This is a genomic window from Corynebacterium sp. ACRPS (assembly GCF_022346005.1).
Lineage (GTDB): Bacteria > Actinomycetota > Actinomycetes > Mycobacteriales > Mycobacteriaceae > Corynebacterium.
In genome coordinates this window covers 57,672-113,207 of the sequence record NZ_JAKRMY010000007.1, presented here as the reverse complement: position 1 = coordinate 113,207, position 55,536 = coordinate 57,672, and the positions used below count along the sequence as shown (strand labels likewise).

Below are 55,536 nucleotides of genomic sequence, written 5' to 3'. Positions count from 1 at the left end.
CCGGTATTGGCATAAAACATCTTGTTCAAGATGGGCAGCAGGATCATCATGGGCAAGATGGACTGCAGCATGTTCACATACAGCCAGTCATCGGTCCAGTGCACCGTGCCGGTGGCGGCGAAGACGGAATATTGGATAACGAAGATCATCGCCAAGCCGACAGAGTTCGCCAGCGCCGCGATGAGGTAGGTCTGCCACTTGGGCGTATCGCTATAACGCGTGCCCACGCCGGCGCGAATGGAGTTGGCCAGATAGAAGATGAACATCGCAGGTACGTACATCAGCGCCACCAGGAACCAGCGCAGCGTCAGCGGGCGCGAGGCCACGACCAAGAAACGGTAATCATTGTGGAAGGCAAGATACACAATGGATAGCACGGAGAAGTACACAAAGAGCAAGATGAAGGCCAGCAGTAGCGTGCGCCCAAAGGTGCGCCAGCTCATCGTGATGCCCCACGCGCGGGCGCGCTCGCCGCGGGCATAGGTGGACTTATCCCGGGTGATATAGAACAAGATAAGCCCGACGATGCCGTTGACGATGGCCCACAAGACCACCGAGTTGACCATGCGCGCCGGGAAGAACCAGGTGCTGACCTTATTCGCGGCATCGTAGAAGACGTCCTGCGAAAGGTTCGCCAGCGGCATGAACGTGAAAAAGGCGATGGCTGCGGTTAACACGAAAAAGCCCCAGAACTTCGCGGCTTCTTTGCCCCGCGGACGCTTCGGTACGGTTGGGAGCGCCTGGGCTACTGGCGCAAAGTAGCGGGTGCGCAGGAGCATTCGGGTCAGCGGGAAGAGCATGGCGATGCCGCCGATGAGGGAAATGAGGTTAAAGACTTCTTTCAGCCACCACGTCTGGTTGCCGGAATCCATCTTCACTGGGGCATCCAGGGTGTCATCGAAGAACTCGAGAATGCTGCCGATGGCACTAGGTGTGAGCGGCTGCAGCGGGTGCAGCGTTTCATCGTTATAGGCAACGCGGTACGTGCCCTTGTCGATGTCCCCGTAGCCCCGGCCGATCTCAATGTGGTCCACCTGGTCTTGTTTCTTGAGCCCAGAGTTGACCATGGACAGAGCCTCTGGGGCATCGCGCAGATCGCCATCGCCGTTGATATTTCGGTAGCCGCCTTCATCGAAGCGGGCATAGCCCAGCGCCATATTTGAGTGCACGTGGGCAAACTTCTTATCGTTTAAGTTCTTGAGCCAGCCAGAGATAAAGACCGCGGAGATCTTATCTAGGTCCTCGGCGCGCTTGCGCTCGCCATCTGTGATGGTGGTGCCGCCTTCGCTATTCGGGTCCTTGGCAGCTTCGAGGGCATCGTCTACCTTCTTGCCGTACTTATTGGCTGCGGTGCGCACCGCAGTACCACCGGCGGAGTGGCCGGTAATGCCGATGCGATCCTCATCGACGTAATTAAACGTATCCAGGTGGTCTGTGACGTAATCAATGGCGGTCACCACGGCGGAATCACTATCGTCTGGGTGTTGCGAGCTGGACTCGCCCTGGTTATACGGGTCAACCACCAGGGTGACAAAGCCGCGCCGGGCCAATTCCAACGAGTTGGAGACCTGGGTTTCCTTAGTGCGCTGGAAACCGGGCGAGACGATGACCATCGGCGCTTTATTCTCCGGCGTCGCGTCCTTCGGCCGGAAGAGATCTGCGGTGACCGTAGCGCCGTGCTTGCCGGCGATTTTGAGGTCAGTGACCTGAATTTTGCCGCCATCGGTTTGTACCAGGGATGAGCCCAACCCACCGACGAGAACGATGACGATGCACACAAAGAGTTTCCAGCCATCGCTAAAGCGGCGCTTCTTCGAAACCTCAGCGGGCAACTGCTCTGTCTGCTGCTCTAGAGAAAGAGACGACTGTTCTTCCACGGGAGTGGGGGAGGGGGATGCGGAGTCGGACATATACGCGTTCCTTGTTGGTGGTGCTTAATTGAAACGAGTGGGCTGAAAGTCCGATAGTGGAAAACTTAAAGTCCAGCGTGGAAGCACATTAGGCCCGCCGGAAAGCGGGTGCAACCGTTGCAGTAAAAGGGGGTGCTGGACAAGTGCTGAACAGGCAAAAGCTCGCGCGATGCGGTGAATTAATAAATCAAGGGCGGCGAGAAGCGGATACGCACCGATTGTCCAAGGGCTGGTTTATGAGCTGCGGTAGTCCGGAACGTGACCCCAGATTCATGGGAGGCGGTAACGGAGTAGTGCCCGGCTTCGAAAATGGCTGAGTCAACTACCGCTGGAACCGTGGCACCTGGTTGGTCTTCCTCCACGATTTTGGCGTGGCGCGGCAAGATGGCGGCTTTAGTGCCTTCGCCTCGCACGGTTACTTCGCTCAATGGCCAAGAGATGCCAAGAGCAGGGCACTCGACGCTGTCACCTGAAATAGAGGCCTGGACAATCGTGGCATCCGAAATAAATCCCGCGACCACCGGGTTAGCGGGATTTTCCAGTAATTGTTGCGGGGTAGCAATCTGCTGGATTTCGCCGCCGTCTAGAACCACGACTCTATCTGCAATTGCCAGCGCCTCGGCGCGATCGTGGGTGACGTGCACCGTGGTTAGGCGTTGTTTTTGTGTCAGGGCTACCAATTCGCGGCGCAAATTATCGCGCAGTGGTTCATCGAGGGCCGAAAGAGCCTCATCCAGCAATAAAACTGTGGGATTAGCGACGATCGCCCGGGCCAAAGCAACGCGCTGGCGCTGCCCGCCAGAAAGGCTGTCCGGTATACGCTCCTCGAATCCCGGCAGGCCCACGAGAGCTAAGGTCTCAGAAATGCGCACTTCGCGCTCTGCCTTAGCTACTTTTGCCTGGCGCAGCGGGTAGCCAACGTTGTCCTTCACAGACATGTGCGGCCAGATCGCGTGCTGTTGGAAGACCATGCCGATGCCGCGTTTCTCCGGCGGAATATCAGTCATCTGCCGGCCATCTATGTAAAGCTCACCTGACGATGGAGAAATAAAACCAGCGATGGTGCGCAAAAGCGTGGTTTTACCGGAGCCTGACGGGCCAACGAGCGCGATGAGTTCTCCGGGTTCGATGGAGAGGCTGATATCGCGCAGGCCGGTGGTTCCATCTGGAAAAGTGACCGTGAGGTGGGAAGCTGCAATTTTCGCCATTATTATGTCCTTACCTTAGGAGCGCGGATAGTCAGTGCGAGGGCAATGATGCCCAGCAGCGCGAAGAGCAGGGCGAGTGCTGATGCCTGGTTATAATCTCCTGCCTGTTGCAGATTGAATACTTGGACACCCAGTGTTGTGGTTCCGGGGGCGACGAGGAGTACGGAAATAGTAAGTTCTCGAATCGCGGTCACCGCGACCAGTACCGCGCCGGAGATGGCCGCCGGAATGGTCATCGCGCCGGTGGTAGTAAATAGCGCCTTAAGCGGTGTGGCGCCAGAAATACGCGCTGCTTCTTCCACGGTGACCGGGGTGCTAATGAGCGGTGCACGCACGGATTGGACAACGAGTGCGGTAAAAGCGCAGACATAGGCGATAAGGATTATCCAAATGGTGTTATACAGCCCGGTATAGCGCCCGGCAATCAGCCAGGCGACGCCGATGATGAGCCCAGGCAGCGCGCTCGGTAGCAGCGCAGAAAGTGTTAAAAGCGTATTTCCCCGCGCCTGGGTCCGAGTCACTAGAATTCCGATGACCCAGCCGAGAATCCCGCAGATTATCGCGGCGGTTATCGACAAAAATGCGGAATTGGTTAGGCCGTCGATAACGCGCGGGTTGGATAAAGCAGCGCTAAAGTTCGCCAGCGAAATGGTTTCAAGAGTAAATGGAACCCCAGGGGCTGGCAGCAACGCGCGGTAGGCCAAACCGAGGATCGGGCCAATGGAAATGGCGAGTCCGCACACCCACATGATGATCGTGACCGGCCAACGCGCTGAATGCAGCGCAAAGCGCGCCGGGCTTCCGGAGTTATGGGTAGAAGACGAGTTTTTCAGGGAGGTGAGATAGTCCAAAATGACGGCGCCGATTCCCAAGAATAAGAGGACAACGCCGATGGTAGAGACCACCTGCAAAGGATTGGATACGGTGCCGGAATCAATGAAGCGGTAAATCATCGTCGCAAGGGTTTCGAACCGAGCAGGTGAGCCGATAATGGCGGGAATCCCAAAGTCAGCCAGATTAGCAATTGCCGTGAGGGTAAACGCGGACAACAATGCAGGGCGCAGGAGCGGAAGGGTGACCGTGCGCAGAACTGTCACCACGGAAGCGCCCGATACCCGGGCGGCCAGTTCAAAATCAGGGGAGATGGAGCGCAGGCTTGAAGAAATGATGACGTATGCCGTGGGAAAAGAGTGGATAGTCATCAGCGCTATGACCCCGTCTGCGCCGTAGATATTCCATATTTCGAACCCAAAGAGCTTATTTAATCCCTGATTCGGGCCGAAGAGTTGAATCCAGGCGATCGCTCCGATAAATGGTGGAACCAAGAGCGGGGAAAGCAGGAATAGGCGCAGCACCGAAGAACCGTAGATATCCGTGCGGTCTAGCGCGATGGCTATAACGGTGCCGATGATGACGGCGGCGAGCGCCGAAAGCGCCGTGGTAAAAAGCGAATTCCATGTGGCGATGCCGAGACCTTGCTCTAGCAGGACGGGAATTTGGTTTCCGCCCAGTGCAAGGGAGACAACAAGGGCTAAAGGCGCGATGAACAGGCCGATGGCAATGAGCCACACGCCAACGCGCAGCGCGGATACGGAGGGATTTTTCAACAAGGGAGCCATCAAGAACTAGGAAGAAACTGCCTTCTGGAAAACCTCGACGGCGGCGTCTTTATCCTTGGTGATTTTTTCTAGGTCTTGGTCCATCAACTCAATGTCTGCGAGTTCAGGGGTGGCTGCTGGGGTTCCCACGTCTTCGCGCACCGGGAGGTACGACTGATCGACGGCAATTTCTTGTGCCTTCTTCGAAAGCAAGAAGTTGATGTATTTTTGTGCTGCTTCTTGTTCCTTGGAGTCTTTGAATACGCCCGCGGGCTCAGAAATATACGGTGATCCCTCGGTGGGGTAGGCGAGGGCAACCGGGGATCCCTTATCCGCGAGGTCGCGGACTAAGTAATCGACGACCACGCCGACGGGCCTAGAACCGGAGGCGATTTCTTGGGAAGTAGGGCCATTGGACTCTGCGATCATCGGGGAATTCTTGCCTAGGTCTTCGATCCACGCTTCACCGAGGTCTGAATTGTTCTTCCATGCTGAGGCATTGAAGGCCGCCGCACCAGAGACCGCCGGGTTAGGCATGACGAGTTTGTCCTTGTACTTCGGATCGGTGAGATCTGCCCACGAGGTCGGGGCATCAACTTCTGCGATTTCATCGGTGTTATAAGCAATGACCGTAGGGATGATGCGCGTGCCGACATAAAAATTCTCGTCGTCCTTGGCCTCGTCGATGATGTCGTCGGAATCGACATCGGCAAGCTCGATGAGGTCACCGTCCTCGGCGTAATTTTCAAAGGTAGGAGCATCGGCCGCCCAGAAAACATCTGCTTCAATGTCGCCAGATTGCTTCTCCGAAGAAATGCGCGCGTTCAAATCGCCGGTACCAGCGCGGTATACCTTGACCTCGATATCGGGGTTTTCTTCATTGAAGGCCGCATTGATTTCATCGACCTTCTCTTCCGGCTCGGAGGTATAGACGGTAATAGTGGTTGAATCGCTTGCGACCTGCGTATCGTCATTGTCGGTCGCAGGCTCACCGCACGAACTAAGAAGAACGGTTGAAGCAAGGGCTAGGGCAGCGAGAGAAGAGTGCTTCGGCTTCATTGGGGAAGGTCCTCCAGAGAGAGAGTAGTTAACAGGAACGTCTATCTAACTGCGCCGAAGTTAAGGCAACTTGGGATAGGTGTGAACGCACAGTAAATTCTTTGAGCTCCTGGGCGGATGTCGTGGAGGTGTGGCCAAGGAGCCTCGCTCGAGTGGGCAGCGGTTAGCGCTAAAAAGCGGGAAACCACGAGGTGACAAGCTCGAAGTAGCCCCACATTGGGGGTTAACCTATAGCTCAATAGATATTTGTATACCTGTAGTACTACCGTTATGAAAAGCAATGAAGGAACCCTACAAGGAGAAACAATGGATTCGGTGATCGCAGGCAATGCGAGCTGGATGCTCATGAGCGCGGCTCTCGTGCTTCTCATGACCCCAGCCCTGGCACTTTTTTACGGAGGCATGACAGAGCGCCGCGGCGTGCTCAATATGATGTTGATGTCCTTCGGCTCACTAGCGGTAGTCAGCATCATTTATGTCCTCTGGGGCTGGTCGATGAGCTACGGCACGGAGTCCTGGGGCGGCATCGTTGCCAACCCCTTCGAGTTCTTCGGGCTGAAGGATTCCATCTTTGATGCCAATGGTGAATACCTCGAAGGCGCGGAAGGCTACGCCAATATCATTGATATCGGCTTCCAGCTCACCTTCGCCGTTATTTCCACCGCGATTATCTCCGGTGCACTCGCCGGCCGTGTGAAGTTCGGTACCTGGATGGTATTCAGCGGCCTGTGGGCAACCTTTGTCTACTTCCCGCTGGCTCACATGGTCTGGGGCGGCGGCATCCTGGGTGAGGGCGAAAGCAGCGTCACCAGCTGGATCTTTGGCAGCGAAGGCGGGGAAGCGCTTGTGGCCCCCATTGACTTTGCCGGTGGTACCGTCGTCCACATTTCCGCCGGTACGGCCGCACTGGTCCTCGCGATTGTCGTGGGCAAGCGCCAAGGCTTCCCGAAGAGCGTGCAGCGCCCCCACAACCTGCCCATGGTCATGCTCGGTGCCGGCCTGCTGTGGTTTGGTTGGTTCGGCTTCAACGGTGGTTCCGCCTTCGCAGCCGATGGCCTCGCCGGCCTGGCCTGGGTCAACACCACCGCCGCAACGGCTGCGGCAATCCTGGGCTGGTTGCTCGTGGAAAAGCTGCGCGATAACTACTGCACCTCCCTGGGTGCAGCCTCCGGTGTGGTCGCAGGACTTGTCACCATTACCCCAGCTGCGGGCGACCTGAACCCAGTGACCTCGCTCATCATGGGTGCCCTCGGCGGCATGCTGGGCTGCCTGGGCGTGGGCCTGAAGTTCCGCTTCGGCTTCGATGACTCTCTCGACGTCGTGGGCGTCCACCTGGTCGCCGGCCTGTGGGGCACCGTGGCGGTTGCTTTCTTTGCCAATGACCGCGGCATCTTCACCGGTGGCGGCGCCGAGGGCTGGAAGCTGCTCATCGTACAGATCCTCATCGCCGCAATCGCCGTGGCCTTCGCCGCAGTCATTACCGCCATCATTGCGGTGATTTTGAAGGCGACCATCGGCTGGCGCGTGACCGACCAGATTGAAACCGACGGCATTGACTTTGGTGGTCACCGTGAGACCGGCTATGACATTGGCGGCCGCGCTATGCGCGGTACCACCAGCCGCAACTAAAACGCCCAGCGATACCTAGGAGCAACAATGAAACTCGTAACAGCCGTGGTCAAGCCCTTTACGCTTGATGATATCCAGCAAGCACTACAAAAACTCGGCTCACCGGGCATGACGGTCACCGAAATCGAAGGCTTTGGCCAGCAACGCGGTAACAAGGAAATCTACCGCGGTGCCCAATTCGCCACCTCCTTTGTGCCCAAGGCCAAAATCGAGCTCATCGTGGCAGACGATGACGCCGAAGCGATTGTCGATGCCATCGTCGACGCCGCCTGCACCGGCGAAATCGGCGACGGCAAGATTTGGATCGCACCCGTCGAAGACGTCATCCGCGTTCGCACCGGCGAGCGAGGCGAGAAGGCTATTTAAGGCTCCAACGCACCAGCGCCCCAGGCCTCCACAGAAGACTGGAGGCCTAGGGCTTTTGCTGCGGTGTGTGAACCTGGGATTTTAGCTTTCTAGCTGGCCAGTTTCTTTTGCGGAGGCCATAATATTGGCCAAGGCATCCACCAAGCTATCCAGCACGTTTTTATCGCTGGACACTAGAGCATCGCGCTGCTTGCGCTGTTCGATGCCGCTAAAAATTGCACGCGTTGCTTCTGCCTTGAACCGCTTAGAGCGCTTGAGCTGCTCCTTGGAGTTTTCTTGGCCGAGTTTCACGGCCGCGGGCTGGCTGGAGAGCGTACCCCATGCAGCAACGATCATCTGAGCAGTACCACCGCTGTCAACGTCAACTCCCGCGAGCGAGAAAAGGGACCCGACCCCTGATTGGTGGACACGAGGGGAACAAGCCTCCAATCAACCTACTGGTTGATTGAAGTTTCAACCGCCTCTGCGATTCAAAGCCGGACAAGTCGGGGCAAGATATGTATTTAGAGAACTTGATCCCCTCGGCTATCCAGTCACAGCGATGACTGGGAAGGAGTAATGATATGAAGGCTTTGTACAGGGCAGCGATTTTCTACCTCGTCTTGGGCTTGGTCGCCGGCTTGTTGTATCGGGAGTTTACGAAGCTACAAGATTTCCCGGAAGGCGAATATACGCAGCTAAGCGTGGCTCACACCCACTTGCTGGCGCTAGGCTTCATGCTATTCCTTATCTTCTTGGCGTTGGAAAAGGTCTTTGCACTGTCGCGGCACCACCAGCTGTTCAACTCGTTCTTCTGGCTCTACAACGTAGGCGTGGTACTCACCGTCGGCATGCAAATTTCACACGGCATATTGACGGTGTTGGGCAAGGAATCCAATGAGATGATTTCGGGCATCGCCGGGCTGGGCCACATCTTTATCACGGTGGGGCTGACGGTCTTTCTCGTGAATTTGGGCCGGGCCATCAAGGAGCCAGATGCAGGCAGCGCCAATGCTTCGGTGAACGCCTAACTATGAGCGAGAGCACAGCGCACAAGAAATCGTTACGGCGCCTACTCGCCGCGATTGGATAAGCTTGGCGGTTCTTTCCGTCGGGCTGGGTGTCATTGTTCTAGATGGCACTATCGTCGGCGTGGCATTGCCCTCGATCATCACTGACCTGCAGCTTAACCTGACGCAGGCGCAGTGGGTCAATAGACTCTATGCGGTGCTATTAGCTGCGCTGCTGCTGTCAACGGGCAAGATCGCTGATACCTGGGGACGCAAGCGCGCCTTCCTCATCGGCTTGACAATATTTGTGGCAGGCAGCGTATTGGCGGGATTTTCTACCTCCGCCGCCACGCTGATCTCCGCGTGCGCAGTACAGGAAATCGGTGCTGCGTTCATCATGTCGTCCGTGCTTTCGACCGTTAATGCCGTGTTTCGCGGCAAGTACCGCGCCGCAGCCTTTGGTGGGCGGAGCGCGGTGATTTCCGGCGAAGCAGCGGTCGGACCGCTTGCCGGTGGCGCTCGCGATTTCGGCTGTGGGGTTCGCGCTGTTTATTCGGTGGGAAAAGCACCGCGAGCGGGGTCAACGCTCGGCGCTGTTGAACCTTGGATTGTTTTCTTATTCCACGTTCTCGTGGGGCAATATCACCGCAGGCGCGGTAGCAATCGGTGAGCTCGCCATCATTTTCGTGCTGCCGCTGTACCTGATTAATGCATTGGATCTAAGCACGATGTCGGCGGACCTTTTGCTGGCCGCCATGGCAATCGGTGCATTCTTCTCCGGTGCGGCAGCCCGCCACGTCGCGGCCCGGTTCGGGGCGCCTGGCACCGTGCTCATCGGGCTCGGCTTGGAAGTCGTCGGTGTCCTAATCCTCGTCCTGCTTATGGGGCCGGACACGAATGGTTGGATCATCGCCGCCCCGCTGACCCTATACGGTTTAGGGCTTGGGTTCGCCTCCGCGCAGCTGACCGGCACGGTGCTGCGGGATATTCCCGTCGATGACTCCGGGCAAGCCTCCGCATCACAGAGCACCGTGCGCCAGATTGGTTCCTCACTGGGCACCGCCGTATCCGGTTCGGTCTTATCGGCCGCCCTAGCGCTCACACTGCCGAAGGCGCTTGACGATGCCGCAATCACCGGGCCCGGCGCCGACAGCATTGCCGAAGCTATCCGTCAATCCGCAGGTGTCAGATGCGAGTTTTTGGTACCGGTGTTCTGGGGACTCGGTACTGCCGTGTTCTGGGTAGTTGGTACCGGGGCGGCCCGACTGAGTCGGCCCGGCTTTTGCTCTATTTGTCCGGTCCTATTGGGGATGTAGCTTTGCGCATGTCAAAGTCTCCTATGCGGATTCGGTAGCCGTTGTTGAGACGGCTTACGAGTGAGGGCCTGACCCCCGGAAAATGGACACGTCGGGGGTTAGGCCCCACCCCAATGTATGTGCGATCTGCGTATAGCTAGCACCGTCAAGGCATATCGTAAGAATTTGTTTGAAGTTAGCCACAACAATGAGCTTCTTTCCAAGTAGAAGTTGATGTGACACCAACGAATCGTGGTGTCGCCAACATCAACTATGAAAGAAAACCCTTGCAGTACCAGGTACGCGCAACCCTGGCACCAACTACGCGGACTCACGGTACCAACTACCCCAAATCGACACGCAGGCTCGAGCATCGCGCAATTGCGCGAGCAAGGTGGAAATGGCCCATTCGGTGAACAGACTGGGGCAGTGGTGCAGGCCTTAAGCGAAGGCATGACCAACCCCGCGCAGTGGTCGCTCGTGGCCGCTACCGCATTCCTTGCGCTGGGCTTTGTTGGTGCACTTCGAGTGCGCCGTGCTGTAGCACAAAACAGCAACAAAACAGAGGATAAAGCCCCTGCGGGGCAGTAAGGGCTTACGGTTTAGAGAACTGCAGTGACCTCATAACCCTTCTCAGTGAGCAACTGGGACACTGCTTCAAATGTCGCCCTATCGCTATCCGGATTGTAGGTTTCGGGATCCAAAGCGATATGCGCGAATTCTCCTTCGTAGCGCACAGTAATGAACTCGTAGCCGGCTTGGTCTTGGGCATCATCGATAAGCGCCTGCACGTCAGAAGTATCGCGGTCAGGAGTAGCCGTGGACGCATGTCCTTGGTGTTGGGCTGCAGGGGAAGCTTCTGTGGTTGGAGTGCTGGGTCCGGTTAAACCAGTGCCTGCAGCCAATAGCCCAGCAAGAATAGTGGTAATCATCTGAGTACCTTTCTGTACGGCGTATGGTGTGTGTGAGCGTGGTGCAAAACACCCGCCAACCTGCAAAATTAACGGTGGTAATTTTAGCTTAGTTCTGAATTAGCTCAAGAATAGGCCGACGAGGGGTGCGTTTGTCATCCCGGCTTCTTCTGGTGCAGCGCCCTTGATTGATCGTGGGGCCAAGCAGTCATCATTACTCATTTTCGGGCCCCTGAGCCGAGCTTTTCGTTGAAATTATCCCAGTTGGTGCATGCACCTGAGGAGGCCCGTGCGTATACAGCGCTAGTTGATGGGTTTCGTTAGGTCGCAACGGTTCATCGGAGAAATCCCCGGAAACGACCATCGAAAATAGGTCTCCGCCAACGTTTTGGGCTAGCTTTTTGAATTTGTGTTTATCCGTCAGGTGTGCAACCGCGATTGCTGATCCTTGCGCATGGATACCCGCGATTGACACAAATGTTTGCCGGGAACCTGGCCGCCGTGGCGCACGTGCTACATACGCCGTGTCGCTTTCCGTTTCACCGTGGTCAAGTAGTGACTGGAACTCCTGGGAGCCTTGCCTTTCGCTGATCTTCCAATGTCCTTCGCTTTCGTGAAAGCGAAGGGAAGGATCGTGGTCCATTGCTTTCGCGACTAGGGAAGAATTTTTGGGTCCGCAGATAACGACCAATCCTTCGGTGGACAGATCGATGGAGCCGTCTGGATTGACGTAATCGAATGTCACATCCATCTTTGCCGCTTTCAAAAACTCTGCCAGAAGGGAAGCTGCTACAAAATCAGGCTCCGCAATAACCCTCCGCTTTTCCAAGAGCCGCATGGGAATGACGATCGTGATATTGGAGGCGCCGAAGAACTTCTGCACCCTCTTGCGAGAACTAAAACGCGTGAGCCACTGATAACCCGCGGTAGCAATTGAGGAAAGCGCAATAAAGTGGGATAACCAAGTTAGACCAACGTTAGCTGTCGCGAATCCAATCATTTCACTCGGTCATACGTGGTCGGAAGATTTACTGTGATTACGGTAGCATCATCAATTTTCCCAGATTGTGGGAGTAATGCTTCAGTCATTTCTGCAAGCTTATATGGGAGACCCTCAGCTTGACGGGCCTGTGAAAAAAGTACGGATGGTTTAGCGAGCCCTATAAACCCGTCGGTTCCTAGAATGACTGGGTACTGGGCATTCTTGATGCGTCCCTGTAGAGCATGACATGCCGCATTTGGTTCCGTTTCGGCTACCCAGAACCCTCCTGTGGTGTTGCGCAGCTTAGACTCGGCTTCAACAAGAGCGAGATGAGCCTTTTCAATTTCACCTTGGGCAGAGCCTGCTTTTAAAAGCTCACGGTATCGTTGCCGTTCCACAACGGCGCATTCTTGTAGGCGCGTGTCTTGGAGCAATTTGATGTCAGAATCTGCATCCGCAAAAACGATTCCAGCATCGCCAAGGACGAGGTAATCGAAATCTTTTTCATTGAATCGGCACAGCGCTACGGTCGCACTTGCACGAACGTTTTCAGTCTGTGCTGTCGCAGAGATGGATGCTGCGAGGATGGTAGCTAAAGAAGCATGAGGATTGTTAGCGGCACAATTTTTGAGTTGGGTATTGAGAGCATTGACAAAGCTAACGACCTCGTCAGAGATGGTTTTGGGATTCGAAGCTCCATCGATGACCCAAACTAAATTTTTATAGCTACCCCACGAATCTTCGTTTGTTGCATGGCTATTTCCTTTTTGGGAATGCGCGGTGATTTCCACACTGGGAAAGGATGTACTCATAGGGTCATTTCTCCAAAATTGGGACCACGCATTGAAGCAAATTGTCTACCCCGGCGGGGTGCAGACCGGCCTGACACCATGGTTTAAAGAGTCGATACCAATAGTGTTGGTTACCTTAAAGCAGATCGCTTCGTGCCCCAGAGAAGATTCGAACTTCCGACACCGGCTTTAGGAGAGCCGTGCTCTATCCCCTGAGCTACTGGGGCGGGGATGTTGCGTATGCAACTCGGATCATCATAGCAGTGGGGCGCGAGTGCGCCCCAAAAGGCTGCGTGCGCGGCCGTTTGTGTGGGTGGGCGAGTAGCCCGGGTCGGGCTCGCAGCCTTAGCTATGAGGTTTAGGCGCCTGCCAGTTCTTCCTGCTTATTGCGCACGGAGGATGCAGGCGGGTTGGTCTCGTGGGTGCCGTCGGAGTACAAGACGGTGGGGATAATGCGGTTGCCGTCGTTGACGGACTTGATCCACTCGTTGATGTCGTCGGCGTTATCGCCTTCTACGTCCACGAGCTCGTATGGGGTTTCGGTGCGGTCCAAGTTCTTAATGAGCTTGGCACAAAATGGACACCAGTCGGCGTAGAAGATGGTGACATCGGCATTGGTTTTGGGTGCTTGTACAGTCATTAGGCTGCGTCCTTTCTATCGTAAGTTAAAAAGCGGTACTTCATGGGTAGCTCGCTGGCCGGCTGCTCGGGAAGCTCTAAATGCCCTTTGTCAGAGGTGAGCCAATCCGTGCTGTAGGCCAAGCCAAACGTATCGGGGATATCCGGGGCAAAGACGGCATCCTCGCCATAGATATCGCCGATGTTTACGCCCATGAGAGTGACCTCGATGCGGTCCACCTGGTCCAGGGCGGCGGTGTAGATTTGGCCACCGCCGATGACCCAGGCATCGGCAAGCGCGGGCATCGTCCTGCCCACCGTAGCACCAGTTGACCACGTGCCGGGCGCGCGCGAGGAGAGCACGTAATTCTCCCGGCCGGGCAGGGGACGGAACTTGGGGTTGAGGGACTCCCAGGTCTTGCGGCCCATGATCACCGGCGCGCCCATGGTGACGTCCTTGAAGTGCTTGAGATCTTCCGGCACATGCCAGGGCATCTGCGCGCCATCGCCGATGATGCCGTCCAGGGACTGCGCCCAGATCGCGCCGAGCATTAGACCGACACCTGCGCCTTGATGGCCGGGTGCGGGTCGTAGCCCTGCACCTCAAAATCGGCGAAGTCATAGGAGAAGAGGTCCTTCGCCTTGTTGAGTTTGAGCTGCGGGTATTCGCGCGGCTCGCGGGAAAGCTGCTCTTGGACTTGCTCCACGTGGTTGTTGTAGATGTGGCAATCGCCGCCGGTCCAGATGAGATCGCCCACCTTGAGGCCGGCCTGCTGGGCAAACATGTGGGTCAGCGCCGCATAGGAGGCGATATTAAAGGGCACGCCCAAGAACATATCCGCCGAGCGCTGGTAGACCTGCAACGACAGCGTGTCATTGGCCACGTAGAGCTGGAAGAGCAGGTGGCAGGGCATAAGTGCCATCTGGTCGAGCTCCGATACATTCCATGCAGAGACCAAGTTGCGGCGCGAATCCGGGTTATTCTTCAGGGTGTCAAGCGCCTGTTGGATTTGGTCGATGTGGCTCCCATCCGGGGTGGGCCAAGAGCGCCACTGCACGCCGTAGACCGGGCCCAAATCGCCATTCTCATCGGCCCACTCGTTCCAGATGCGCACGTTATTATCCTGCAGGAATTTCACATTGGAATCGCCGCGCAGGAACCACAGCAGCTCGCCGATGACCCCGCGGAAGTAGACCTTCTTTGTGGTTAGCAGCGGGAAGGATTCTGCCAGGTTATAGCGCAGCTGCGCGCCGAAAATGGAGCGCGTTCCGGTGCCGGTGCGATCGCCTTTGGCCGTGCCTTCTTCGAGGACGCGGCGGAGGAGATCCTCATAAGGAGTCTCAGTCATAGGCACCAGTTTAGAAGCCGCCATTCTCCTCGGCAAAGGCCGCGGCGTGCTCTAGAATCTCGTCTTTCAGCTCGGGGCGGCAGATGAGCAGATCGGGGATGAAGGTGTCCTCATTATTGAAGGTGATGGGGCTGCCATCGAGGCGGGAACAATGCAAGCCGGCTGCCAAGGCAACGCCTACTGGGGCGGCTTGATCCCATTCGTATTGGCCGCCGGCGTGAATATAACCGTCATAATCACCAAGCAGCACGTGCATGGCCTTAGCGCCGGCGGAGCCGACGCCCTCGGTTTCGTAGCCCATCTGTTCTGCGATATAGCCGGCCACCTTGGGCGGGCGGTTGCGGGAGATGACGAATTTCTTAGACAGTGGGCCGTCGACGGCGCGCACATCGGAGGACTTGAAGGTTACGCCGTAGTCTGGCAGTCCCACCGCGGCGTGGACTGGGGTGCCGTCCTCAACGAGGGCGATGTGTACCGCCCAGTCCTGGCGGCCGGTGGCAAATTCCTTGGTGCCGTCAAGTGGGTCCACGATCCAGACGCGCTTCTTTTTTAGCCGGGCGAGATCATCGGAGGCCTCTTCAGAAAGCACGCCATCGCCGGGCCGGTGCTGTTCTAATACGCGGGCGATCCATTCTTGGGCGGCGTCATCGCCGGCATCGCCAAGCGAAAGGCCCCGCAGCAGGCCACCATTGCGCACCCCCTTTAAAATCTCGCCGCAGCCTTGGGCGAGCGAATTGGTCAGGCGGGAATCAGAAATCTCGACGGTCATGGTGCCCACATTACAACGGGGACTAGAGTGTGGTCATGCCAGAAAACATCCTCGAGCGCTTTCGCCCCCAAGTGGCGCAGTGGTTCCAGGACGTTTTTGCCGCTCCCACCGCGGTACAAGCCCAGGCCTGGGACAAGATTTCCCGCGGGGATCACGCCCTGATGGTTGCCCCCACTGGTTCTGGTAAGACGCTCGCGGCGTTTTTATGGGCGCTGAATAACCTGGTGGAACGCGAAGGCCAATTGGCCCTGCCGGTAGGCAATGCTTCCGGCTCCGCTACCGGGGTGCGGGTGCTGTATATCTCGCCGCTCAAAGCGCTGGGCGTGGACGTGGAAAATAACTTGCGGGCCCCGCTGACCGGCATAGCGCGCACCGCGGAAAAGCTGGGGTTGGAGGTGCCGAATATTTCCGTGGGCGTGCGCTCGGGCGATACGCCCTCGGCAGAGCGCTCCCGGCAGGTGCGCAAGCCGCCGGATATCCTCATTACCACCCCGGAATCGGCGTATTTGATGCTGACGTCAAAGGCGGCGGGGATTTTGAAAACCGTCGATACCGTCATCATCGATGAAATCCACGCGCTGGCCGGCACCAAGCGCGGCGCGCACCTCGCCCTGACGCTGGAGCGCCTACAAGAAATTGCGGGCGATGTTCAGCGCATTGGGCTTTCCGCCACGGTGCGCCCGCTTTCGGCCGTCTCGGATTTCTTAGGCGGCAATCGCCCGGTGGAAATTGTGGCGCCGGAGGCCCACAAGAAGTGGGACCTGGACGTGCGCGTCCCGGTAGAGGATATGTCGGATCTTCCCACGCCGGAGGCGGGCTCGACCATTGGGGAGCTCACCGTCGATGATGCCATCGGCATTACCGGCGGGCCGGAAGGCAGCGGCGACGGCGGGGAAGAATTCGGCATGGAGAACTTCGGCGGGGAAGAAGACACCGCGCTGCCCACCGCGAACTCCATCTGGCCGTTTATTACCCAGGATCTCTACGCGGACATCATGGCGCATCGCTCCACGCTGGTCTTTGTGAATTCGCGGCGCAGCGCCGAGCGCCTGACCAGCCGGCTTAACGAGCTATACGCTCAGGAATATGATCCGGATTCGCTCTCGCCGGAAACCCGGCGCGATCCCGCCCAGCTGATGGCGCACTCGCATGTTGCGGGCAAGGCGCCGGCGGTCATCGCGCGGGCCCACCACGGCTCGGTGTCCAAGGATGAGCGCGCCATGACGGAAACGATGCTGAAGGAAGGAACGCTGAAAGCCGTGGTGGCCACGAGCTCGCTGGAGCTGGGCATCGACATGGGCGCGGTGGATTTGGTGGTGCAGGTGGAATCGCCGCCCTCGGTGGCCTCGGGCCTGCAGCGCGTGGGCCGCGCCGGGCACCATGTGGGCGCGGTCTCGCACGGCGCGTTTTATCCCAAGCACCGCGCGGACCTGGTGCAGTCCACGCTGACGGTCGCCCGCATGCGCGGCGGCATGATCGAGAAGATGCATACCCCGCGCAACCCGCTGGACGTGCTTGCGCAGCAGACCGTGGCGGCGGTGGCCGCGGCGGGCGAGGAGGGCTTAAGCGCGGATGACTGGTATGACATCGTCAAGCGCAGCCATCCCTACCGCGAGCTGGCCCGCGAGGTTTATGATTCCGTCATCGATCTGGTCAGCGGCGTCTACCCGTCCACGGATTTTGCGGAGCTGAAACCCCGCGTGGTCTATGACCGCGTCTCCGGCGTGATGACCCCGCGGCCGGGGGCGCAGCGCGTGGCCGTGACCAGCGGCGGCACCATCCCGGATAGGGGAATGTTCGGCGTCTTCCTCTATAGCGGTGGCGAATCCGGCAAGGCCCCGCGGCGAGTGGGCGAGCTTGATGAAGAGATGGTTTATGAATCCCGCGTGGGCGATGTCTTCACCCTGGGCGCGACCAGCTGGCGCATCGAGGAGATCACCCGCGATCAAGTTCTGGTCACGCCCGCGCCGGGGCATACGGGCCGGCTGCCGTTTTGGAATGGCGATGGCGCCGGGCGCCCCTATGAGCTGGGCCAGGCTTTGGGCGAGTACCGCCGCGAGGTAAATACGGACCCGGGCATTTTCGCGGATGCCGATGAGAATGCCCGCAGCAATATCTTGTCCTACCTGCGCGAACAGCAGGAGGCCACCGGGATTATTCCGGATGAAAAGACGCTCGTGCTCGAGCGTTTCAAGGATGAGCTGGGGGACTGGCGCGTGGTCCTGCACACGCCCTTTGGCCGGCCGGTCAACTCCGCCTGGGCCCTGGCAGTGGGCGCGCGGGTGGGGGAGCGCACCGGCATGGACCCGCAGGCGGTGGCCGGCGATGATGGCATCGTGCTGCGCCTGCCCGAGGGTGAGGCCGATCCCGATGGCACGATTTTTGCCTTTGACGCCGACGATATTGCCGATGTCGTGGCCGAGCAGGTGGGCAATTCCGCCCTTTTTGCCTCCCGTTTCCGCGAGTGCGCGGCCCGCGCGCTGCTCTTGCCCCGCCGCAATCCCGGCAAGCGCGCCCCGCTATGGCAGCAGCGCCAGCGCGCCGAGCAGCTCTTGGATGTCGCCCGCAAGTACCCGTCCTTTCCCATTATTTTGGAAACGGTGCGCGAGTGCGTCCAGGACGTCTACGATGTGCCGGCGCTGCAGGAGGTCATGCGCGATCTGGGGCACCGCCGCGTGCGCATCGCGGAGGTCACCACGGATCAGCCCTCACCCTTTGCCTCCTCGCTGCTGTTTAATTACACCGGCGCCTTCATGTACGAGGGCGATTCCCCGCTGGCGGAAAAGCGGGCGGCGGCCCTCGCCCTTGACCCGGCGCTCTTGGCCAAGCTACTGGGCACGGTGGAGCTGCGCGAGCTTCTGGATCCCGCGATCATCGACGAGGTCCATACTCAGCTGCAACGCACCGCACCCTCGCGCCGGGCGCGCACCACCGAGGAGGTTGCGGATCTCCTGCGCATGCTGGGCCCCATCCCGGTCGAGGAGCTGGGCGAGCATACCGACGTTCCCTTTACCGCCCTGGATAGCCTAGGCACGCGTATAATGCGGGTGCGCATCGGCGGGCGCGAGCACCTTGCCCAGTCCCAGGACGCGGCGCTGCTTCGCGATGCCCTCGGCGTCCCCATTCCTCCCGGCATCCCCGCCCAGGTCGCCACGCTTGCCGATGCCCTCCCACAGCTCGTCAGCCGCTGGGCGCGCACCCGCGGCCCGTTCGTGCTCGCGGACCTAACCGCCGCCTTCGGCATTTCCGTATCCGCAGCACACACCACCCTGGCCGGCCTGGATTCGATTGTGGAGGGCCACTACCGGCAGGGAATAGAGGAGCAAGAGTACTGCGCCGCCGAGGTACTAAAGACCATTCGCTCGCGCTCGCTTGCAGCCGCGCGCGCGGATACCGAGCCGGTCTCTGGCGCCGCCTTCGCCCGCTTCCTCCCGGAATGGCACGGCATCGCGCCTGCCGGGAAGCGTCCGGCACTCCGCGGTGCCGATGGCGTATTCTCCGCTATCGAGCAGCTCGCCGGGGTGCGCCTGCCGGCTTCTGCATGGGAATCCATTATTCTGCCTGCCCGCGTGGGGGATTTTTCGCCTCGCATGCTGGATGAACTGACCGCCAATGGTGAGGTGATGATCCTCGGTGCCGGAAAGGCCGGTGCCGCCGACCCCTGGGTGATGCTGCTGCCCACCGATTACGCCGCCCAGCTCGCCCCTGAAACCGATCCGGAGGGCGTGAGCATGCTGCAGCGGGCCATTTTAAGCGTGCTCGAGCGCGGCGGCGGCTTCCTCTTTTCCGATATTGCCGCCGAGGTCCCTGGTACCGCCGAGGAAACCCGCGAGGCCCTCTGGGGGCTGGTGGAAATGGGGCTGGCCAGCCCGGATTCCTTCGCGCCCATCCGCACGCGCTTATCGTCAGGCGGGCGCGGTGCCTCCCGCGCTGGCCGCGGTGCTACCGCCCACCGCTCCAAGCGGCGCCCCACGCGCTCGCGGCTGCGCATGGGCCGCACCTCGTTCGCCCAGACCCAGAACGCCACTGGCGGCGCCGGCCAGACCCCACCCGATATGCTCGGCCGCTGGTCGCTGGCGGTGCCCGCCGCCCAGGACGCCACCTCGCGCTCTGTGGCGCACGGCGAGGCCTGGCTGGATCGCTACGGTGTGGTCACCCGCGGTTCCGTGGTGGCAGAGGACGTCCTCGGCGGCTTCGCGCTGGCCTATAAGGTCCTGTCCGGCTTTGAGGAATCCGGCAAGGCCATGCGCGGCTATGTCATCGAAGATCTCGGTGCCGCGCAATTTTCCACCCCGGCCATTATCGATCGCCTGCGCGGCCTGGCGGATTCCCCCGATGTCACCGGCTGGCCGTCCGGCACCACCGATCCAGAGACCTTCGTGCTCGCCGCCGTGGATCCCGCCAACCCCTACGGCGCGGCGCTGCCGTGGCCGCAGCGCGATGATGCGGGTGGCAAAGCTCCCGGCGGGCCCGCCCGCTCCGCCGGAGCACTGGTCGTGCTCTGCGATGGCCTCCCCATTGCCCACCTCACCCGCGGCGGCAAGACCCTGACCACGTTCATCGACGCCCTGCCCGATGGAATCGAGACCACCGACGTCTACGCCCGGCTCCTTTCCGCGCTCACAGAACTCATCGCCGCCGGGCACATGTCGCCGCTGGTGATTGAAAAGTGCAATGGCAACCCCATCCATCACACCCCGACCGCTAGCATCCTGCGCTCGCTGGGCGCCGGAATCACCCCTAAGGGCGTGCGCATTGCCGGTCGCGCCGCGCCGCCGCGCGTCCCGCGCCACGGGGCGCAGGGTAGTTCACCCGACGACTCGCGGGGTGGCCTTCGCGGGGGCCGACGTGCCTCTGAGGCCATCGAGGAGCTCAGCTTCGATGATCCGCCCCCGCCTCCGCCACCCCGCAACTCCGGTGGTTTCCGCCCGCGCGGCGGGTACCGTCGCTAGCGCTACGCGCCCGCAGGTGTATTTTGGTGGGGCCACAGTGTCTGAGGCCCACGGAAGGAGGCCAGCCCCCATGCCCGAAGGCGATTCCGTCCTACAACTTTCGCGTCGCCTGCAGTTTATGACTGGGCGCGAGGTTACCGGCTGTTCCGTGCGCGTGCCGCAGCACGCCACCGTAAACCTCACCGGCACCATCTGCGAGCGCGTGTGGCCCTATGGCAAGCACCTCTTCATGCAATTCGATCAGACCATCGTGCACACCCACCTAAAGATGGAGGGCACCTGGGCCATCCACTACGCCGGCGACCGCTGGCGCAAGCCCGGCCATAGCGCGCGCATCGTGCTGCAATTGGCCCATTCACCGCGCGATATTGAACTCGTGGGCCACTGGCTGGGTTTTGTCGATATCTTCGACGCGGATCAGTACTTTAGCCGCATCAACCACCTTGGACCGGATATCTTGGACCCCGACTGGGACCGCGAGGAAGCGGTGCGCCGTTTGCGCGCGCGACCCGAGCGCAGCATCGGCACGGCGCTTTTGGACCAGAAGGTCGTGGCGGGCATTGGCAATGAATACCGCGCCGAAATCTGCTTCCTCGCCGGCGTTCACCCGGCCACCTCGGTGGCAGAGGTGGATGTGGAACAGGTACTGGACATCGGCAAGCGCATTATGTGGGCCAACCGGAACTCGCCCATCCGCGTGACCACCGGTGTGCGCCGCGCCGGGGAGACCACCTATGTCTTTGGGCGCAACCGCAAGCGCTGTCGGCGCTGCGGCACCATTATTCAGAAAGATTCCCTGGGCGGCGTTGACCGCGGCGGGGATGAGGGAGAATTAGAGCGCATCATCTGGTTCTGCCCGCACTGCCAGCCGCTCTAAGGTTCCTTTACGCTTTTCGCGCTAAGCTAGCGGGCATGCGATCACTACTAAATCTCGTATTTAATATCATCTGGTTACTCTCCGGCGGCATCGTTCTTGCGCTGGGCTACTTTCTCTTCGGCATCATCGCCTGCATCTTCATCGTGACGATTCCGGCGGGCGTGGCCTCGTTCCGCATGGGCCAGTTCGCGCTGTGGCCGTTCGGCCGCTCCGTGGTGGAGCCCCGCAAGGGCACCGGCGGGATGTCTGCCATCTCCAATGTCATCTGGTTCGTCATTGCAGGCCTGTGGCTGTCCATTGGCCACGTCGTTACCGCCGTCATCCAGGCGATTACCATCATCGGTATCCCCGTTGCCTGGGCCAATCTCAAGATGATTCCAGTGACCTGCTTCCCGTTCGGCCGCAAGGTCGTCAGCTCGAAGAAAATCCCGGCCGGCTGGCAGCCCATGGTGAAGCTGTAAATTCACCAAGCCTGAGAGCGCCTAGCCCGAAGCGACATGTTGCTTCGCGGCTGGGCGCTTTAGCGATCTGTGGTGCTTAGGCACGAAAGTGTCCACAACAACCGCGTTTGTCTGAATTTGCGGGCAGATTTTTTAAGAACGCGGTTGTTGTGGACACCTTTACGCTAGAGCCCGAGGCGCGGGGCGCATGACTCGGGCGCGGGCCGGAGCTAACGGTTGGCGCGGTACCAGCCGATGAGCTTATCGGTGGACTGGTCGCCGGAATCTACCTCTTGGCTGCCGGAGACGGCAGGGGCCAAATCATTGGCCTGTTGCTTGCCCTGCTCCACGCCCCATTGGTCGAAGGAGTTGATATCCCAGATGATGCCTTGGGTAAAGACGATGTGCTCGTAGAGCGCGATGAGCGCGCCCAGGGTGGAGGGGGTAAGCTCCTCGGCCATAATCGTGGTGGTGGGCCGGTTGCCCGGCATTACCTTGTGCGGCACGAGGTCTTCCTCAACGCCCTCGGCGGCGATTTCTTCGGCCGTCTTGCCAAAGGCCAGCACTTTGGTTTGGGCGAAGAAATTGCCCATGAGCAGGTCATGCATCGAGCCGGTGCCGTCTGCGGTGGGGAAGTCTTCCTTGGGGCGGGCAAAGCCGATGAAGTCCGCCGGGATGAGGCGTGTTCCCTGGTGCATGAGCTGGTAGAAGGCGTGCTGGCCATTGGTGCCCGGCTCGCCCCAGTAGATTTCGCCGGTCTGTCCAGTGGTGACCGCGGTGCCATCGCGGCGCACGGACTTGCCATTGGATTCCATGGTTAGCTGTTGCAGGTAGGCCGGGAAGCGGCCGAGGTCCTGCGAGTACGGCAGGACGGCGTGGGTTTGAGCGCCAAAGAAATTGGTGTACCAGATGCCCAGCAGGCCCATGAGTACGGGCACATTGCGCTCTAGCGGGGCGGTGCGGAAGTGCTCATCCATGGCGTGGAGGCCTTCCAAAAAGCGCATGAAATCCATCGGGCCAATGGTGCACATCAAGGACAGGCCAATGGCGGAATCGAGGGAGTAGCGCCCGCCCACCCAATTCCAGAACGGGAACATGTTGTCCGTATTGATGCCGAATTTTTCCACCTGCTCCGCATTGGTAGATACGGCCACGAAGTGCTTGGCTACGGCGGATTCATCGCCATTGAATTGCTCGATGAGCCAGCGGCGGGCCGCGTGGGCATTGGTCAGGGTTTCCTGGGTGGTAAAGGTCTTGGAGGAGACGATAAAGAGGGTGGAGCCGGCATCGAGCCCATCCAAGGTGGCGGCCATATCGGCGGGATCCACGTTGGAGACGAACTCCGCGGAAATGCCGGCTACTTCATAGGAACGCAGGGCCTGTGCGGCCATGGCGGGGCCGAGATCGGAACCGCCAATGCCGATATTGACCACCTTTTTAATGGTGTGGCCGGTATGCCCCAACCAGGAACCGGAGCGCAGGGCGGTGGCGAAATCGCGCATGCGGCCCAAAACCTCGTGGACATCGGCGGCGACATCTTGGCCATCGACGTGCAAGTCATCTTCTACCGGCAGGCGCAAGGCAGTGTGCAGGACGGCGCGATCCTCAGTGTTGTTGAGGTGCTCGCCTGCAAACATGGCATCGCGGCGGCCTTCCACGTCGGCGGCGCGGGCTACCTCAACCAAGTGCTGGAGGACGTCTTCATCGATGAGGTTTTTGGATAAATCCACGTGCAGGCCGGCGGCGTCGAAGGTGTAGTTCTCGGCGCGGTTTGCATCTGCGGCGAAGAGTTCGCGCAGGCGCAGGTCCTGCTTTTCTTCATAAACCTTGACCAGGTCTTTCCACTGGGACGATGCGGTGATATCCATGGCAATTGGCCTTTCTGGCGACGAGCGCATTGGCAATGTGTACCCCTCCCACCGTAGTCGAGAATGAGTGCCAACGGCACCGTGAAAATGTGGCATTTAGAGGATGAGAGCGCCCGCCCAGCCGGCGATCAGAAGTGGGATATTGAAGTGGATAAACGTGGGGATGACGGAGTCGCGGATGTGGTCGTGTTGGCCATCGGCGCCGAGGCCCGCGGTGGGGCCGAGGGTGGAATCGGAGGCGGGGGAGCCGGCATCGCCAAGCGCGCCTGCCGTACCAATGAGCGCTACCGTGGCCGCGGGGCTAAAGCCGAGCGAGGCGCACAGGGGAACGTAGATAACGGAGATAATCGGCAGGGTGGAAAAGGATGAGCCGATGCCCATGGTGACCACCAGGCCCACCAAGAGCATGGCGCCTGCGGAGAGGAACTTATTGGTGCCAAAGAGGCTGGCGGTGGCATCGACAAGCGGGCCGACCTCCTCCGTGGCCGTCATGACGGAGGCAAAGCCCTGCGCGGTGATCATGATAAAGCCGATAAGCGCCATCATTTTCATGCCGTTGGTAAAAACGTCATCGGCGTGCTTCCAATCCACCGCGCCGGAAATGAGCAAGATACCCAGGCCGGTCAGGGCGCCGACGAGCAGGCCATCGGATTCGAAATCGAGCGTCTGCATGATGATTTGGACGGCGAAGGTAGCAATAATCGCCAGGATGGAGACCCAGATTTTATACGTCGAGGGTGTTTCCTGGTGCTCTTCGGCGGCAATAGGCCGGTCCTCGTACTCGCGCGGGGCGCGGTAGCTGATAAAGATGGCGATGAGCAGGCCGGTGAGCATGCCCAGGGCGGGAATGGCCATGACCTGCATAATATTGATATCGGAGGTATCCAGGCCAGCCTCTTCGATATTGAAGAGCAGGATATCGTTCAAATAGATGGACCCGAAGCCCACCGGAATGAACATGTAGGTGGTGATAAGGCCGAAGGTCAGGCACGTGGTGATAAGGCGTCGATCCAGCTTGAGCTTATTCATCACCGCCAATAGCGGCGGGACCAGCAGCGGGATGAAGGCGATGTGGACGGGGATGAGGTTTTGGCTCATCACGGCCATGGCGATAAGGCCAAGAATGAGCATCCACTTGGTGGTGGCCGCGGCCTTGGGGTCTAATTCGCCGGTGCCGCCGAGCTTGGCGATGAGAAAGTTGGCCAGGATCTGCGGCAGCCCGGCGGAGGCAACACCCATCGCAAAGGCGCCCAAGAGGGCATAACTCAAGGCAATCTTGGCGCCGCCGCCGAGCCCGTCCTGGAAGGCGACCATGGTGGCATCCAGGCCCATGCCGGATAGGAGGCCGCCGACTATCGCGCCGATGAAAAGCGCCACCACCACGTGCACCCGCAGGAGGGCGAGCGCGAGCATGATAATGACGGCGATGAGTACTGCATTCATGCCCCGAAAGCGTACTGCATAGTATGGATGAGATCGTAATTAATCCGGGTCTTTTATAGTGGATTCAGCCTAGGCGTCCGCGCCCCATGCGCAGCAGGGCAGAGGCGATGGTGGGGCCTTCCTCGCCAAGTTCCGCGCGGAACTCATTGAGGATGGCGATCTCGCGGGTGTGCACCAAGCGCGTGCCGCCGGAGCTCATGCGGGTGCGGCCCACCGCGCGGGAGACCTCGGTGCGGCGCTTGACGGCATCCAAGATGATCTGATCCAGGCGGTTGATTTCCTCGCGATACTGCTGGATTTCCGCATCAGATAGGGGATCATCCGTGCCGGTGGGCGTGCGGATATCCAAGCCATTGTCAACGATGGATTCATTATCTTCAGCGGTCATGGTCCTTTATTGTGCCACTTCGCGGTGCCATCGTGCTACTTGGTCAGGGTTTTGGAAAGCGCAGTGTATGCCGCAAATACGGGCCATGTCCGGTGGGGCTAGTAGGTTGGTAGGCATTATGACGAATAACTCTCCATTTAGCCCTTCTTTCACCCCGCGCGAACCCGCATCTGGTGCCTCCTCCCGCGGCGGCTTTGCCCCTAGCCAACCCGAACAGCAGAACCCTTTTGGCAGCACGCCCAGGCCCGCGGAATCCGATCCTTTAACCCAAGGCCTGAACCCGCAGCAATTAGAGGCGGTCACCCATACCGACAGGCCCCTGCTGATCGTTGCCGGCGCGGGTTCCGGCAAGACCGCGGTGCTTACCCGCCGCATCGCGTACCTCATGCGCCACCGCGGGGTAAACCCGTGGGAAATTCTCGCCATTACCTTTACCAATAAGGCCGCCGCGGAGATGAAGGAGCGCGTGGGCTCCTTAGTGGGTTCGGTAGCCGAGCGCATGTGGGTGTCCACCTTCCACTCCATCTGCGTGCGCATCCTGCGCCAGAACGCGCAGCTCGTGCCGGGCCTTAATACCAACTTCACCATTTATGATGGCGACGATGCCCGCCGGCTTTTATCCATGATTGCCAAGGACATGCAGCTGGATCTGAAGAAATACACCCCGCGCGTGCTGGCAAACCAGATCTCTAACCACAAAAACGAGCTCGTGGGCCCGGTCGAGGCGGCCGACAAAGCGCAGCAGACCAAGAACCCCTTTGAAACCACCGTGGCGGATGTCTACGCCGAGTACCAGCGCCGCCTGCGCGCGGCCAATGCGGTGGACTTCGACGATCTTATTGGGGAAGTAGTGCGCATTTTCACCGAGCACAAGCAGGTGGTGGAGTTTTATCGTCGACGGTTTAAGCACGTGCTTATTGATGAGTACCAGGACACCAACCACGCCCAGTACGCGCTGGTAGCGGCGCTCGTGGGCAAGGGCGAGCTAGGTCCCGATGCCCCAGAGCTGTGCGTGGTGGGCGATTCCGATCAGTCCATTTATGCCTTCCGCGGCGCCACCATCCGCAATATCGAGGAATTCGAGCGCGACTACCCGCAGGCGCACACCATCTTATTGGAGCAAAACTACCGCTCCACGCAGACCATCTTGAACGCGGCCAATGCCGTGATTGCGAAAAACGAGAACCGTCGGGAGAAAAACCTGTGGACCGCGCATGGCGATGGCGAATCCATCGTGGGCTATGTGGCGGATAACGAACACGATGAAGCCCGCTTTATCGCCGCAGAGATTGATGCGCTGGCGGATAAGGGCCACAGCTATTCCGATATCGCCGTGATGTACCGGACCAATAATGCCTCCCGCGCGCTGGAGGATATCTTCATTCGTTCCGGCATCCCCTATAAGGTCGTTGGCGGAACGCGCTTTTACGAACGCCGCGAAATCCGCGATATGGTGGCCTACCTGCGCATTATGGATAACCCGGACGATACGGTGAGCCTGCGCCGCATCATCAACGTCCCCAAGCGCGCCATTGGCGATAAGGCCCAGGGCCAGATTGCCCTGCACGCGGAAAACCAGGGGATAAGCTTTGGCAAGGCGCTTGCCGATGTCCCCCGGGGCGACGTCCCCGGTCTTGGCACCCGCGCCGTAAATGCCGTTACCAAATTCAATGACATGATGGACAGCATCCGCGCACAAATCCCAGGCATGCGCGATGAGGTGACCGGCCAGCCCGATTTGGGCGAACTGCTCACCGCCATCCTGGATGCCACCGGTTATAAGGCGGAGTTAGAAAACTCCAACGACCCGCAGGATGGCGCGCGCCTCGATAACCTCAATGAGCTGGTATCCGTGGCCCGCGAATTTACCTCGGAGGCCGCCAACCAGCTGGCCGCTGCCGGGGCGGATGCGGTCGATCCCAATGAGCTATTAGAAGAAGGCGAAGCCGCGCCGGGCTCGTTGCAGGCCTTTTTGGAAAAGGTCTCCCTGGTCGCAGATGCGGATCAGATTCCGGATTCTGAGACTGGGGTAGTGACCATGATGACCCTGCATACGGCCAAGGGCTTGGAGTTTCCCGTCGTCTTTGTCGCTGGCTGGGAGGACGGCCAATTCCCGCACATGCGCTCACTGGGTAACCCGAAGGAATTGAGCGAAGAGCGCCGCTTGGCGTATGTGGGTATCACGCGTGCCCGCGAAAAGTTGTACCTCACGCGCGCCATCTTGCGCTCTGCGTGGGGCAATCCGGTAACCAATCCCGCCAGTCGCTTCCTCGCCGAGATCCCAGAGGATCTCATCGACTGGCGGCGAGAGGATTCCGATAGTGACCTCACCGGTTCCTGGGGAGCCGATGACTATCAATATGGCCGGAGCTATCGCCGCGGTTCTAGTGGTGGCTATGCCGGTAGTGGGGGTGCTGGGTTTGGCCAGCGCGCTACGTCTTCCCCTTCGCAACGCACTCGCCAGCCTGCAGCCAATTCCATGCCGAAGAATAAGAACCTCAACCTTGCTGTGGGAGACCGGGTTAACCACGCGAAGTACGGGCTCGGAACCGTGATTGAAACGGCCGGTTCCGGTGCCCGCGCCACGGTGACCGTGGACTTCGGTTCCTCCGGCAAGGTGCGGCTCATGCTCATCGGCGGTGTGCCGATGGAAAAGCTTTAGACCGAAATCCCGCGCTCGTCGAACCAGCCCACTGGGTCAACGGCTGCGCCGCCGCCTGGGTGAATTTCGAAGTGCAGGTGCGGGCCGGTGGAGCGTCCCTCACTGCCGATGTCCGCGATGTGGTCGCCCGCAGAAACGTGGTCGCCCACGTTCACGCGCAGCGAGTTGGCGGGCATGTGGCCGTAGACAGAGATGCTGCCATCGACGTGCTGGATGCGAATCCAGTTGCCAAAGCCTTGTGCCGGACCGGAGTTAATGACCGTGCCGTCCATGACGGAGTGGATTGGGGTGCCGACTGGGTTAGCGACGTCGATGCCGTTGTGCATCGCGCCCCAGCGCATACCGAAGCCCGAGGTTAAGGTGCCGGAGGTGGGGAAGACCACCGTATTACCAGCGGCGTCCTTGCCACGCTCAGGGGTAAGCCCGGAGCGGTCTCCCTCGGGAGTGAAGGCTTCTCCCAGACCAGGAACGGAGGAGGGGTCTAAGACGATGTTGACCCCGCCGGAGTCATTCTGGCTAAGTTTCGGGGTGGCATCGCCGTTGAGTACACCAACGGCGGTATTCGCGAGGCCGACGGCGGCGTCGATCACGCCCGCGTTATCAACGTTGGTGGCTTGTGGCTCAGAGGAGCCGTTCGAAACGTCCACGCTGGCCACTGGATCAGCAGCAAAAGCGGAGGTGCCGGTAGCAAAAACGGTGCCAAGCGTGATGATGCTTAGCGCTACATTCCTGCGTGCGCGGTTCATGCGCTTCATAAGTTTAAGTCCTTTTCATGGCTGTGCATGGTCTCGAGGCGAGCAAACCTTGAAGGTTTGGCGTCTTTCAACTGCCCTGTGCGACACGCCGAGGGAATGGAAATACCCCATTTGGCGTTCGCTTGTGGCAACGAGTTAAAAGTTAGCCTGCCCATGGGTGTCGCGCAATCTGGAAAAATGCTGGTAGAAACCATGATTGTTCGAAAGGTTTCGAACATGCCAGCTTGTTGCGCATGTTACGAAAGTGGCTAAAGTTGCGGGTTTGAAGTACTGGTTTAAGCTCTGGGGGTGGCTAGTGGGGGTGGCGGGCTGAGCTTGTCGGTGTCGGGGTGGAAAACTGCCATTCACCTGCGACAAGGCCCTGTACTGGACTCGGCTGAAAGCGTTTTGAGCCCCTGTCGGGCAGGGGCCTCTCGAACGGCACTAGAAGGGGAGCTGGCTGCTAAATTTCTGCAGTAGCTGTTGAATTTGTGGCCCGAAAGCGTTGGCCGCACCGATTCCTATACCGATGGCCAGTGCGCCCGCAATGGCATCGATGATCCCCCAGGACTGCGGCTTGGAAGAGAGGGAATCATCAACCGGTGCTTGGTGATCTGCAGCGTCTTCAGCGTTAATAAGGTGGGCTTGAGAGTGATCTGAGGTGGAGTTTAAGGGCAGGCACTCGGCCAGTTCCTCGATGGTATAAAACGTTGAGTCAGCGGAAATAGGCTCACAGCCATCGTGGAACGGGATTTCCTTTTCGTTGTAGAGCATTCGCACGAGGGTCTCGCCGCGATCATTTTGGAATGCGTCCCATTGGATATTCGCGCCCATCGGTGAGACAGAATCACCACGCCATGCGGAGTTATCCCAGCTATATAAATCATCTTCCGGGATCCCCTGCTCGGACCCTGGCAGCTTCAGTAGCGCGGCAAGCGGGATGATGGTCTCGGCGTGACCGAAGCGATAATTAGCCGCTACGTCGCCGCCAGCAGCGCGGTCCTGAACGTTTCTAATCATCTCTTCAAGCAGTGGTTCATAGTTGTCGTAGGCAACCGTCTGCCCCTTGATAGTCGGGCCTTTCTCATAGAAGTCTTCTACGTCAAGCAGGTACGCGAAGGTTGGTCCGCTGGTATCGTCCATGTACTTATCAAAGATCCAGCCCTCCGCTGGGGCCTTTTCCTCATGCTCTAGAGCTGGAGCGATGATGTAAAGGTTGTAGAACTGTAAGGCAGCATCGACGATGCCCTCAACGGATTTATCGTCCTTTTCTCGGGCGGAAAAGTGCACGGAACCATCTGCTAAACCGTCGATAAACTCTGGCGCAAAAATCTTAGCCAGCAAGCTGCGTGCAGCCTGCTGCGACTCTGGCTTGGCGTAGGCCTGCTGTACTTTTTCCTGTAAGGCCTGAGAGTCCTTCCACTCTGTATAGCGCTCATAGGATGCAGCTTTTTTATCCTTGTGTGCGTACATCAAGTCAGGGCGTGCGGCGATGTTAACGTGGCCATCTGTCATTTCATCGCCCAACTGCTCGGCCAGTGCCGGGGATTGTTCCAGTAGACCTTCCCCGAAATTCCACCCAGAGTCATTGGCACGGTCCTCTCCTGAGGAAGTAAAGCTCACCTTGAGGTCATCGTTAGCAATCGATCCCAGTAGTTCCGCATTGCGCTGTGCATTGCGCTTGCCGATGCCCCTGAGCTCTTCTCGTCCCACTTCCGTTAGATTTCCATAACCGGCCTCTTGGCCAGGGCCACCGGATAGCTCTCGGTTTACCGCTATCATGGCCTCTACTTGCGGGATGAGCTTTGTACCGAGCTCGGTGAGCTGATCGCGTTGTTGGGCATACTCCAGCATCTGCTGCGCGAGGTCATCGTATTTAAAGCTTGATAGCCCGCGGGATCCGTGGCGATCTACCGTTGAGGTGTAAATCTGGTGAAACCCACTGGGGGCTTGGGCGTAGCTTGAGCCCTGTGGTTGGTAATGCTGCTTGGTGGAGTAGTAGGTAGCACTTTCGGAAGCTAGAGCTGGTGCGGGTGCGAGGGCACAGCTAAGGGCGGTGAAGAGGGAGAGAGTGCGTGTACGCATATAAAGGTATTCCTTGCTGGAGAGCTTGATAAAAAGACAGCTGACAGCTTAAGGGCCGCATCTTGCGGCCACATGGCATATAGGTAAATTGCAGGAATACTTTTCGGCGCTTTGCGGTGTGTTGGCGGATTCGGGTCCCAGACCCTGCAGCCGCAACGCTGCGTTGAATGATTGTGATTGCGAGCTAGCGGAGGTGCCGAGGCGGAAGGCATAGTAAAAGCGCCGCAGAGGATATCTGCGGCGCTTTAACAAGAAGGAAAGAAGGCTCTTAGAGCTGAATGCCTCGCTCGGCCAGCCATGCCTGTGGGTCAACGGCGTCACCGGAGTTCGGGTGAACCTCGAAGTGGAGGTGGGAACCGGTGGAGAAGCCCATGGACCCCATGCCGGCGATCTTCTGGCCTGCGTGCACGTGCTCGCCCACGGCAACGTCGAGGGTCTGCATGTGGCCGTAGACGGTCATGGTGCCGTCATCGTGGAGGATACGAATCCACTGGCCGTAGCCGGAGGCTGGGCCGGAATCGATAACGGTGCCGTCCATGATGGAGAGGATGGGGGTTCCAATGGCATTGGCGATGTCAACACCCGAGTGGAACGAACCCCAGCGCGGGCCGAAGCCAGAGGTGAAGGCGCCTTCAGCGGGGCGAGCAATGGAAGGGGCGCGAGCGGCAAGGTCCTCGGCGGCGCGGTCAGCGGAAGCTTGGATGGACTTGCTCAGCTGGTCAACCAAGTTGGTGACCGGCTTTGCCTCAGCCACGTTGAGGATCTGTGGTGCAGCATCGGAGGAGCCTTCTGGGGCGTTGTTAACCTCGGAAGTATCAGCGGCAAGCTTGTAGTCAACAGACTGCGTCTTGGTGGTGGTAGCCGCAGTGTTGTCGGACTCAACGTTAGCGGCAGCTGCGCCGCCTACGCCGGCGGTGGACACGGCACCGGCTGCAACGGTCATGACAGCGATACGACCCTTGGTGGTCTGCGAGGTGACAATCTTGCGATGGCGACCGGCGCCACGCTGAACTTTGCTTCGCATTAAATCTTCTTTCGTGTTTTTCACAATCTTCAAAAAGAGCGTTACAGCGTCTTTAGGTTAGTTACGAGATTGTGACCTTCTTGTTACCAACGAGATGTAACAGTAGCGTCTCAAAAAGATAACAGCAAGCCAAAAGTGAATTTTTTCTCGCGCCGGTTTGGAATAAGCCTACATGCAGGCAACTTCTGGAGAATTTTACGCATAGTGCGATATAAATCTCTCAAAGCCAAACCCTCGCGGTAGCCCCGAGGCTGTAATAGTGCACCTGAGGGGCCGGTTGCGGAAGCGTCCCAGTGTGAAATTACTGTGACCAGTGGGGAATAAGGGGGAAAACTTTATTCCATATATATGTCTACAGTAGTTACTGAAGAAGTCCACGGTGATTTTGGAGGCGCCTCGTCGCGCCACCCCGCTACCGCGCGCAAAAGGTGGCAAAGTGGACGCCGATGAACAAAAACACCAGCCCCCAATCTCGGTCAACGCCTCGCCCGCGTAGCCAGGCGCGGGGCCGGACAGTGCAGACAGAGCGCGCCCCTCGTGCACCGCACGCCACCGCGACGCAGAAGCCACATAATTCTGCAGAACGCGTCGCTCGCAAAGCCGGGTCGAAGGCGAAGGCCCGTCGCACGCCGGCCCCGCTGACGAAGGCCGGGCGCATCCGCCAATTATTCATGTCGGCGGCGCTGCCGAATATTATTGTTGTCCTTATTATTGTGGCGCTCGCATTCGGCACGCTTTTGCTTTTCGGCTCACCGCTCGCGTGGCTGCCCACCATCGTGGCGGAAGCGTGGATGGTCTTTAACCTCGCGCCGGTATCTGCGGCCGGGGTGGATCTGTCGTTCCTCCCAGCCTTGCCCGCGCTTATCCTCGCCACGGTGGTGGCGGTGCGCGTGCGTGCCGCGGTAAAACACAAAGTCAGCGTGAAGGACCTGGCTATTCTTGTCGCCTGTGTGGTTGGCGTGCCAGTGGTACTGACCTGCATCGCCTGGGTGATGCTGTGGGATGCCGGCAAGGTCTTCGATGTATCCCCGCCGAACCTCGCTGCTGCGCTTGCCCGGGTCATCGTGGTGCACCTAGCGGCGATGGCGGCCGGCATGGGTACCCGCCTGTGGCGCGCCTTGGCCAAGCGCTATGGTGCCCCGCCGCTGCTTGTTGATGCCGCCCTTATCGCCTTGCGCTATCTCGCCTACCTCGCCATTGGCGCGACCGTGGTCTTCGTGCTCGTCTTCATCGTGAACTTCTCGCGCCAAGGGGAGATGATGGATGAATATCCGTCCATCTCTGGGCTGGGCGTTTTCACCCTCATCCTGTTGAGCTTGCTGTATATTCCCAACGCCATCGTCAGCACCGGGGCAGTGCTTGTTGGTTCGGAGTTTTCGGCGGGGGAGGCACAGGTCAGCCTCTTTAGCACCCACCTTGTTCCGCTGCCGCCGCTGCCTATTACCGGTGGCATCCCGGCATCCTCGCCCGGCTGGGCGGTCGTCTTCATGGTGGTTCCCCTCATCGCGGCGACGATGTCCCTGTATAAAAAACGCCCGTCCTTCCAGAAGGTGCTCGCGGCCACGGTGGCTACCGCGGTCATCATGTTTTTCGCGTGCTATCTGGTTAGCGGCACGCTTGGCTACTACGGTCACACCGGCCCGCACCTGTGGACCGCTGCTGGCCTCGCCGCGCTGTGGATCGCCGTCGTGGGCTTGGCCGTTGCGGCAGCCTTTGCGCTTATGAACTGGCGGGATACCCGCGCAGCTGAAGCGGAGTCGTCGGCGGCGGAGGCCTCCGAAGAGGATTCAGAAGATGCTGCAGAGTCGGCAGAAGATACCGCTTCCGAGGGCACCGCTGACGCAGAGCAGTCTGATGCAGACAAGGCCGAAACCGACGAGGCTGACGGCGACGATGCTGATGCCGATCCGAACGAGATCGAAACGGACGAGGACGAGGATAATTCGGAATCTGGCGACGGTGAGGGCTCCGAGTCAGCAGCGAATGACGCGGACGACGCAGCCGACGACGAAGACGCTGCCGCAGAATCCACGGCAACCGCAGACAACGCCGACGAGGTCATCGAAGGGGAGGTCGTCGAAGACAGCGACGACGGCGATGACGCGGAGAGTACCGCGGGAGATGGTGAGGACGAGGGGGCGTCGGCAAGCGGCGAGCGTGAAGCGGCAGCCCCGGCCGAGGATGCAGACCCCGAGATCTTGGAGGGCGAACTCGTGGAAGAATCCGAAGAGAGCGACACAGGCGCGGCAGAAGGCGGCGAAGCAGCACAATCGGAAGCGGCAGATTCTACTGAAAGCGGTAGGAGGGACTAGGCTATAGCGCGTGACTTCACCGATGCCACCACGCGCTACTGCTGCCACTGATCGCCTACGAGTTGTTGTGCTTGTCTCTGGGACGGGCTCGCTTTTGCAAGCCATCTTGGATGCCCAGGATGAGCGCTACCGTGTGGTGAAAGTGGTGGCGGATAAACCATGTCGAGGTATTGAACGCGCCCGAGAACGCGATATCGATACCGAGATCGTGGAAATGGGCGCGGACCGTGCCGAATGGAATACATGTCTGGCTGATGCAGTAGATGCTGCGCAGCCAGACATTGTTGTTTCCGCAGGCTTTATGAAGATTTTGGGGGAAGGGTTCCTCCGCCGCTTCGAAGGCCGCACCATCAATACCCACCCGGCGTTATTGCCTGCGTTTAAGGGCGCGCACGGGGTGCGCGATGCGTTGGAGTATGGCGTGAAGGTCACAGGCTCTACCGTCCATTTCGTGGACGCGGGCGTGGATACCGGCTCCATCATTGCGCAGCGGCCGGTGGCCGTGCGGGCAGACGATGATGAAGGAAGTCTCCACGAACGCATTAAGAAGGTAGAGCGCGAACTCATCGTCGACGTGCTGCGCGCGGCGCAGCCCCGCGGCGAGGAACTTTTTATTCAACTCGCAGACTAAGACTTTTCGAAAGGCTTAATCCTCCTCATGAGCGAAGACCGCAAGCAGGTAAAACGCGCACTCATTAGCGTGTACGACAAGACGGGGCTGGAGGATCTGGCCCGCGCACTCGATAAGGCGGGCGTAGAGATCGTCTCTACCGGCTCCACCGCCAAGAAGATTGCTGACCTGGGAATCGAGGTCACCCCGGTAGAAAAGCTCACCGGTTTCCCCGAGTGCCTGGAAGGCCGTGTGAAGACGCTCCACCCGCGCGTGCACGCCGGGATCCTGGCCGATACCCGCAAGGAAGACCACCTGGCGCAGCTCAACGAGCTTGAGGTAGAGCCCTTCCAGCTCGTCGTGGTCAACCTGTATCCCTTCCAGGAAACGGTAGCCTCCGGCGCGGACTTCGATGGATGCGTGGAGCAGATCGACATCGGTGGACCGTCCATGGTGCGCGCGGCCGCCAAGAATCACCCGTCCGTTGCCGTGGTCGTGGATCCGGCGCGCTATGGCGAGGTGACCCAGGCCGTTGAGGAGGGTGGATTTAGCCTTGACCAGCGCCGTGGGCTCGCCCGCGATGCCTTCCTTCACACCGCTAACTACGATGCGGCGGTCTCCGCATGGTTCGTGGGCCAGCTCAGCGATGGCGAGGAGACCACCTCGCTGCGCTACGGCGAGAATTCCCACCAGGCCGCCACCGTCACCCGGATTGGCACCAAGGGTCTGGCCAATGCCCAGCAGCTCAACGGCAAGGAAATGAGCTACAACAACTACCAGGACGCCGACGCTGCGTGGCGCGCGGCCTGGGACCACGAGCGCCCCTGTGTGGCGATTATCAAGCACACCAACCCCTGTGGCATCGCCGTATCGGACGAGTCCATCGCTGCGGCCCACCGCGCGGCGCACGCCTGCGACCTGATGTCCGCATTCGGCGGGGTTATTGCCGTCAACCGCGAGGTCAGCGTAGAGATGGCCGAGCAGGTCAAGGGCATTTTCACCGAGGTTATCGTCGCACCCGCCTATGAAGATAAGGCGCTGGAGATTCTGCAGTCCAAGAAGAACCTGCGCGTTCTTTTGGCCGAGCCAGAGGAACAAGGCGAGGAGCGCAAGTACATCTCCGGCGGTGTGCTGCGCCAAGAGCCGGATACTTACCAGGCCGAGGGTGATAAGCCCGAAAACTGGACTCTGGCAGCGGGCGAGGCCCTGAGCGACGAGGACTTGGCCCAGCTCGAATTCGCCTGGCGCACGGTGCGCGCGGTCAAGTCCAATGCCATTTTGCTGGCTAAGGACAACGCGACCGTCGGCGTGGGCATGGGCCAAGTTAACCGCGTGGATTCCGCCAAGCTTGCGGTCGAGCGCGCCAATACGCTTGCTGATGCCACCAACCGCACCCAAGGCTCCTTCGCCGCCTCCGATGCCTTCTTCCCCTTCGCCGACGGCTTGCAAGTGCTTCTCGATGCCGGCGTCAAAGCCGTTGTCCAGCCCGGCGGCTCCATCCGCGATGAAGAAGTTATCGAGGCAGCTAAGGCCGCTGGTGTTACGATGTATCTCACCGGAACGCGCCACTTCGCGCACTAGCGATAGCGCCTGACACCTAAGGATTCTGATCATGCTCGCACCAACCCACACCGCACCGAGGCGTACCGCCCCGAGGCGCATGGCGCTCGGCGGCCTAGTTATGGCCGGGGCGCTGTGCCTTAGCGCGTGCGGGCAGGGCGAGCAGGAGACGGAATCAGAGCCGGACATCGCCAAGCAGGAAACGTCGCGCTCTACGGAGAGCGCAGCGGATAGGGCGGATAGCCCTCGCGATGCCGCAGAGAAGGCCGAGGCTACGCCGGCCGATGCCCAGCCAGATGCCCCAGCCGATGCCAATGCTGGAGCCGGAGCTGGTGACGGTGAGTTGGCGTCGGCCGGCGACCTGCAGCGCGAACTCGACCGCATCGCCGCCAACTACGGGAATGTAGGCATCGCGGTATCGGATGGCAACACCACCGTTGCCGCCGGGCGCACCGCGCCCGAAACCGCCTGGTCCACCTCCAAGGTGCCGGTGCTCATCGCCGCCCATCGCGCAGGGCTTATCGGCCCGGATGTGGTGACATCTGCGATTACCTATTCCAATAATGAAGCGGCGCAATCCGCCTGGGACGCACTCGGCGGCGGCGCACAAGCCGCCCAGGCCGCGCAACAGGTATTAGCTGAGGCCGGCGATACCACCACCCAGGTACAAAGCCAGGTCACCCGCCCGGAATTTAGCGCCTTCGGGCAAACGCAGTGGAGCGTGGGCGACCAAGCCGCGTTCATGGCGAAGCTGCGCTGCGTCAACGGTGCCGAGCCCATCCTCACCGCGATGTCTACTCCCGACCCCGCCCAAAGCTATGGCCTGCGCAACCTAGAGGGTGCCGCCCTTAAAGGTGGCTGGGGCCCAGATACCGCGGGCGGCTATGATGTGCGGCAGATGGGTCTTGCCACCATCGGCGGCCGAGAGGTGGCGGTAGCGCTCATCGCCTCGGCCCCCGATGGTCAATACGCCTCCGCCCAACCAATACTTTCGGGCATGGCGCTCGATCTTTCCAAGGCCGATATTGCCTGGCCCACCCCAGCTTGTTAGCCCCACTTCCGGCTTATGAGAAAGGACTTATCATGCCGCACTTTCAATTAACTTTTCGTGTGCGTTGGGGATTGCACCTCGGCGTAGTAGCGACCGCGGGCATCGTTTTAAGCGCCTGTAGCAGTAGCACGGATGGGAATCAGCCCGACTTTTCCGGCGATGGCGGTATGACCACCGTCGAAAGCACGACGGAGACTTCCACCGAAGAAACCTCGACGGCAACAAAGTCCCCGGAAACCCAAGACAAAGAACCACCCGTGGTCACGGTGACCGAGACCGAACAAGAACAGGCACAGCCGCCGAAGACCACTAATGGCGGCGGAGGCGACTTCATCGACGGCCTGGGTGAATACGGCTGGACCGATATTAATACCTACGCCGATTGTCACCGTTTTGAGCGCGTCGTCTTCGCCGGTAAAGGCCCAGACGGGAGGGCCATTGTCTGCGAAAACACGGGAGGAACGCTGACCTACCGGTCCACCATCTTCGGCGGCGAATTTACCGGATCCATCATTGGCCAAGACGGCGGTAACTACTACGTGGATGCCTCGCCCTCGACCATCGTTGTAACCCCCAGCGGGATTAGCGTGCGCGAGGGCGGCGGGTTGGCCGCAACGGCGGACTTTACCGATTCCTGGCAACGTTAACCACTGGTTAGTGGTTAACGATTCCACAAGGAAGTGGTTAGCGAGACTTTTTCTTCTTGCGGTCTGCAGCAGCCGCCGCAGCCGCAGAGATCGAGTCATTGCGGTTCTTTAGTAACTCCAGCGTCATGGCTTCCGCGTTCTCGGGGACGGTGGCGCCGAGGACTGCAAGGGCGGCATCGGCAAGCATGGCAGCGGTCTCCGGAACCGACTGGGCCGCTGCATAGGGAGGCGTGCCATCATTGGGGCGCATCTCGATGACAGATAGTGCGATGTGGAAAGGCAATTCGATACGCGGGTCCGCGTCTCCCACAATGGCAGCGGCGGTGGTACGGAAGTGGCTCTGCAGCCGTTCGCGAGAGCTGTGGTACTCCGAAAACTCCGGCGAATTGGCCACCGGCAACTGGTACAACCGGCCGACGTTCCAACCACTGGTGAGCAAAAGGCGCGATTCCGCGGCGACCAAGGACCACAGGCGCTGCTCCGGCTCGGCATCAGAATCCACCAGCTCATCGGCTAGCTCCAGCGAAGGCTCAATGGTGGAATTAAGCAGCGCGAGGAAAATCTCCGTCTTGGAGGGAAAGTGGTAGTACAGCGATGCCTGACGTATGCCCACCGCGTCCGCGATTTGGTGAGTCGACGTTGTGGCAAAGCCCTGGGTGGTAAATAACTCTGAGGAGGCGTCCAAAATCTCTTCCCGGGCGCTATTGCCTCTGCGGCGGGGGCTATGTTTACGCGGCCTACCGACGTTTCCTGACATGCGGCGGACGCCTCCTTTCTCTCAGCAGAAAATGCTTTTACTCAACAACTCTACAGCCCTGTAGCCCGCTGGCGCGGACCGCATGCGTGGCAGAAGAACTTTGTGGCGATTCTAATTCGCGCCATCCGCGGTGCGTCGGGAGATGGACTCGAAGGTCGCAGACACCATGCGGCAGGCCGTTCCGTAGGCCGTGCGCTCCAGCGGTGGCAGGTCTTGCAGAATGGATTCGCGGCCGTGCACATTATCGAACCAGCGCCGCATTTCTACCGAATAGCCCGTGCGCCATGCAAGGTCCAAGGTCTCTGTGTCCTCTGTTGTGAGCATCCCGCGCTCTTGGCCAATGGCGAGGCGATCGACCGTGGGGCGCGGTCCCGGTGCCGCCCAGCGCGCAATCGCGGCGATGGGGGATAACAGCATGGACTTGATATCCACGGCCGCGCTGCGATCGGGCAAACCGCCAACGCGCTGCAGAAGCGGCGGGCGCTGGGCCAAGGCCTCCTCCAATAAGGCCTGCTCGCCGCCGCGGCCTAAAGGCAGGCCGGCATCGACGCGCGCTGCCATGGAATCGGCTGCTTGATGTACCTCTAGCCCGACATCGCGAAAAACGGACTCCAAATCGCCGTCTTCTCCCATCCACTCGATGGACATGCTGGGCAGCTGATCACCGCGCGCGGCCGCGCCGGTTAACCGGATATCCGCGTCCACGCCCGGTGCGCGCACGATATCTGTCAGCAGCCGCGAAAACCAATTGGCTAATTCAATCTCATCGTCCTGGTGTGCTACCGCATTGCGCAAGACATCTTGTGCCTCCGCCAATAAGCCGCGAGCGGTTGCTCGGGACTGGCAATGGGGAGCAAGCTCCGAAAGATCGAGAAGGGATTGATGCAGGGCCATACAGTCACTGCCTTTCACTCATTGCAAAGCGGTGCGCATCTAAAAGTTGTGCGGCGCAGGATTGCTATAAATGTAACACTTATGCAATAGCACAGTAGCGCTTGGGGGAGCGTGCGGCGGGTGCGTCGCGTCCGGGACTGGAGGCGTGCGTGGAGGAGCTGTGCGGGTGGTGTTGCCGCGAGGTGGAGCGCGCTTGCGGTGTAGCGCTCGAAAAGACCCCAAAACGACTTTCGCCGCCTCACCTCGAAAGGTAGGCGGCGAAAGTTTATGGTTCTTTTACCGTGTCACACTTGCCAGCGGCAAAAGTGCGCTGTTGATACCCAGCTACTGTTTAGCGGGTGGTGAACGGCAGGAGAGCCATTTCGCGTGCGTTCTTGACTGCGGTAGCAACCTGACGCTGCTGCTGCGGGGTCAAGCCGGTGACGCGACGGGAACGGATCTTGTGGCGATCCGAGATGAATAGACGCAGAGTCTTGGTGTCCTTGTAGTCCACCTTCTCAATGCCCTCAGCCTTCAAAGGGTTCTTCTTCGGGCGACGGCTCTGCTCCATACGGAACTTCTTTTGGTTATTGCGCTTATTAGCCATTGTGCAATTACCCCTTTACCAGCTGGACTTGCGAACGCCCGGCAGCTCACCACGGTGAGCCATGCCGCGCATACGGACACGGGACAGGCCGAACTTGCGGAGGTAACCGCGCGGACGGCCATCGGCTGCGTCGCGGTTACGAACGCGGGCTGGGGAAGCGTCACGGGGCTGGCGGTTCAGCTCGAACTGAGCCTCCAAACGCTCCTCATCCGGGGTGTTCGGGTTCTTGATGATCTTCTTGAGCTCAGCGCGACGCTCCGCGTAGCGGGCGACGATTTCCTTGCGCTGCTCGTTCTTAGCGATCTTGGACTTCTTAGCCATGAATTATCGCTCCTCGCGGAATTCGACGTGCTTGCGGGCGATCGGATCGAACTTCTTCAGGGAGATGCGATCCGGGTTATTGCGCTTGTTCTTACGGGTCACGTAGGTGTAACCGGTGCCCGCAGTGGACTTCAGCTTGATGATTGGGCGAATATCGTTACGTGCCATACTTAAATCTTCTCCCCACGTGCGCGGATCTTGGCAACAACGGACTCGATGCCGTCGCGGTCAATGATCTTCATACCCTTGGTGGAAACATTCAGAGTAATGGTACGGCCCTCAGAGGGCAGGTAGTAGCGACGACGCTGCACGTTGGGGTTCCAACGGCGCGAAGTGCGGCGGTGCGAGTGCGAGACCTGCTTGCCGAATTCCGGCTTGCGGCCCGTTACCTGGCAAATAGCCGACATGGGTCTTCTTTCTCCTAGCCGCCCACATCGTGGCTATAAACGACTACGTGCCGACTGCCGTGTGAGGGTGGCAGTGCTCAAAAAGTGAGGTGTGAGCAGGTGCGGCATCGTCGTCAAAAACCAGTAGACGGGGCGTAATACGTATATTTTGACAACAGCAAGAGCAAATCTTACAGCCTTACTCACGATATACCTAATCGCTGCCGCGATAGCCTAGCGCATAAAGCCGTCGTCTTTGCGTCGATAATCAAGCAGCACTGCCTAACGCATTGGGGAAGTTCGAAAGCTTACTATAACGAGTGGGGCGTAGATGTGCGCCTGTGGCGACTGTGGTTGCCGCAGGTGAGCAATTTCGTATATATGACGGTGGAATGTAGGATAATTCAGGTTATCGGTCGGCGCGCTTAGTGCCGCCGGGCGAGCTGTAACTGTACATCCCAACTCGGGCACGATCCGTACCGTCATTATTCAGTGTGCGGAACCGACCCGTAGTCCAACCCTGAGGGAATATCTATGAAGAAAGACATCCACCCGGATTATCACCCAGTGGTCTTCCGCGATGCTGGTACCGGTCACTCCTTTTTGACCAAGTCCACCGCTACCTCTTCTCGCACCGTTGAGTGGGAAGACGGCAACGAGTACCCGCTCATCGTCGTTGACGTTACTGCTGAGTCCCACCCGTTCTGGACTGGTGCACAGCGCGTTATGGATACCGCTGGCCGTGTCGAGCGCTTCAACCAGCGCTTCGGTGCCATGGCTCGCCGCAAGAAGAAGAACGCGTAAGGAGAAGAAGAGAAAATGGCAACTCCTAAGTTTAAGAAGTCCCGTGCGAACACCCACGCACGTCGTTCCCAGTGGAAGGCTGACAACGTCGCCCTCCAGGAAGTCACCATCGATGGTCAGACCGTGCGCATCCCGCGCCGTCTGGTCAAGGCCGCTAAGCTCGGCCTGGTTGACGTAGAGCAGTTCTAAGCCTGCTTTCAATCCCACCCCCTCCCGGTTGCTTATTAGCGACTGCGAGGGGGTTGTGATGTTTTAGGCCCGGGAAAGGGATATTAAAAAGCGCCTTCCGGCCTGGGCGGCGCCAAGCGATGGGGGAGACTTGGGCTGTGCCAGTGCTGTCTACTCTTCGGGTCTTAAAGACCAAGGAAATCCACTTCAAGTTAAGGCCAGGCTAATCCTAAAATTAATATAAAAGCGCACTAACCCGATGGTGGATCAGTTTTTCTCTGCGATTGTGCTCGTGGCGGTTCGCGCCCCAGCATGAAAGGTGCGTAGTGCGGCGATTGTGAAGGCGTGTACGAGCGTGAAGGGGGTGATGTGTGCGGCGAGTTTGGGCAGCTTATTGTCTACAGTAACTTCACAGGAACTTCTAGTACGTTGGCAGAGTAGTTTAAGTTGTGACTAAGCGAAGCGAGGCATAGTGTTCCTATGAACATGAGGAATGATGACAACCGCGGCAATAATGGTCAGTCGCACGGTGTCCCGCAGGAACCCTACGGCATGAACAATGGGCAGGCGCCGTATAACCAGCCGCGCGGTGGGCAGCAGAATTCTGGATCCGCATATTCCAACGGAACCTATTCCCAGGGCTGGAACCAGCCGCGCATCAACGAGCAGGATGCACAAGCTTCCGCATACGGGCAGCACACCCCGCCCAGCAATCGCCTCTTTGGTGGCGCTCAGCCGAGTGCTACCCGGGGGCAGGATGAAACATCCAGCTTCTCTAGTCAGCAGGGCGATGATTCCCAGCAAGGGCCTGTGAACAACCAACCCGGCCAGCCGCCCGTGCCTGGGGTAACGCCTTTGCCGCCGCAGCCTAAGGAGAAAAAGAAGATCGGACTTGGCGCCGCGACCGCAATCGCAGCGGTAGCGGCAATTGCAGCAGGCTCCATTACCGGTGTGGTCGTGGGTAAGAACCAGTCCAGCAGCGGTACGTCCGTGGTTAACGAGGCTCTTCACAGCCAACCGGCCGCCAATAGCATGGGTAAGGAACCAGAGGAAGGTTCGGTGGAAGCGGTTTCCTCCAAGGTTTTGCCGGCCGTGGTATCCATTCAGACCGCTACTCGGACCTCGGCTGCGGAAGGCTCTGGCTCGATCATTTCTCCCGATGGTTACGTGTTGACCAACCACCACGTCATCGCCGGTGCGGAACAGGGTGGCATCATGCAGGTGACCTTGAACGATGGTAGCAAGCACGAAGCCGATCTCGTGGCTTCCGATGCCAATACGGATGTCGCCGTCATCAAGATCAAGGACGTGCAAGACCTGCCGCACCTCCAATTCGGCGACTCGGATGCGGTAGCGGTTGGCCAAGAGGTAGTCGCCGTCGGTTCGCCGCTTGGACTCAATGCCACGGTGACTTCTGGCATCGTATCCGCAAAGAACCGTCCGGTGCGTGCGTCCCAGGAGGGTGGCGAGTCTTCGCTTATCGATGCCATCCAGACTGACGCCGCCGTTAACCCCGGCAATTCCGGCGGTCCTTTGGTGGATATGGACGGCAATATCGTTGGTATGAACTCGATGATTGCCTCGTTGTCTGATAAAGCCACGGGCGAGGGCGGCTCTATCGGCCTCGGGTTTGCCATCCCTTCCAACTTTGCTAAGCGGATGGCGGATGAGCTCATCAATAAAGGACAGGTAACTCACCCCACCTTGGGGGTTAAGGTCTTGGCGCGCGATGACGGAAATGGCGCGCGCATTGCCGAGGTCGAGCCGGGGAGCCCGGCGGAACAAGCAGGTTTGAAGCAGGGAGATATCGTCACCCGCGTCAATGACCGGCTGATTGAAAACGCCGATGCGCTTATCGCTGCCGCGCGTTCCCAAGACTTCGGTGCGACCGTCACCTTGGAAGTATCCGATGGAAATTCGGATGATACTCGTCAGGTAGAGGTAACCCTGACGGGCGAGTAGATTAAAACGCAGCCCGCGCCGTGTCCGCATTGCGCCCCGACGTTTCTTTGAAGGAGAAAAATGGCAGACTCCCAGCAAGACTTGACCGACTCCACTAGGTTGGAGAATTCGGCTTCCACAGACGCTTTGCGGGATGTGGCGGAGCCGGATGACGCCTACCTCTTGGCCAGCGAGAAGGAGGACCGGGTGGCGGCGCCGCGCCGCGCGCTCGTCGTGATCGTCACGGATCACCCCGGCGAAAATTCAGATAGCACCGCCAAACTGGTTACTGAGCTTTTGGCAGAGGCGAATTTCCGCATCGATGGTTCGGTGGTCGTGCGTTCGAAGAAATCCAAGATCCGGCAAGCCATCGAAACTGGCGTCGTCGGCGGTGTGGATCTCGTGCTCACCGTCGGAGGAACCGGAGTAGGCCCGCGCGATAAGACCCCGGAAGCTACTACTGGGGTCATCGACAAGATGGTGCCGGGCGTGGCCCAGGCCTTGCGCTCTTCTGGTCAGGCTTGCGGCGCGGTCGATGCGTGTGCATCCCGCGGCATTTCGGGCGTTTCTGGTTCCACCGTCGTGGTCAACCTCGCACCATCGCGCGCTGCCGTGCGCGACGGCATGGCCACGTTGACCCCGCTGGTCCACCACCTTGTGGATCAATTGCAAGAATCCAGCGTGCAATAACGCGAAGGAAAGGGGGGAGATACTGCCATGACCTCTCAACCACGCCGCCAGCGCAGGCGTGTATTCAGGCAGTCAGATGCGCCGGAATATGACCGCAGCGCGGATCGCCCGGTAGAGCAGGAATTAGCTAGTGGAGAAGGTGCCGATGCACAGCGCATCGTCACTCTCGATGATGCCGCGGCAGAAGGCGACGGAGCTCAAGCAGCCGAGCGCGGCGAAGAGTTTTACCGCGAGAACCAGCCGCCGCACCACGGCGGGTAGCCCGCGCATCCTATTCGCGAGCTTGGAAATGCTAATGCAGTCTTAACAAAAGCCCGTGTCCTCCCTCATTGCGAAGGTGGGCACGGGCTCAGCTGTGTCTTTAGCAAGGATTAGTCGTCGTGGCGGCTGTGCTTGCCCTCAGAAGCAGTGGAGTTATCGGTGTTCTCGGCTGCAGTAGCATCCCTAAGCGCCTTATCTGCGGTGGTGACAGCATCAGCGTTCTGCGCCTGCAGAAGATCGCGGATTTCTGCCAAGAGTTCTTCCGAGGTTGGTGCCGGGGCCTCTGGGTCCACACCCTGGCGGCGCTTAGCAGCTTCAGTGAGCTTGTTCAGCGGCATGACAATGAGGAAGTAGACCACTGCGGCGATGATCAGGAAGTTAATCGCGGCGGTAATGACGGCGCCAAAGTCTACGAGGGTGGACTTATTATCGGTGATTTGGAAGCCCAAGCCATCGACCTCGGCGGAGCCGAGGGAGTTAATGATCGGCTGGATGATGGAATCCGTCACGGAAGTGACGATCGCCGTGAATGCGGAACCGATGATGACTGCGGTGGCAAGTTCGACCACGTTGCCGCGCATAATGAAGTCTTTAAAGCCCTTAAGCATGGGAGAAGACGAACCTTTCTGGGGGTAGGTAAGGATGGGTGTGAACCATGAGCAAGCAGGGAGTTTAGTTCAAGCTAAAAGTATTGACAACTCGGAGGGGCGGAGGCGGCACTAATGTTGCCTTGTTAACTAATGCACACCGGTTGCGATATAGGTATTCAGTGTTAGTGTGAAAGTAGAATGTAAAAATATTGTTTGTAAAAATAACAGTATTCTAATGCGTGGGCAGAAGGGATCCCAGCATGAATATCGCACTCGCTCTATTTGCCTTGGCAGTTACCATTGGTGCAGGCTACTTCCTTGTTAAAGGTCATAAGCCAGTCATTATTTTATTGCTTGCCGGGTTTATTCTCATTGCAGTTTCCACTGCGGCCAAAGCTGGCTACGGAGTTTTAGATGAGGAAGACTCCACCGGCTCCCGGTGGTTGGACATCATCGGCATATTCGAACAAGTTGCTGGTAGCCAATTAACAGGCGTCGGCCTCATTATTATGGCGGCCGGTGGCTTCTCAGCATATATGAATAAGATCGGCGCCTCGCAGGCACTGGTTGAGGTGCTAGCCGCTCCAATCGCAAAGTTCAAGCACCCCTACATCACGCTAATTCTCACGTATTTCCTCGGCGTGGTGCTTTTTATGTTTATCCCCAGCGCTGCCGGGCTCGCTATTTTGCTTCTAGTGCTATTGCTGCCAGTGTTGAAGGCAGTAGGGGTTAGCCCCGCCGCAGCAGGCGCGGTCATCGTGTCAGCCTCCGCGTTGCCAATGGGGCCGGCATCGGGAACTTCGGTGCTGTCGGCGCGAACCATTGATTTATCCCCAGTCGTCTACTTCGTCCAGTATCAGCTGATCGTGGCCATTCCCACTGCCATTGCAATTGCGATAACTCACTACTTCGTGCAGCAGCATTACGATAAGCGGGAGTTGGAAGAGTACAAGGAAACCGACACCATGGGCGATGGTTCTGGTGAGGCTGGCCCGAAGTGGTACGGGGTATTTCTCGCACTGCCCATTATCTTGTTGGTGATCTTTAGCCCCTTGGTTAATGACAGCATCGAGCTAACCACGGTTGGAGCATTCGTAATCGTCTGGCTCATAGCCTTGCTGTGCGAAATCATTCGCCACCGTTCTTTTTCCACCGCGACCGAACAAGCCACATCCTTTTTTACGGGCATGGGAAAGATGTTCGGTGGCATCGTCGCATTGATTATCGCGGCACAAATCTTTGCCACCGGTTTAACGGCCACAGGCGCCATTTCCATGCTGATCGATGGAGGACAGCAACTCGGTGCAGGCGCAATCGTCATCACCCTCCTATTCACCTTGATTGTGGGTTTGGTGACGTTCCTGACCGGTTCCGGTGTCGGCGCATTTTCTTCCTTTGCCAGCTTGGTGCCAGATGTCAGCCGCGGACTCGGCGCTTCGGCAGCGGCAGTGATTACCCCAATGGAATTTGCCAGCGGCTTGTTTCGCGCGGTGTCTCCGGTCTCCGGAGTAATCATTTCCGTTGCTGGTGGCGTGGGAATTTCTACCACCGAGCTTATTCGCCGCACGCTGCTTCCAATGGGAGTTGGCTTCGTCGTGATGATCGTATCCAGCCTGGTCTTGCTCTAAGCACGTTCTGGGATTACAACCTAAACCTCTAAGAAGAAGGAATTTATCATGGGAATCGGCGCACTGAACTCGTCTTTTCAGAAGAAGGGCCATGTCACAGCGGACATGGAAGCCCACTGGGAAGAAGCACAACTTATCCGGAAAATTTTCGCTGTTGAAGCGGCAATGGCGCGGACGCAGGGACACATGGGAATTATCCCGCAGGAGGCTGCCGAGGCGATCTCAGATAATGCAGTCGCCAGTGATGAGCTGATAGAAAAGGCCCAAAGCGGCGGGGTTGGCAATCCTTCGGTTGCTGTCCTCGATGCATTGCGGGACGCGATTCCGGAAGACCAGCGTGGTTGGGTCCATTTCGGGGCGACCACTCAAGATATTTTGGATACCGCGCGGGCCCTGCAGATCAAAGCAGCTACCGACCTGATACTGGAACGCCTGAACGCCGTTATCGCTGCTACCGCCAACCTCGCTCACGAGCACGCCCGAACGTTAATGGTCGCGCGTACCAATGGACAGTATGCACTGCCGACGACACTGGGTACACGCTTTGCGCGGTGGAACGCGGAGCTGCGCCGGAGCCGGGAACGCTTGGAAGCGATGCGAGAGCGCACGGAACAGATTCAATTTACCGGTGCTGTAGGCACGCTGGCGTCCTTTGGAGAACAAGGACCTGAGTTAAGTCGGCGCCTTGCCAAAGAATTGGAACTGGTTTATCAACCGGTTTCCTGGCATGCGAGCTCGGATACGATGACAGAGCTTGCGTCGACCGTGGCTACCTTGGGGCAAAGTTTGGCCAAGATTGCAGAGGATCTCTTTGCTATGCAGCAATCCGATCTGGTCGAGGCCCGCGAGGACATGGATGCGCATACCTCTGGATCGTCTACCATGCCGCAAAAACTCAATCCCTTTGCCACAATGAAAATTTCCGTGGGAGCCAGCATGGCTTGTGGCATGGCGGCAAACATGCTGACGCAAGCACCGGCCACCTTTGAACGCGACCACCGCCAATCCGAGATCCACCGCAACCTGATTCCACAAATCTTTGTTGCCGTCGATGGAGCGTTGGAAAAGCTGGACCAGCTCTTTCCTCGTTTGCGTTTTGATGCCCAGGCATTAGAGGACAACGTAAAAAGCGCGGGTGTTTCGTTGATGACTGAGGGAATCATGATGGAGCTGGCACCGCATATTGGTCACAGCGCCGCACACGATGTTCTTCAGGAATTCGCCCGAGACAATAGAGAGAACGGCACCTGCCTGGAAGAGTTTTGCGCAGCCCACCCGAAGCTCGCGGGCCTTACGGAAAAGCTGGACCTTGAGTCCCTGACAAATCCAGCTAATTACATCGGCCAAGCTGTTGAAATCGCGGAATCGGCGCAGGAATAAATACCACCAGTACGCAAAAGGTTCAGGCGGTCGTTAAGTAGCAGAATCTGCCTCATTAACGGCATGGGGTTGAGCGCGATCGCCGACGATAACCACGGTCAGCGGTTGGTTTAAAGAGGCGGCGGCCACGTCATTGGCGTGTTCATTAGGCAGTGCGAGCAAGACGGTGGCAGAAGAAATCTCGCCCTCTGCGGTAGTGGTGGATACGACCCGGGCGCCGGAGGCAATGACGCGGGCGGTAACGGGTTCTGAATTGGTGGCATCGCTTGCCGTGACGATATCGACGGTATCGCCGTGGTGCAGGTGGGGGATGATGTCTGGATCGGCAAGTTTGACTGGGATCATGCGGCCGGAGCCGCCTCCCTTAGAATCGGCAGATCCCGAGTTCGCGACGAGGCTAGACACCAATTCTTGGCCGAGGAGCCGCTGGCTGGTGACGACCTCGCCCTTGCCCGCGGCGGCGGTGATGATGCGGCCGGCGAGATCGGAGGGGGCATCGGCAAGCGCGCTGCTAGGAATGGAGGAAGAAGGCAGGCGCTCGAGCGAGACATCGGCGGCGGAAAGCTCCGCGCCGGCGGGTAAATCGCGGCTAAAGACCAGTACCTGCGGCAGTTCCTTCGCGCGAGAGACTGCGGAGGCCAGCGCGGCGATTAGCAGTGCCAACGCGATGGCGCGGCGCACGAGCACGCCGCGGCGGTGGCCAGGGGTGCGCAGGGTGCGGAAGAACTGTGAGATTCGCGGGGACGGGGAATAAGCCATGCACAATTAGACTGCGCTACCGCCTGTGTGGTTCCCCATTTAAGAAGGAAAGCGGTGGATTCCTGCGGCGGTAACCACGGCCTCAACGCGGCGATCGTGGGCCGCGGCTGGAATGGAGTCGAGGAATTCAGTGGGATAGACCATGGCGAGTACCGCGGGGTGGTTGCGCGGCACCAGGGAAAGCGCGCGGTCGTAGTATCCGCCGCCCTTACCCAAGCGGTTTCCGGCGGCATCGATGGCCATGGCGGGAGCCAAAATCAGATCGCAACCGCACAGCACGCGGCTATCAAAGCGCGGGCCGGCGGGTTCGGAAATGCCCAGCTGGCCAGGCTGCATGCTGTGCGCGCCCTTGTATTCTGCCCAGTTTAAAACGCCGTTGTCGCAGGTGACAGGCAATAATACGCGGTCGACGCGGCGGGAAAGCCAGGGGATGAAGTCCGCCCCGCCAGGCTCCGTGCCCAACGGCCAATAGGCGGCAACGCTCGAAATGCCGGCAAGCTCAGGTTCTAGCTGCTCGCGCAGGGCAGCGGACCATTCCGTGCGCTTCTCGGCGGTGAGGCCGCGGCGCGCGCGAAGCAGGCGGGTGCGCAGTTGCTCTTTGATATCGCTGGAAGAAGGCATAAATAAATAATAGCGTCCGTGGCGTAGCGCTACACAGGAAAATAGTGCGCCGTTGTACCCTAAGATTCATGGCTAATGAACGCGAAGATTCCGCCACCGGAATCACCACGGTTGTAGTTCCAGCGGCTGGCATGGGCACCCGCTTTCTGCCCGCCACGAAAACCGTCCCCAAAGAATTGCTGCCCGTTGTGGATACTCCCGGCATCGAATTGATTGCTGAGGAGGCAGCCTCTGTGGGCGCGCGCAGGCTTGCGGTCATTACCGCACCCGAAAAACAAGAAGTAATGCGCCATTTTGCGGAATTTCCGGATCTGGTAGAAACCCTAGATTCCCGCGGCAAGGATGAGCAGGTAGCTAAGGTCAACCGCGCCCACCAGCTCATTGAGCCCATCGCGGTGGAGCAAGAAAAGCCCTTGGGCTTGGGCCACGCCGTGGGGCTGGCGGAAGAAGTCTTGGCAGATGACGAGGACTCCTTTGCCGTCATGCTGCCGGATGACATCGTGTTGCCGGCCACCGTCATGGCGGATATGGCGCGCGTTCGCGCCGAGCTCGGCGGTAGCGTGCTGTGTGCCTTTGCGGTGCCGCAGGAGCAGACGTTTAACTACGGCGTATTCGACGTAGAAGATACTGACGTGCCGGGCGTGAAAAAGGTTATCGGCATGGTAGAAAAGCCGGACCCGGAGGACGCGCCGTCCAACCTGGTGGCTACCGGGCGCTACCTGTTGGACCGGAAGATCTTTGATGCGCTGCGCCGGATCGAACCGGGCAAGGGTGGCGAATTGCAGCTGACCGATGCCATCGAGCTGCTCATTGAGGAAGGCGAGCCCGTCCACGTGGTGGTCCACGAGGGCAAGCGCCACGATTTGGGTAACCCCGGTGGCTATATCCCGGCCAACGTGGACTTTGGTCTGCGCGATGAAAAATACGGCCCAGCGCTGTATAAAGCTATTAAACAAATTATGTCCGATTTCGAGGCGGAGCAAGGCCTGAACTAACTATCTTGCCGTGCGCACGTGCGTTGAGGGCAGCAAGGTAAAAGGGCAAGAAGAAAGGGCGGGCAGAGACCGTATGCGTTCAGTTGATGACCAGTTGGCGCTGGTTACTGATGCGGCGACGACCCCGGAGCCGGTGCGGATGAGCATTTCTAATGCGCTGGGGTTAATGTGCGCCGAGCAGGTGCAGGCCTATCAGCCTCTACCGGGCTTTCCCCAGGCAGCCATCGATGGGTACGCAGTTCGCGCGGTTGATATCGGCGGCGAGCGAGGGCTGAAGGTGCGCCGCCCGAAGAATCAGGACCAGGAAAGCAGCGAAGGGGAGGGGTCTGCCGAGCAGGCCGAGGACGCCGCCGCGCAGCCCGCCCAACCCGAGGTCGAGCGTTCCTTGCCCGTCGTCGGTGAGGTTCCGGCCGGTTCGAAGCAGCCGCTGCGCCTGCAGCCCAAGCAGGCCGTGCGGGTCTATACGGGCGCGCCCTTGCCCACGCTTGCCGATGCCGTCCTGCCCCTCGAGTGGACCGACCGCGGCCGCAAGCGCATCACGGCGCACCGGACGGTGCGCTCGGGCGATTTCGTCCGCCGCGTGGGCGACGATATCCAGCCCGGCGATGTCGCCGTATCCTCTGGCACCGTCCTTGGCCCGGCGCAGATTGGCCTGCTGGCCGCCGTGGGGCGCTCCAAGGTGCTGGTTTATCCGCAGCCCCGCGTGACCATCGTGTCCTTCGGTCGCGAGCTCGTCGATGTGGACAAGGAACCGGGCCTGGGCCAAGTCTTTGACGTGAACTCCTACTCCTTGGCCGCCGCCGCAAAAGAAGCGGGGGCGGACGTGGTCCGCGTGGGCATTGCCGAAGGCGAACCCCGCCGCATCCGGGAAGTGCTAGAAACCCACATCACGCGCAGCGAGGCGCTCGTCATCACCGGTGCCGTTGGTGGTGCCGGTGCCGAACAGATCCGGGAGATCCTGGCAGAAATCGGCGATATCGATACTTCCCGCGTGGCCATGCACCCAGGATCCGTGCAAGGCTTTGGGCTGGTAGGAGATGAGCGCATCCCTACGTTCCTCCTTCCCTCGAACCCGGTATCGTCGCTGGTTATTTTCGAAATTTACATTCGCCCCTTGATTCGCCTGGCCCTGGGCAAGCGCAATGCCCACCGCCGGGTGGTCCGGGCCCGCGCACTGAACCACATTGATTCCCGCCCAGGGCGCCGTGGTTTCATCCGTGCCCGCTTGATGCGCGATGCCGAAACCGCCGATTACCTGGTCGAGGGTCTTGGAGGTGCGACCGGCGCGCCAGCCCACCTTCTGGCAGGACTCTCTGAGGCCAATGCAATGATTCGAGTGCCAGAGGAAGTCACCGAGATCCGCCCGGGCGATGTTGTTGACGTCTTATTCCTCACCCAGCGCAGCTAATGCTTGACCCCTTCGGTACCGCCGCAGCCAAGCTGCGCCATCCAGTCACCGGGCCGACCGATGATCTGCACCCCGGTTGGCCGGAGGCGACGCCGACGGTGCAGCTTCCTCCCTCGGGGGCGCTGCCGTCTGGTGGGCGGTTGCGGCTGCGCCCCTTGCTGCGCTCGGATGGTCCCGAGTGGCGGCGCCAGCGCATTGAGGACGAAGCTTTGCTCCGGCCGGTGGAGCCGACCCAAGCGACCACTTGGGCAGAGGCCCACAGCTCGCAGGCCTGGTGGAATTACCTCATTTTTCTGCGCAACTCCGCGCGCGATGCGCAGGTGATCCCCCTGGCTATCGAGCTCGAGGGAAAGTTTGCCGGCCAGGTAACGCTCGGCAATATTCAACACGGCAGTATTCGAGATTGTTGGATCGGCTATTGGGTTTATTCCGCTGTGCAGGGCGCTGGCGTTGCCACCGCGGCCACCGCCCTGGGCGTGGATCACGCCTTTGGGCGGGTAGGCCTGCACCGAGTGACCGCCACTTACCTGGAACAAAACCCCGCCTCCGGGCGCGTGCTAGGTGCCAACGGCTTTCGCTCCGAGGGGTATTTGCGCCGCAACCTGCATATAGATGGCGCCTGGCGGGATCACCATTTCGTGGCCTTAGTCAAGGAAGACTTCTCATCCACGGCGGTTGAGCGGCTGCACCAAGCTAGGCGTTTGGTGTGAAAATCATCCCTAAATCCAAGTAATGCTTTCTCAATTTTCACATAAGTAACAACATTGTAATTTACAGCTTCTGTGGCCCCTAAAGTGCGGTTTTGGTGATTAGAGTGGAGTAATCATCTGCACCCCAAGGGAAGGTCCTTAAGTCGTGTCCACAGCTGTGCCAGTTATTGCAATCATCGTGGTGTGGCTCTTCGTGCTCGCGCCGTGGCTATTGGGCAGGAGCAATCGCCCGATGAGCCATACCGGCGAGGCCTTTGAGGATACCCGCGTGCTCTTTTCCGGCGATTCCGGCAATGTCGCCGGCCGCCGCCGCCCGCGCTTGCGGGCCGATGATGTCCACCGCAGCGGCTCGGATGAAGACCACGACTACGAGGTTGTATCCGCTGCCGCTGAGGACCCGGACAGCGAGGCAGACGTCGATGACGTGCTGATCGATGACGAAGCAGAGGACCGCGCTTCCCGAGCGCAGTCGCGGACCATTGCTGGCGCGGCCCGCCGCGCCCGAGCGCAACCCTTTGGCGTAGGTGGCCGTGCATACCGCTCCGCCGACGAGGACGAGGCTGACGCGCGCGACGAGCAGGTCACCCAGGCAGAGGGGCAGGCAGAGACCATCGAGGGTGAAGTCATTGAGGAATCCGCGGCTCCGGCCGCTGCCGCTGAATCAAATGGTTCCACCGCTGACGCCGATGGCGCGCGCACGGCCACCGCTTCCGATGATGCGGATGCGGACGCAGACGATGCCGATGATGTCTTGCTCGAAGATGATGAGCGCGTTGGCGAAGAAGGTGGTGCAAAGCGCAAGCGCCGCCGCAGGAATGTGGCTGCCGATTCCACCGAGTCCTTCACCGCGCCGGCGACCGAAGACATTGCCGAGGACGCGTACGACTACGACGAGACCTATACTTCCCCGGTAGACCTGATGTACCCAGGTGCGGTCGATCCCGCCCCAGTTATCGATGCCGAAGAAACGGACACCGCAGAGACCGATTCGGAAGAGGCAGACAACGACGGTGCAGCCGAGGAATCGGCCGGAGCCGATGAGTACGGTGCCCAGGGCTCCGAGGACGCGGCGCTGAATACAGACCTTTCTGAGGACGAGGTAGCTTTTGCTCAGCGCCGCCTTGGCCGCGGTGGATGGGACCCAGTGGCGGATAAGGAGAAGTCCGCTACGCGCTACCAGCGCCGCCAGCGCACGCTCATTGGCCTAGCCATCGCCGTGGTCCTCACCGTGGCCTTGGGGATTGTGGCCGGTGGATGGACCTGGTGGCTGGCAGGCATCGTCGGTGTCCTGACCGGCACCTATTTGGTGGCGCTGCGCGCGCAAGTCCGCCAAGAACAAGCACTGTTGCGCCGCCGGGTAAAGCACCTGCGCCGGGCGCGGTTGGGCGTTCACAATACCGATGATGAGGCGCTAAAGATCCCCCGCAACCTGCGCCGGCCGGGTGCGGTCGTCGTCGAAATCGACGATGAAAGCCCCGACTTTGAGCACCTTCCCTTAAGCTACAGCGATGATGAAGACGGTGACTTTGATGGCCCGCACGCCGGGCCCGATGGGGTAGGGCGCCGCGATGACCTGGCCGCTCGCCGCGCGGGTTAATTAGACAGCTTCTCCCTCGCTTCCGGGGAGTTTTTCGGTTTCTTCCGGCCATACGCCGGAGGTAGCCCGGCGGTGGGAGCCCAAGAGGTGGGTATCGACCATGCCGATGGCCTCCATGAGGGCAAAGCAGGTCACCGGCCCTACGAACTTAAAACCGGCCTTCTTCAATTCACGCGACATGGCCTGCGACTCGGGGCTCTTCTTCGGGATATCCTCCATAACCTCGGGGTAGGTATTTTCTGCAGGCTGAAAGCTCCAAATGAAATCCGCTAGGCCGCCGTTTTCGCGCAGTTTAATGGTGGCCTTCGCGTTATTGATGGTGGCGCGGATCTTGGTCTCGTTGCGGATAATGGAGGCATCGGCAAGCAAGTGCTCCACCTCGGCCTCGCCGAATTCCGCAACCTTGTCCGGATCAAAGTGGCAAAAGGCCTCGCGGAAGGCGGGGCGCTTTTTTAATACCACGGCCCAGGACAGCCCAGACTGGAAGGACTCCAAGCTCAAGCGCTCAAATAGCCCGTCCTCGTCCCTAATGGGAAGGCCCCATTCGGTGTCGTAATAATCCGTTAGCAGCGACGACGTCACGGCCCACGGCGTGCGGGCTACCCCGTGCGCGTCATAGGCCAGCGGGGTGCGTTCTTCGGTAGTGGTTTCAGTGTCCATGGGAGGTTCTCCTGTTGGTATGTAGTGCCTATTTTCCTTGTCTTTCCCATTGAAGCAGCGATTGCGGATGAGGCGCAGCGCGTACCTCGCTAGATGGTGAAATTGCGAGCTCAGCGGGTGGAGCGGTGGCGTCTTCGCGTTGGGGTAGGCATTCGATGTAGTCTATTGACCATGAATAGACCTGCCGTTCGCGATGCCGCATTGCTGCTTTTTCGGTTGGTTCTCGGACTCATTTTTATCGCGCACGGCGTGG

At 59.5% G+C, this 55,536-nt stretch carries 53 protein-coding genes, 1 tRNA gene and 1 pseudogene (2 of these 55 running past the window's edge); 26 read left to right on the top strand and 29 right to left on the bottom strand.

Annotated features, from left to right (window positions below; all coding sequences use genetic code 11):
- From MHX65_RS05720 to MHX65_RS05705, 4 genes are all read right to left on the bottom strand, one after another.
- Positions 1-1,910 carry the 5' portion of a poly(ethylene terephthalate) hydrolase family protein gene (locus MHX65_RS05720; RefSeq protein WP_239269220.1) on the bottom strand. The gene continues 91 nt to the left of window position 1, outside the view, so the window shows 1,910 of its 2,001 coding nt (coding positions 1-1,910); the start codon lies at positions 1,908-1,910; the stop codon falls past the left edge of the window.
- A gap of 179 nt (positions 1,911-2,089) precedes the next feature.
- Positions 2,090-3,118, bottom strand: coding sequence for an ABC transporter ATP-binding protein (locus tag MHX65_RS05715; RefSeq protein WP_239269219.1), 1,029 nt, complete (start codon positions 3,116-3,118; stop codon positions 2,090-2,092).
- A 2-nt stretch (positions 3,119-3,120) separates the two neighbouring features.
- Positions 3,121-4,725 carry an ABC transporter permease gene (locus MHX65_RS05710; protein WP_370657791.1) on the bottom strand — a complete coding sequence of 535 codons (1,605 nt, stop codon included), beginning with the start codon at positions 4,723-4,725 and terminating at the stop codon, positions 3,121-3,123.
- A gap of 18 nt (positions 4,726-4,743) precedes the next feature.
- Positions 4,744-5,775 (bottom strand): ABC transporter substrate-binding protein, encoded by a 1,032-nt coding sequence (locus MHX65_RS05705; RefSeq protein WP_239269217.1) that lies wholly within the window; start codon positions 5,773-5,775, stop codon positions 4,744-4,746.
- 306 nt (positions 5,776-6,081) lie between these two features.
- Between MHX65_RS05705 and MHX65_RS05700 the strand changes: the two genes are divergently transcribed.
- Together MHX65_RS05700 and MHX65_RS05695 are read left to right on the top strand one after the other, a co-directional pair.
- On the top strand, positions 6,082-7,404 hold the full coding sequence (locus tag MHX65_RS05700; protein ID WP_239269216.1) for an ammonium transporter: 1,323 nt from the start codon (positions 6,082-6,084) through the stop codon (positions 7,402-7,404).
- 27 nt (positions 7,405-7,431) lie between these two features.
- The gene (locus MHX65_RS05695) at positions 7,432-7,770 is read left to right on the top strand and encodes a P-II family nitrogen regulator (RefSeq protein ID WP_023025886.1); all 339 of its coding nucleotides are present in this window, start codon (positions 7,432-7,434) and stop codon (positions 7,768-7,770) included.
- Positions 7,771-7,851: 81 nt separating this feature from the next.
- Here the strand turns inward: MHX65_RS05695 and MHX65_RS05690 are convergent, their stop codons facing one another.
- On the bottom strand, positions 7,852-8,106 hold the full coding sequence (locus tag MHX65_RS05690) for a hypothetical protein (protein ID WP_239269215.1): 255 nt from the start codon (positions 8,104-8,106) through the stop codon (positions 7,852-7,854).
- Between the two features lie 227 nt (positions 8,107-8,333).
- On the opposite strand from MHX65_RS05690, the gene MHX65_RS05685 reads away from it, so the two are divergent.
- From MHX65_RS05685 to MHX65_RS05675, 3 genes and pseudogenes are all read left to right on the top strand, one after another.
- Positions 8,334-8,780: a DUF2871 domain-containing protein gene (locus tag MHX65_RS05685; protein WP_239269214.1), complete on the top strand. Its 447-nt coding sequence runs from the start codon at positions 8,334-8,336 to the stop codon at positions 8,778-8,780.
- Positions 8,781-8,901: 121 nt separating this feature from the next.
- A pseudogene (locus MHX65_RS11540) lies at positions 8,902-10,075 on the top strand (MFS transporter).
- Between the two features lie 360 nt (positions 10,076-10,435).
- Positions 10,436-10,645: a hypothetical protein gene (locus MHX65_RS05675; RefSeq protein ID WP_239269213.1), complete on the top strand. Its 210-nt coding sequence runs from the start codon at positions 10,436-10,438 to the stop codon at positions 10,643-10,645.
- An 11-nt stretch (positions 10,646-10,656) separates the two neighbouring features.
- Here the strand turns inward: MHX65_RS05675 and MHX65_RS05670 are convergent, their stop codons facing one another.
- From MHX65_RS05670 to MHX65_RS05635, 8 genes are all read right to left on the bottom strand, one after another.
- The gene (locus MHX65_RS05670) at positions 10,657-10,986 is read right to left on the bottom strand and encodes a malonyl-CoA-ACP transacylase (protein ID WP_239269212.1); all 330 of its coding nucleotides are present in this window, start codon (positions 10,984-10,986) and stop codon (positions 10,657-10,659) included.
- Between the two features lie 193 nt (positions 10,987-11,179).
- Entirely contained in the window at positions 11,180-11,965 is a 786-nt protein-coding gene (locus MHX65_RS05665) for a hypothetical protein (RefSeq protein WP_239269211.1), read from the bottom strand.
- A complete protein-coding gene (locus MHX65_RS05660; RefSeq protein ID WP_239269210.1) occupies positions 11,962-12,759 on the bottom strand; it encodes a protein phosphatase 2C domain-containing protein in 798 nt (265 codons plus the stop codon). The genes MHX65_RS05665 and MHX65_RS05660 overlap by 4 nt, the downstream gene beginning before the upstream one ends.
- A 133-nt stretch (positions 12,760-12,892) precedes the next feature.
- A tRNA-Arg gene (locus MHX65_RS05655) sits at positions 12,893-12,965 on the bottom strand.
- A 131-nt stretch (positions 12,966-13,096) separates the two neighbouring features.
- Complete coding sequence (locus MHX65_RS05650; protein ID WP_239269209.1) at positions 13,097-13,378, bottom strand: glutaredoxin domain-containing protein; 282 nt, start codon at positions 13,376-13,378, stop codon at positions 13,097-13,099.
- Positions 13,378-13,908 (bottom strand): dihydrofolate reductase, encoded by a 531-nt coding sequence (locus MHX65_RS05645; RefSeq protein ID WP_023017603.1) that lies wholly within the window; start codon positions 13,906-13,908, stop codon positions 13,378-13,380. Before MHX65_RS05645 ends, MHX65_RS05650 begins: the two co-directional genes overlap by 1 nt.
- Entirely contained in the window at positions 13,908-14,714 is an 807-nt protein-coding gene (locus MHX65_RS05640; RefSeq protein WP_239269242.1) for a thymidylate synthase, read from the bottom strand. Before MHX65_RS05640 ends, MHX65_RS05645 begins: the two co-directional genes overlap by 1 nt.
- A 1-nt stretch (position 14,715) precedes the next feature.
- Positions 14,716-15,474 (bottom strand): 3'(2'),5'-bisphosphate nucleotidase CysQ, encoded by a 759-nt coding sequence (locus MHX65_RS05635; RefSeq protein WP_239269208.1) that lies wholly within the window; start codon positions 15,472-15,474, stop codon positions 14,716-14,718.
- Between the two features lie 35 nt (positions 15,475-15,509).
- Here MHX65_RS05635 and MHX65_RS05630 point away from each other — a divergent pair, with 35 nt between their 5' ends.
- The 3 genes from MHX65_RS05630 to MHX65_RS05620 all read left to right on the top strand — a co-directional run bounded on the left by MHX65_RS05630 (position 15,510) and on the right by MHX65_RS05620 (position 21,764).
- Positions 15,510-20,426, top strand: coding sequence for a DEAD/DEAH box helicase (locus tag MHX65_RS05630; protein WP_239269207.1), 4,917 nt, complete (start codon positions 15,510-15,512; stop codon positions 20,424-20,426).
- A gap of 70 nt (positions 20,427-20,496) precedes the next feature.
- The gene (locus MHX65_RS05625) at positions 20,497-21,303 is read left to right on the top strand and encodes a DNA-formamidopyrimidine glycosylase family protein (RefSeq protein WP_239269206.1); all 807 of its coding nucleotides are present in this window, start codon (positions 20,497-20,499) and stop codon (positions 21,301-21,303) included.
- Positions 21,304-21,338: 35 nt separating this feature from the next.
- The gene (locus MHX65_RS05620; RefSeq protein ID WP_239269205.1) at positions 21,339-21,764 is read left to right on the top strand and encodes a YccF domain-containing protein; all 426 of its coding nucleotides are present in this window, start codon (positions 21,339-21,341) and stop codon (positions 21,762-21,764) included.
- Positions 21,765-21,973: 209 nt separating this feature from the next.
- Here MHX65_RS05620 and pgi read toward each other — a convergent pair whose 3' ends face one another.
- The 3 genes from pgi to MHX65_RS05605 form a co-directional block, all read right to left on the bottom strand.
- On the bottom strand, positions 21,974-23,611 hold the full coding sequence (gene pgi / locus MHX65_RS05615; RefSeq protein WP_239269204.1) for a glucose-6-phosphate isomerase: 1,638 nt from the start codon (positions 23,609-23,611) through the stop codon (positions 21,974-21,976).
- Positions 23,612-23,707: 96 nt separating this feature from the next.
- Positions 23,708-25,054 (bottom strand): Na+/H+ antiporter family protein, encoded by a 1,347-nt coding sequence (locus MHX65_RS05610; protein WP_239269203.1) that lies wholly within the window; start codon positions 25,052-25,054, stop codon positions 23,708-23,710.
- A 64-nt stretch (positions 25,055-25,118) separates the two neighbouring features.
- A complete protein-coding gene (locus MHX65_RS05605; protein WP_005279891.1) occupies positions 25,119-25,442 on the bottom strand; it encodes a chorismate mutase in 324 nt (107 codons plus the stop codon).
- A gap of 118 nt (positions 25,443-25,560) precedes the next feature.
- Between MHX65_RS05605 and pcrA the strand changes: the two genes are divergently transcribed.
- Positions 25,561-28,104, top strand: coding sequence for a DNA helicase PcrA (pcrA, locus tag MHX65_RS05600; protein WP_239269202.1), 2,544 nt, complete (start codon positions 25,561-25,563; stop codon positions 28,102-28,104).
- On the opposite strand, the gene MHX65_RS05595 is transcribed toward pcrA, so the two are convergent.
- From MHX65_RS05595 to MHX65_RS05585, 3 genes are all read right to left on the bottom strand, one after another.
- Positions 28,101-28,859, bottom strand: a complete 759-nt coding sequence (locus tag MHX65_RS05595) for a M23 family metallopeptidase (protein WP_239269201.1) — start codon at positions 28,857-28,859, stop codon at positions 28,101-28,103. The two genes, pcrA and MHX65_RS05595, sit on opposite strands and share 4 nt — an antisense overlap.
- Before the next feature lie 423 nt (positions 28,860-29,282).
- Complete coding sequence (locus MHX65_RS05590; RefSeq protein ID WP_239269200.1) at positions 29,283-30,923, bottom strand: histidine-type phosphatase; 1,641 nt, start codon at positions 30,921-30,923, stop codon at positions 29,283-29,285.
- A gap of 268 nt (positions 30,924-31,191) precedes the next feature.
- Positions 31,192-31,947: a M23 family metallopeptidase gene (locus tag MHX65_RS05585; RefSeq protein ID WP_239269199.1), complete on the bottom strand. Its 756-nt coding sequence runs from the start codon at positions 31,945-31,947 to the stop codon at positions 31,192-31,194.
- A 515-nt stretch (positions 31,948-32,462) separates the two neighbouring features.
- Between MHX65_RS05585 and MHX65_RS05580 the strand changes: the two genes are divergently transcribed.
- From MHX65_RS05580 to MHX65_RS05560, 5 genes are read left to right on the top strand one after another with little or no spacing between them, the layout of a single operon-like run.
- The gene (locus tag MHX65_RS05580) at positions 32,463-34,259 is read left to right on the top strand and encodes a cell division protein PerM (RefSeq protein WP_239269198.1); all 1,797 of its coding nucleotides are present in this window, start codon (positions 32,463-32,465) and stop codon (positions 34,257-34,259) included.
- 22 nt (positions 34,260-34,281) lie between these two features.
- Positions 34,282-34,890, top strand: a complete 609-nt coding sequence (gene purN / locus MHX65_RS05575) for a phosphoribosylglycinamide formyltransferase (RefSeq protein WP_239269241.1) — start codon at positions 34,282-34,284, stop codon at positions 34,888-34,890.
- A gap of 27 nt (positions 34,891-34,917) precedes the next feature.
- Positions 34,918-36,450: a bifunctional phosphoribosylaminoimidazolecarboxamide formyltransferase/IMP cyclohydrolase gene (purH, locus tag MHX65_RS05570; protein ID WP_239269197.1), complete on the top strand. Its 1,533-nt coding sequence runs from the start codon at positions 34,918-34,920 to the stop codon at positions 36,448-36,450.
- A gap of 31 nt (positions 36,451-36,481) precedes the next feature.
- A complete protein-coding gene (locus tag MHX65_RS05565) occupies positions 36,482-37,480 on the top strand; it encodes a hypothetical protein (RefSeq protein WP_239269196.1) in 999 nt (332 codons plus the stop codon).
- Between the two features lie 32 nt (positions 37,481-37,512).
- The gene (locus MHX65_RS05560) at positions 37,513-38,127 is read left to right on the top strand and encodes a hypothetical protein (RefSeq protein WP_239269195.1); all 615 of its coding nucleotides are present in this window, start codon (positions 37,513-37,515) and stop codon (positions 38,125-38,127) included.
- Between the two features lie 37 nt (positions 38,128-38,164).
- Here MHX65_RS05560 and MHX65_RS05555 read toward each other — a convergent pair whose 3' ends face one another.
- The 6 genes from MHX65_RS05555 to rpmB form a co-directional block, all read right to left on the bottom strand.
- Complete coding sequence (locus MHX65_RS05555) at positions 38,165-38,884, bottom strand: TetR/AcrR family transcriptional regulator (protein WP_239269194.1); 720 nt, start codon at positions 38,882-38,884, stop codon at positions 38,165-38,167.
- A gap of 111 nt (positions 38,885-38,995) precedes the next feature.
- Positions 38,996-39,778 (bottom strand): putative nucleotidyltransferase substrate binding domain-containing protein, encoded by a 783-nt coding sequence (locus MHX65_RS05550; protein WP_239269193.1) that lies wholly within the window; start codon positions 39,776-39,778, stop codon positions 38,996-38,998.
- Positions 39,779-40,109: 331 nt separating this feature from the next.
- Positions 40,110-40,364, bottom strand: coding sequence for a 30S ribosomal protein S18 (gene rpsR / locus MHX65_RS05545; RefSeq protein WP_005279904.1), 255 nt, complete (start codon positions 40,362-40,364; stop codon positions 40,110-40,112).
- A gap of 15 nt (positions 40,365-40,379) precedes the next feature.
- The gene (rpsN, locus tag MHX65_RS05540) at positions 40,380-40,685 is read right to left on the bottom strand and encodes a 30S ribosomal protein S14 (protein WP_005279906.1); all 306 of its coding nucleotides are present in this window, start codon (positions 40,683-40,685) and stop codon (positions 40,380-40,382) included.
- A 3-nt stretch (positions 40,686-40,688) separates the two neighbouring features.
- Complete coding sequence (rpmG, locus tag MHX65_RS05535; protein ID WP_023025964.1) at positions 40,689-40,853, bottom strand: 50S ribosomal protein L33; 165 nt, start codon at positions 40,851-40,853, stop codon at positions 40,689-40,691.
- Positions 40,854-40,855: 2 nt separating this feature from the next.
- Complete coding sequence (gene rpmB / locus MHX65_RS05530; protein WP_005279911.1) at positions 40,856-41,092, bottom strand: 50S ribosomal protein L28; 237 nt, start codon at positions 41,090-41,092, stop codon at positions 40,856-40,858.
- Between the two features lie 513 nt (positions 41,093-41,605).
- On the opposite strand from rpmB, the gene MHX65_RS05525 reads away from it, so the two are divergent.
- From MHX65_RS05525 to MHX65_RS05505, 5 genes are all read left to right on the top strand, one after another.
- On the top strand, positions 41,606-41,875 hold the full coding sequence (locus MHX65_RS05525) for a type B 50S ribosomal protein L31 (RefSeq protein WP_005279912.1): 270 nt from the start codon (positions 41,606-41,608) through the stop codon (positions 41,873-41,875).
- Positions 41,876-41,890: 15 nt separating this feature from the next.
- The gene (rpmF, locus tag MHX65_RS05520) at positions 41,891-42,064 is read left to right on the top strand and encodes a 50S ribosomal protein L32 (protein ID WP_005279913.1); all 174 of its coding nucleotides are present in this window, start codon (positions 41,891-41,893) and stop codon (positions 42,062-42,064) included.
- A 459-nt stretch (positions 42,065-42,523) separates the two neighbouring features.
- A complete protein-coding gene (locus MHX65_RS05515) occupies positions 42,524-44,005 on the top strand; it encodes a S1C family serine protease (RefSeq protein ID WP_239269192.1) in 1,482 nt (493 codons plus the stop codon).
- Positions 44,006-44,065: 60 nt separating this feature from the next.
- Positions 44,066-44,674 carry a MogA/MoaB family molybdenum cofactor biosynthesis protein gene (locus MHX65_RS05510; RefSeq protein ID WP_239269191.1) on the top strand — a complete coding sequence of 203 codons (609 nt, stop codon included), beginning with the start codon at positions 44,066-44,068 and terminating at the stop codon, positions 44,672-44,674.
- 27 nt (positions 44,675-44,701) lie between these two features.
- Positions 44,702-44,935, top strand: coding sequence for a hypothetical protein (locus MHX65_RS05505; RefSeq protein ID WP_239269190.1), 234 nt, complete (start codon positions 44,702-44,704; stop codon positions 44,933-44,935).
- Positions 44,936-45,045: 110 nt separating this feature from the next.
- Here MHX65_RS05505 and mscL read toward each other — a convergent pair whose 3' ends face one another.
- A complete protein-coding gene (mscL, locus tag MHX65_RS05500) occupies positions 45,046-45,543 on the bottom strand; it encodes a large-conductance mechanosensitive channel protein MscL (protein WP_239269189.1) in 498 nt (165 codons plus the stop codon).
- Positions 45,544-45,785: 242 nt separating this feature from the next.
- On the opposite strand from mscL, the gene dcuC reads away from it, so the two are divergent.
- Entirely contained in the window at positions 45,786-47,153 is a 1,368-nt protein-coding gene (gene dcuC / locus MHX65_RS05495; RefSeq protein WP_239269188.1) for a C4-dicarboxylate transporter DcuC, read from the top strand.
- A 48-nt stretch (positions 47,154-47,201) separates the two neighbouring features.
- Complete coding sequence (locus MHX65_RS05490) at positions 47,202-48,533, top strand: lyase family protein (RefSeq protein ID WP_239269187.1); 1,332 nt, start codon at positions 47,202-47,204, stop codon at positions 48,531-48,533.
- Positions 48,534-48,566: 33 nt separating this feature from the next.
- On the opposite strand, the gene MHX65_RS05485 is transcribed toward MHX65_RS05490, so the two are convergent.
- Positions 48,567-49,292 (bottom strand): SAF domain-containing protein, encoded by a 726-nt coding sequence (locus tag MHX65_RS05485; RefSeq protein WP_239269186.1) that lies wholly within the window; start codon positions 49,290-49,292, stop codon positions 48,567-48,569.
- Between the two features lie 39 nt (positions 49,293-49,331).
- The gene (locus tag MHX65_RS05480) at positions 49,332-49,913 is read right to left on the bottom strand and encodes a 5-formyltetrahydrofolate cyclo-ligase (protein ID WP_239269185.1); all 582 of its coding nucleotides are present in this window, start codon (positions 49,911-49,913) and stop codon (positions 49,332-49,334) included.
- 68 nt (positions 49,914-49,981) lie between these two features.
- On the opposite strand from MHX65_RS05480, the gene MHX65_RS05475 reads away from it, so the two are divergent.
- From MHX65_RS05475 to sepX, 4 genes are all read left to right on the top strand, one after another.
- Positions 49,982-50,908, top strand: a complete 927-nt coding sequence (locus tag MHX65_RS05475; RefSeq protein ID WP_239269184.1) for a UTP--glucose-1-phosphate uridylyltransferase — start codon at positions 49,982-49,984, stop codon at positions 50,906-50,908.
- 73 nt (positions 50,909-50,981) lie between these two features.
- Positions 50,982-52,316, top strand: a complete 1,335-nt coding sequence (glp, locus tag MHX65_RS05470; protein WP_239269183.1) for a molybdotransferase-like divisome protein Glp — start codon at positions 50,982-50,984, stop codon at positions 52,314-52,316.
- Positions 52,316-53,026, top strand: a complete 711-nt coding sequence (locus MHX65_RS05465) for a GNAT family N-acetyltransferase (protein WP_239269182.1) — start codon at positions 52,316-52,318, stop codon at positions 53,024-53,026. Before glp ends, MHX65_RS05465 begins: the two co-directional genes overlap by 1 nt.
- A gap of 157 nt (positions 53,027-53,183) precedes the next feature.
- Complete coding sequence (gene sepX / locus MHX65_RS05460; protein ID WP_370657790.1) at positions 53,184-54,623, top strand: divisome protein SepX/GlpR; 1,440 nt, start codon at positions 53,184-53,186, stop codon at positions 54,621-54,623.
- Here sepX and MHX65_RS05455 read toward each other — a convergent pair whose 3' ends face one another.
- A complete protein-coding gene (locus tag MHX65_RS05455) occupies positions 54,624-55,283 on the bottom strand; it encodes a DNA-3-methyladenine glycosylase I (RefSeq protein ID WP_239269180.1) in 660 nt (219 codons plus the stop codon).
- A 171-nt stretch (positions 55,284-55,454) separates the two neighbouring features.
- On the opposite strand from MHX65_RS05455, the gene MHX65_RS05450 reads away from it, so the two are divergent.
- On the top strand, positions 55,455-55,536 hold the 5' end (the start) of the coding sequence (locus MHX65_RS05450; RefSeq protein ID WP_239269179.1) for a DoxX family protein. It continues 332 nt past the right edge of the window; the window shows 82 of its 414 coding nt (coding positions 1-82); the start codon lies at positions 55,455-55,457; its stop codon lies off the right edge, out of view.

What these genes read in the sequence shown, in the direction of transcription:
- MHX65_RS05715 (WP_239269219.1), bottom strand. Translation starts at nt 3,118, where the DNA reads ATGGCGAAAATTGCAGCTTCCCACCTCACGGTCACTTTTCCAGATGGA.
- MHX65_RS05705 (WP_239269217.1), bottom strand. Translation starts at nt 5,775, where the DNA reads ATGAAGCCGAAGCACTCTTCTCTCGCTGCCCTAGCCCTTGCTTCAACC.
- MHX65_RS05700 (WP_239269216.1), top strand. Translation starts at nt 6,082, where the DNA reads ATGGATTCGGTGATCGCAGGCAATGCGAGCTGGATGCTCATGAGCGCG.
- MHX65_RS05695 (WP_023025886.1), top strand. Translation starts at nt 7,432, where the DNA reads ATGAAACTCGTAACAGCCGTGGTCAAGCCCTTTACGCTTGATGATATC.
- MHX65_RS05690 (WP_239269215.1), bottom strand. Translation starts at nt 8,106, where the DNA reads ATGATCGTTGCTGCATGGGGTACGCTCTCCAGCCAGCCCGCGGCCGTG.
- MHX65_RS05685 (WP_239269214.1), top strand. Translation starts at nt 8,334, where the DNA reads ATGAAGGCTTTGTACAGGGCAGCGATTTTCTACCTCGTCTTGGGCTTG.
- MHX65_RS05670 (WP_239269212.1), bottom strand. Translation starts at nt 10,986, where the DNA reads ATGATTACCACTATTCTTGCTGGGCTATTGGCTGCAGGCACTGGTTTA.
- MHX65_RS05665 (WP_239269211.1), bottom strand. Translation starts at nt 11,965, where the DNA reads ATGATTGGATTCGCGACAGCTAACGTTGGTCTAACTTGGTTATCCCAC.
- MHX65_RS05660 (WP_239269210.1), bottom strand. Translation starts at nt 12,759, where the DNA reads ATGAGTACATCCTTTCCCAGTGTGGAAATCACCGCGCATTCCCAAAAA.
- MHX65_RS05650 (WP_239269209.1), bottom strand. Translation starts at nt 13,378, where the DNA reads ATGACTGTACAAGCACCCAAAACCAATGCCGATGTCACCATCTTCTAC.
- MHX65_RS05645 (WP_023017603.1), bottom strand. Translation starts at nt 13,908, where the DNA reads ATGCTCGGCGCGATCTGGGCGCAGTCCCTGGACGGCATCATCGGCGAT.
- MHX65_RS05635 (WP_239269208.1), bottom strand. Translation starts at nt 15,474, where the DNA reads ATGACCGTCGAGATTTCTGATTCCCGCCTGACCAATTCGCTCGCCCAA.
- MHX65_RS05630 (WP_239269207.1), top strand. Translation starts at nt 15,510, where the DNA reads ATGCCAGAAAACATCCTCGAGCGCTTTCGCCCCCAAGTGGCGCAGTGG.
- MHX65_RS05625 (WP_239269206.1), top strand. Translation starts at nt 20,497, where the DNA reads ATGCCCGAAGGCGATTCCGTCCTACAACTTTCGCGTCGCCTGCAGTTT.
- MHX65_RS05620 (WP_239269205.1), top strand. Translation starts at nt 21,339, where the DNA reads ATGCGATCACTACTAAATCTCGTATTTAATATCATCTGGTTACTCTCC.
- pgi (WP_239269204.1), bottom strand. Translation starts at nt 23,611, where the DNA reads ATGGATATCACCGCATCGTCCCAGTGGAAAGACCTGGTCAAGGTTTAT.
- MHX65_RS05610 (WP_239269203.1), bottom strand. Translation starts at nt 25,054, where the DNA reads ATGAATGCAGTACTCATCGCCGTCATTATCATGCTCGCGCTCGCCCTC.
- MHX65_RS05605 (WP_005279891.1), bottom strand. Translation starts at nt 25,442, where the DNA reads ATGACCGCTGAAGATAATGAATCCATCGTTGACAATGGCTTGGATATC.
- pcrA (WP_239269202.1), top strand. Translation starts at nt 25,561, where the DNA reads ATGACGAATAACTCTCCATTTAGCCCTTCTTTCACCCCGCGCGAACCC.
- MHX65_RS05595 (WP_239269201.1), bottom strand. Translation starts at nt 28,859, where the DNA reads ATGAAGCGCATGAACCGCGCACGCAGGAATGTAGCGCTAAGCATCATC.
- MHX65_RS05590 (WP_239269200.1), bottom strand. Translation starts at nt 30,923, where the DNA reads ATGCGTACACGCACTCTCTCCCTCTTCACCGCCCTTAGCTGTGCCCTC.
- MHX65_RS05585 (WP_239269199.1), bottom strand. Translation starts at nt 31,947, where the DNA reads ATGCGAAGCAAAGTTCAGCGTGGCGCCGGTCGCCATCGCAAGATTGTC.
- purN (WP_239269241.1), top strand. Translation starts at nt 34,282, where the DNA reads ATGCCACCACGCGCTACTGCTGCCACTGATCGCCTACGAGTTGTTGTG.
- purH (WP_239269197.1), top strand. Translation starts at nt 34,918, where the DNA reads ATGAGCGAAGACCGCAAGCAGGTAAAACGCGCACTCATTAGCGTGTAC.
- MHX65_RS05565 (WP_239269196.1), top strand. Translation starts at nt 36,482, where the DNA reads ATGCTCGCACCAACCCACACCGCACCGAGGCGTACCGCCCCGAGGCGC.
- MHX65_RS05560 (WP_239269195.1), top strand. Translation starts at nt 37,513, where the DNA reads ATGCCGCACTTTCAATTAACTTTTCGTGTGCGTTGGGGATTGCACCTC.
- MHX65_RS05555 (WP_239269194.1), bottom strand. Translation starts at nt 38,884, where the DNA reads ATGTCAGGAAACGTCGGTAGGCCGCGTAAACATAGCCCCCGCCGCAGA.
- MHX65_RS05550 (WP_239269193.1), bottom strand. Translation starts at nt 39,778, where the DNA reads ATGGCCCTGCATCAATCCCTTCTCGATCTTTCGGAGCTTGCTCCCCAT.
- rpsR (WP_005279904.1), bottom strand. Translation starts at nt 40,364, where the DNA reads ATGGCTAATAAGCGCAATAACCAAAAGAAGTTCCGTATGGAGCAGAGC.
- rpsN (WP_005279906.1), bottom strand. Translation starts at nt 40,685, where the DNA reads ATGGCTAAGAAGTCCAAGATCGCTAAGAACGAGCAGCGCAAGGAAATC.
- rpmG (WP_023025964.1), bottom strand. Translation starts at nt 40,853, where the DNA reads ATGGCACGTAACGATATTCGCCCAATCATCAAGCTGAAGTCCACTGCG.
- rpmB (WP_005279911.1), bottom strand. Translation starts at nt 41,092, where the DNA reads ATGTCGGCTATTTGCCAGGTAACGGGCCGCAAGCCGGAATTCGGCAAG.
- MHX65_RS05525 (WP_005279912.1), top strand. Translation starts at nt 41,606, where the DNA reads ATGAAGAAAGACATCCACCCGGATTATCACCCAGTGGTCTTCCGCGAT.
- rpmF (WP_005279913.1), top strand. Translation starts at nt 41,891, where the DNA reads ATGGCAACTCCTAAGTTTAAGAAGTCCCGTGCGAACACCCACGCACGT.
- MHX65_RS05515 (WP_239269192.1), top strand. Translation starts at nt 42,524, where the DNA reads ATGAACATGAGGAATGATGACAACCGCGGCAATAATGGTCAGTCGCAC.
- MHX65_RS05510 (WP_239269191.1), top strand. Translation starts at nt 44,066, where the DNA reads ATGGCAGACTCCCAGCAAGACTTGACCGACTCCACTAGGTTGGAGAAT.
- MHX65_RS05505 (WP_239269190.1), top strand. Translation starts at nt 44,702, where the DNA reads ATGACCTCTCAACCACGCCGCCAGCGCAGGCGTGTATTCAGGCAGTCA.
- mscL (WP_239269189.1), bottom strand. Translation starts at nt 45,543, where the DNA reads ATGCTTAAGGGCTTTAAAGACTTCATTATGCGCGGCAACGTGGTCGAA.
- dcuC (WP_239269188.1), top strand. Translation starts at nt 45,786, where the DNA reads ATGAATATCGCACTCGCTCTATTTGCCTTGGCAGTTACCATTGGTGCA.
- MHX65_RS05490 (WP_239269187.1), top strand. Translation starts at nt 47,202, where the DNA reads ATGGGAATCGGCGCACTGAACTCGTCTTTTCAGAAGAAGGGCCATGTC.
- MHX65_RS05485 (WP_239269186.1), bottom strand. Translation starts at nt 49,292, where the DNA reads ATGGCTTATTCCCCGTCCCCGCGAATCTCACAGTTCTTCCGCACCCTG.
- MHX65_RS05480 (WP_239269185.1), bottom strand. Translation starts at nt 49,913, where the DNA reads ATGCCTTCTTCCAGCGATATCAAAGAGCAACTGCGCACCCGCCTGCTT.
- MHX65_RS05475 (WP_239269184.1), top strand. Translation starts at nt 49,982, where the DNA reads ATGGCTAATGAACGCGAAGATTCCGCCACCGGAATCACCACGGTTGTA.
- glp (WP_239269183.1), top strand. Translation starts at nt 50,982, where the DNA reads ATGCGTTCAGTTGATGACCAGTTGGCGCTGGTTACTGATGCGGCGACG.
- MHX65_RS05465 (WP_239269182.1), top strand. Translation starts at nt 52,316, where the DNA reads ATGCTTGACCCCTTCGGTACCGCCGCAGCCAAGCTGCGCCATCCAGTC.
- MHX65_RS05455 (WP_239269180.1), bottom strand. Translation starts at nt 55,283, where the DNA reads ATGGACACTGAAACCACTACCGAAGAACGCACCCCGCTGGCCTATGAC.